We start from the raw sequence: 57,671 nt of genomic DNA on the forward strand, positions 1-57,671 counted from the left end.
TACACTGTTAAGCCAGGCGACGGCCTTTATACAGTCGCTCAAAACTTGGGGACGACCGTTTCTGCCCTCAAGGCCCAGTATGGTTTAACATCAAACTTAATCCATCCAGGCCAAGTTTTCAGTGTAGGGTCTGCCAATACCGGCCAAGCGTCTAAGTCGGCGCCAAGTCAGCAAACGCCTAAGCAAGCAAGTAGCCAGTCGACTGGCAAATCCTATACGGTTAAGCCAGGTGATGGCCTTTACACCGTTGCTCGTAATCTAGGAACGACTGTTTCAGCTCTTAAAGCGCAGTATGGCTTAACGTCTAACTTAATCCATCCAGGCCAAGTCTTCTCCACTTCTGGTGGTCAGACGACCGCTAAGCAAACGACACAATCACCAGCGACAAGCCGTCCTGTAGCACCATCTAGCCAAACGGCACCGGCTGCTAGCGGGCATAAGGTTCAGGCGGGTGATACCCTCTGGCGGATTGCTTCAGCTAATGGCATGACGGTCCAAGAATTGAAGGCATTGAATGGACTCACTGGGGCTAACATCTATGTCGGCCAAGAATTGAAATTGAGCCAATCGCCTGCTAAAGCTGCTCCTGCTTCTCAAGCAGTGACTAGCCAGGCAGCTCCAGCTCAAGCAAGTAGCCAAGCACAGACTCCAGCCCAAGCGCCAGTCAATGCGGCCAGCCCAAGCCAAACAAGTAGCAGTCCAGCCGCAGCTCAAAGCCAAGCCTACACTATCCAGGCGGGAGACAATCTCTACCGGATCTCAGTTAACCATGGGGTAGGGCTAAATGAGCTTTTAGCAGCTAATAATTTGAAACAAGATTCACTGATCCTGCCTGGTCAAAGCTTAACCATTCCTGGTAAATAGGCTGAGGCGAGAGAAGTTGTGATGCCAGGTCCTTAACTTGGGCTTGGCTTTTTTATGAGAAGAAACTTGGCCTTGGCATGGGAGACGATCCTGTGATACAATGAGTCCATATGATAAAAGGGTTAGAAGTAGTAGGCAATCTTGCCATGTCAAGAGAGTATGCGTTAGCTGGGAGCATATCATGGCATTTGTTGAACTCATCTAACAGACCTCCATAGCTAAGCGACTGGCGAAGCTATGGCGTTTCGTCCGCGTTAAGGCCATGAGAAGTTGTTTTATCTTAGGTGGTACCGCGTAAAAGACGCCCTAGCAAAATTTGCTAGGGCTTTTTGTATCGATATAGAAAAGGAGAAGAAGATGACATTTAATCATTTAGAAATTGAAAAGAAATGGCAAGACTATTGGGAAGAAGATGACAGTTTTAAGACTTTAGAGGACCATTCCTTGCCTAAATACTATGCCTTGGATATGTTCCCTTACCCATCTGGGGCTGGCCTCCATGTGGGTCACCCAGAAGGTTATACGGCAACAGATATTGTTTCACGGATGAAACGGGCCCAGGGCTATAATGTGCTCCATCCTATGGGCTGGGACGCTTTCGGTTTGCCAGCTGAACAATATGCCTTGGATACGGGGAATGATCCTGCCCAATTTACCGAACAAAATATTGAAACCTTTAAGAATCAAATTAAGTCACTCGGTTTTAGCTATGACTGGAACCGTGAAGTGAACACGACGGACCCCGATTACTATAAGTGGACCCAGTGGATCTTTACTAAGCTCTATGAGAAGGGGCTGGCCTATGAAGATGAAATTATGGTCAACTGGTGCGAGGCCTTAGGGACTGTGCTCGCCAATGAAGAAGTCATCGACGGACTTTCCGAACGGGGGGGCCACCCAGTCGTGCGCCGTCCTATGAAACAATGGGTGCTACGGATTACGGCTTATGCGGACCGTTTATTAGAAGACTTAGATGACCTCGACTGGCCAGAAAGCATCAAGGAAATGCAGCGCAATTGGATTGGTCGGTCAGAAGGGGCCCAAGTCAACTTCCAAATTAAGAATAGTGATGAAAGTTTTGAAGCCTTTACTACTCGGCCAGATACCCTATATGGAGCAACTTTCTGTGTGCTCTCCCCTGAACACCCCTTAGTGAAGAAGATTACGACGGCTGACCAAGCCCAAGCAGTTGAAGCTTATGTGGAAGAAGCTTCTCACAAGGCGGACCTGGAACGGACTGACCTAGCTAAGGAAAAAACCGGCGTCTTTACGGGTGCTTATGCGATAAATCCTTTGAGTGGAGAAGAGGTTCCAGTTTGGATTGCGGACTATGTACTGATGTCTTACGGGACCGGTGCTATTATGGCTGTTCCTGCTCACGATAGCCGGGACTATGAATTTGCTAAGCAGTTCGATATTCCGATTAAAGCAGTCATTGAAGGCGGCAATATCGATGAAGAAGCTTATACTGGTGACGGTAAACATATCAATTCCGCTGAATTAGATGGTCTAGATAAGGAAGAAGCCATCCAGAAAGCCATTGAAGTCTTGGAAGAAAAAGGCGCGGGCGAAGCCAAGGTTTCTTACCGTCTACGCGACTGGGTCTTCTCACGCCAACGTTATTGGGGCGAACCCATCCCTGTTATCCACTGGGAAGATGGAACGACAACAGCAGTTAAGGAAGAAGACCTGCCTGTGCTCTTACCTAAGGGCGAAAATATTCGACCAAGTGGGACAGGCGAATCTCCTCTGGCTAACTTTGAAGATTGGCTCAATGTCACAGACCCAGAAACAGGGATGAAGGGCAAACGGGAAACCAATACTATGCCACAGTGGGCAGGGTCTTCTTGGTACTTCCTACGTTACTGTGATCCTCATAATGACCAAGCCGTGATTAGCGAAGAAGCAGCTGACTACTGGCTCAATGTGGACCTCTACATCGGTGGGGCAGAACATGCGGTTCTCCACTTGCTCTATGCCCGCTTCTGGTATAAATTCCTCTACGACTTAGGCATTGTCCCAACCAAGGAACCCTTCCAAAAACTCTTCAACCAAGGGATGATCCTGGGTGAGGGCCATGAAAAGATGTCTAAATCAAAAGGCAATGTGGTGAACCCTGACGATGTGGTGGAAGCTTATGGGGCAGATACCCTCCGCCTTTATGAAATGTTTATGGGCCCTCTAGATGCTTCTATCGCTTGGAGTGAAGAAGGCTTAGCAGGTTCCCGCAAGTTCTTAGACCGGGTATGGCGTTTAATGATCGACCAAGAAGGCGAGCTGCGCGACCGGATCACAACCATTAATACGGGCGAACTAGACAAGGTTTACCATCAAACCGTTAAGAAGGTCACAGAAGACTTTGAGAAATTGCACTTTAATACAGCAATTTCCCAATTAATGGTCTTCATTAACGAAGCCTACAAGGCAGAAGCCCTACCTTTTGAATACATGAAGGGCTTTGTTCAATTACTTGCACCAATTACCCCTCACTTGGGCGAAGAGCTCTGGGAACGTTTGACTGGCCAAGCTGGTATTTCTTATGTGCCATGGCCAGAATACGATGAAAGCCTCTTGGCAGACGACCAAATTGAAGTGGTTTATCAAGTCAATGGTAAGATCAAGGCCCATGATGAAGTGCCTGCAGACTTGCCGAAAGAAGAATTGGCTGAACGTGCTCAAGCTCACGAACTGATCCAAGCTGATATCGCAGAAAAAACCATCCGTAAAGTGATCGCCGTACCAAATAAACTGGTTAATATTGTGGCCAACTAAGGGGAGATTGTGTGAAAAAGGTTTTAATTGTTCATGATATTTCCTGCTATGGTAAGTGTTCAACCACTGTTGCCTTGCCTATCCTTTCTAGTATGGAGTTGACTGGGACTATCCTTCCCACGGCCCTCTTGTCCACCCATACTGGACCTGGTTTTGAGAATTATACCTATCTCGACCTCAGCCAGGAAATGCCTAAAATTGTTAAAAATTGGCAGACTTACGGCCTTAAGTTCGATGCAGTCTATGTCGGTTACCTGGGAAATATCCAGCAGATCGATTTCTTACTAGAGACCCTTCCGGACCTGCTGACTGAAGGGGGGAAGTTCTACTTAGACCCAGTTATGGCCGATGATGGGGCTTTCTATCCTGGTTTTGACCAGGCTTATGCCGATAAGATGCGCAGCTTATGCGATATTGCTGATTTGATTATGCCCAATCAGACGGAGGCCAGTCTGATTTATGGCTTGCCTTATCAAGAAGGCTTAGTTGAAGATGAGCTCTTCCAGCAATTCGTCCATGCCTGCAACCAGGTTAAGAAGACTTCTTTGGTCTTAACGGGGGCAGGCTATGACGGGGAGGGGCAAACCGGTGCCCATTATTATGATGCCGATAAGGATGAAGAAGGGCTCAAACAGTCTGATTTTATTGGTCGCAAACTTCATGGCACAGGGGATATCTTTGGTAGTATCTTGGTGGGAGCTTTGGTCAATGGCTTTAGCTTGGCTGATGCTTCTGCTCTAGCAGTCAGCAAGGTTAGTCAGGCCTTGGCCCGTTCCATTGATGAACCTGATGTGGACCGGGAAGGTTTGGCCTTTGAGACCTTGCTCGGTGACCTGTCTGCCATGGTCCGCCAAGAAAAAAAAGCAAATGCATAACTTAAATGAGATGATGAGGCTGGGACAAAAGTTCCAACCTCTTTTTAAATAGCGAATATTTCTCAAAAACCTGCTCCAAAAGTCAGGCCTGACATCCACTTCACGAACTATGAGAAATCGTTAGTAAACGTTTTCTCATAGTTCGCTCCAGTGGTTCAGGCCTGATCGACTTTTGTCACACTCTCATATCTTTTCTCTTGACCTTATAATTCTGTAAATTTGACAGGCAAGTTATTGCAAAGTGAAATTGAATTATATATCATGTAGTTAATGTTTAAATTAATTTTGGTTCATCCAATGAAAGAGAGTTGGAATATTAAATGGAAAACGAACAAGCTCCGATTCGTTCGGATGCTGCCGAGCGCATGAGTTCGGGCTCAGCCTGGATGACAGCGGGGACCTTTGCCTCCAGATTACTCGGCTTGCTTTATATTATTCCTTGGGTCCGCTGGATGGGAGATCCCCAAACCGCGGCCGAAGCCAATGCCCTTTATGATATCGGCTATAAATACTATTCAATCTTTTTGGTCATCTCTACAGCCGGCGTGCCTTCAGCCATCGCTAAGCAGATGGCCTACTACAATGCTCGAAAGCAGTACGACACCAGCCAGCAGCTCTTTAGGAGCGGGACCATTCTAATGTTAGTGATGGGCCTCGTTTCGGGCCTCGTCCTCTTCTTCGCAGCGCCCTGGCTGGCAGAATCGACGCCGACACGGGAGGTCAGCCATGCTGTTCTTACCATTCGCTCTTTAGTGCCTGCCTTGGTTCTCTTCCCCTTACTTTCGATCTTTAGGGGCTACTTCCAAGGTCATCAGGATATGAAGCCAAGTGCCATTTCCCAGATTACGGAACAATTTTTCCGGGTGGCTTATATGCTGGCGTCGGTTTATGTCATCCGTCGCATCTTCGATGGCTCTGTTGTCACGGCGGTTAGCCATTCGACTTTTGCCGCCTTTATCGGTGGGGCAGTGGCCATTTTGACTCTAGCTTTCTATTATTTGCGCCACCGCAAGGAGTATCCGGTGTCACTGACTAAGAAGGCCAGCTACCAGGTCAAAACGTCCGGGATGATCAAAGAAATTATTATGATCGCCATTCCTTTTATCATTACAGGCTCTGGCATCGAGCTAACCCAGTTGATCGATACCAATACCTTCATGCCTATCATGGAGAAGGTGAGTAATTTAGGGCAGGCTGATATCATTTACGAATACGGGATCTTTTCCGCTAATATTAATAAATTAGTGACTGTCCTTGTCTCCCTGGCCCTGGCTATTGGAGCAACATCTATTCCAGTGATTGCGAATACTTATTCACGGGAATTAGACCACCAGGAGCGATCAACTAGCCAACCTATTCTAAGCGAGACTAGCCACTTGGTCATTCATAACCTGCAACTCTTCTTAATGGTTATGTTGCCAGTAGCGCTAGGTCTCTTTATCTTGGCCGGCCCCGTTTATAATTTAGTTTATCGGCCAGATGCCCTGGGGAGCATGTATTTGAGAATTTCTTGCTTCACCGCTCTGGGAATGGGCGCTTACTCGGTCCTAGTCTCCGTCTTACAGGCAATGGACCACCATAAGCAAGCGGTAATCGGCCTAGCTTTGGGTTTGGTGATGAAGTTAGTATGGCAATATCCTTTGATTTACTTCCTCGGAACACCTGGGGCTATGCTAGCAACGATTATTTCTTTCACAACGATTTCCCTCTACTATCTCTACCACATCCATCGTTTAGTTGGCTTCCGCTACCGGGAACTCCTAAATGAAAGTTTACCGATTGTTCTCTCTGCCTTTATTATGTTCCTTGTGGCAGGGCTGCTCTACTTGATTCTAGCTTATCTCCTGCCCATACCTAATTTGCTCGGCTCAATTGTCATTAGCCTCTTGGTAGTTGCCGTTGCGGTATGGGTGTACCTCCTCTTAATGCTTAAGAGCCACAAGCTAGACCTGGTTCTCGGTTTACGCGCTGAAGAGCTGCGCCGCAAGTTAGGACTTAGCTAGTTTTTTTAAACACAGCGAACTACTTCTAAAGTTTGCTGTGTTTTTATTTATCCTAAATATGAAAGCGCTAGCATTAAATTTTGCTTTACGTTATAATAGGGATAGGAAGGGAAGTCTCCCTATAAATTTAATTAATATTACAAATGTTACAATAAATATGAAACATTTGTAACAAAAGCCTTCCTATTCCTCCTGGTTAGCGGTATGATAGAAGCACTTAGAAGATTAAATGTTAAAGCGAGGGGGGTTTAACAATGGAAGCAATGACAAAGAACAAAAGACAAGTTATTAAGAAATTATCACTTGCATCACTTGCCTTAGTATCTACTACCGCTTATCAATTATGTCGAGAAAGTGTAAAAGCTGATGAAATTAACCAACACCAGGTCCAAGCGGGAGATTCGCTCTGGAAGATTGGGAATACTTATGGCGTCAGCATTGACCAATTGAAGAACTGGAACCAACTGAAGGATAACTATGTCTTGCACCCAGGGGATACCTTGTATATTCAAGACCAAAGCCCTGCAGTTAAGACAGAAGAGCCGGCTAGTCAACCCGCAAAGCCTGCTAGCCAGCAAGAAAATCAAGCACCAGCTAGCACGAGCACGCCAACAATTGAGACAGCAAAACAAGCTGAATCTGCGGAAACAACTTACCAAGTTAAGGCAGGGGATTCGCTCTGGCGGATTGCTAAGAATAATGGGGTCAGCTTGGAGGATTTATTGGCATGGAACCAACTCAAGATGGACAGCCTGATTCTTCCTGGTAAGCAACTCGTGGTCAAGGCTCCGGCTAAAGCACCAAGCAAAGAAATAGCAAGTAATAAAGAAACAGAACAAGCTGCTGAAGAGACCGGAAAGCCTTATGTTCGTGACCAAAAGACCTTTAAGGATGTCAATGCAGCAGTTAAATACGCCCGCGACCATTTTGATTATAAGCGCCACAAACAATTCTATGTGAATTGGCAAGCAGATGGCACTTACACGGTCGATTGGGAAATGCAAGCGGGTCAAAGACAAAAACCTGCCCTTCGTCAAGATAATAAGAAGCTCCCAAGCGCAGCCACTTATGCTGTGAAGGCTGGCGATTCACTCTGGGCCATTAGCCACCGCCATGGTGTCAGCATCCAAGACCTGATGAAGTGGAACCATTTAACCGCTCAAAGTGTTATCCATCCTGGACAAAAGCTGGTAATTCAAGTCCCTCAAGCGGCTGCAAATCATCAAGCAAAGCCCACTCCTGCTCCTGAAGTCACAGCACAAGGCCGCTTAGTTGATCCTAAACGTTTTGATGATGTGAAGACAGCGGTTCAATATGGACGGGTCCACTTTGATTACACCAAGCACAAAGAGTTTTATGTAAACTTAGGCAAGGATGGCCGCTATGTCCTCGAATGGGAAATGAAGGATCAAGTCGCCAAGCCAAAAGAAGTAAAAACAAGCCATCAAGGCAAGGACAATTACAAAGTCAAAGCAGGCGACTCACTCTGGGCCATTAGTCAAAGAGAAGGCGTAACAGTTAATGATCTGATGAAGTGGAACCAACTGGATGCCAATTCTGTGATCCATCCTGGTGACCAACTGATTGTTAAGAAAGCAGCCACCCAAAAGAATCAAAGACCTGCTCAAGCAGAAAAGAGTACAAGTCCTTATGTCAGAGATGCCAAGCATTTCCAAAGCATTAATGATGCAGTCCGCTACGGCCGTCAAAATTTTGATTACAAGCGCCACCAAGAATTCTATGTCAACTGGGATAATGGCCACTATGTGATCGATTGGGAAATGAAGCCAGGAGTTAAAGAACAGATGGCTGATACTAGCCCCGAAAAGACGAACTATACCGTCAAAGCAGGGGATTCGCTTTGGTTGATTGGGGTTCGTCATGGTGTTAGTGTCGACCAATTGAAGGAATGGAACCATCTGACATCTGATTTCCTACAAATTGGTGACCGATTAGTGATTAAATAGGAGACTGTAACAAAAGTTCGTTAATTAATAGGAGACTGGAGCTTTTCCTCAGCCTGATTCAGATAAAGAGGCAGACTAACTTGCCTCTTTATTTTTATAGAAAAGATAAAAATTATAAAGTTTTTAAAGCTTTCATATAGTAAGTGGCTTTAAACTGAAAGGAAATATGCTATAATTGATAAAAAAGATGGAGGCGTTTACTTTATGACAATTCATTGGACACAAGAAGCACAGAAACGCTATGAGGCTTATTATGAAGACCTCTTTACTTTACTGAAAGTGGATAGTGTACGAGATGACAGCCAGGCTAGTGCAGAAGCACCGGTTGGACCAGGCCCTAAAAAGGCCTTAGAGACCTTCCTTTCTATGGCTGAGCGCGATGGTTTCCAAACAGCTAATATCGATAATATTGCCGGCCGGGTTGAATTTGGTGAGGGCGACGAAATCCTGGGTATCTTAGCCCACGTGGATGTGGTGCCTGTGGATAAATATTGGGAGACGGATCCTTTTGATCCTGTGATTAAGGACGGCAAGCTCTATGCCCGGGGAGCAAGTGATGACAAGGGGCCTCTCATGGCTGCCTACTATGCCCTAAAGATTATTAAAGACTTGGAACTTCCTGTTTCTAAGCGGGTGCACTTTATCGTAGGGACCGATGAAGAAAGCGATTGGAAGTGCATGGACCGCTATTTCGAAAGCGAAGTGAAACCGGACTTTGGCTTCTCGCCAGATGCTGAATTTCCTATTATTAATGGGGAAAAGGGCCAGTACACCAGTCATCTCACTTTTTCACCTTTCCAAGGGGACTTAGTCAGCTTTGAAGGTGGGCAACGTGAGAACATGGTGCCTGCTGAAGCCCAAGCCCGTTTGGCGAACCAAGATCTCGACCGAGTTCAAGCTGCTGCAGCAGACTTCCAAAATGATCATCCAGCTGCCAGCTTAACGGTTGAAGCAACAGACCAAGGACAAATCCTTGTCGCTTGTGAAGGGAAAGCCGCCCATGCTATGGACCCTTCTCAAGGAGAAAATGCAGCAACTTACCTGGCTCTTTTCTTGCAGGGACTGAGTGACGATTTAGCTAAGAATCGCTTTATCAGCTTTACGGCAGACCGCCTTCATGAAGACTTCTATGGGAAAGAATTAGGCTTTGCCCACCATGATGACGTGATGGGAGATCTCACCCTTAATCCAGGTGTCTTTGCAGTTGAGGGCGACCAAGTTAAGGTCACTTTAAACATGCGGGTGCCACAAGGTATTAGCTATGAAGAGATCGGCAGCCGTTTGGATGAGCTTGGCCAAGACTATGCCTTTAGCCGGGAAGATGGCAAGTCGAACAAGGCTCCCCACTATGTGCCAGCTGATGACCCATTGGTAACTACCTTACTCGATGTTTACGAGAAATATACTGGTGAAGTTGGCCAAGAAAAAGTGATCGGGGGCGGAACTTACGGGCGTCTCTTCGAACGTGGCGTGGCCTTCGGTGCGCTTTTCCCTGATTCACCAGATACCATGCACCAAGCCAATGAATTTGCTCGCCTCAAAGACCTTGAGAAGGCGATGGCTATCTATGCTGAAGCCATTTACCGCTTAATCAAATAAGATGATGATTGAATCCAAACAGAACCCGCAGATTAAAGCCATTAAGAAATTGCAACAAGCGAAGGGGAGACGGAAGGCGAAGCGTTATATTCTGGAAGGGCCTCACTTACTGGAAATGGCCCTAGAGGCGGGAAAACAGCCTGAATTAATCTTGTGCACGGAGGCTAGCTTTAAGGCCGATTATGCGAACTATAACTATCAATTGATCAGTCCACAGTTAGCCGACTATCTGGCAGAAACGGAAAGCACTCAGGCGGTTTTTGCGGTGATGCCCTTGCCTGAGCCGCTTAGTCTTGAACAATTGACATCTTCTGCCATTCTCCTTCTCGATGGCCTCCAGGACCCAGGTAATTTGGGCACCATTATCCGGACAGCAGATGCCCTGGGTTACCACAGCCTGATCCTTGGTAAAGGGAGCGTTGATCCTTATAATAGTAAGGCCTTGCGCGCCATGCAGGGGAGCCAGTTCAAACTCCAACTTGTCCAGGATGACTTGGACCAAGCCATCCCTCAATTGCAGAGCCAGGGTTACCAGATCGCTGCTTCCACCCTGTCCAGTGATTCACAGAGTGTCAGGGATTACCGTTTGACAGATGGCAAAAAATGGGGCATTATATTAGGTAATGAGGGTAATGGGGTTAGCCCTGACTGTATTGAATTGGCGGATGTCAGCCTGCATATTCCTATGACAGGGCAGGCTGAATCCTTAAATGTCGCCATAGCAGCTGCAATTATGATGTATGAATATCGTCCCGTGATTTAGAAAGTAGAAAGAGTGATGAGTGAATGCACAAACACACACGACCATGGGAATCTGACAGCGACTACTTAGAGCTCGTAGCCGATATTAAAGACCATCAATTTATTAAAGATTTGGAACGCTTCCCCCAACATATTCATGGAAACCGGATGATTCATTCCTTTCAAGTATCCTACAAGAGCTATAAGATTGCGCGTAAGTTAGGTTTAGACTACCGGTCGGTGGCACGTGCAGGCTTAATGCATGACTTGTTCTATTATATGCCTGGCGAGTTATCATTTTCACACGGCAATCACTTAAGCAACCATCCCTACATTGCCTTGCAGAATGCACGTGCTTTAACGAGCCTCAATCCAATCGAAGAAGATATTATTGTTAAGCATATGTGGTTGGCAACGGCTGCACTTCCTAAATATCGGGAATCTTATGTGGTGACCATGGTTGATAAGTGGGTAGCTTGCGAAGATTTTGCTTATCCGCTTTTCCGTAACTTTAGCACAAGCTTCCAGTGTAAAGTTTATAAATACTTCTTGGGCTTAGACCTGAGAGAAGAAATGAGAGATTAAGATGACAACAGAGAAACACGTGCCGACACTGTGTCCTAAATTTGAACGTGGTTTTCAGTTGATTGGTAAGAAATGGAACGGTCTAATCATCCAAAGTTTATTAAATGAGCCTTTGCGATTTGGGCAATTGCGTGACAGTATCAATGGCATTTCTGACCGGGTGTTAATCGAGCGCTTGCGCCAACTGGGCCGTTTAGGTATCGTTTGTCGCAAAACTACAGAAATTGATTCCCACCAGGTGGCGCTCTATAGCCTGACCGAAAAAGGTCTGGAGCTAGAACCTGTTCTTAACAATCTTCACCAATGGGCTGATGAGTGGATGGCTAAAGATGATAAAATTTAATATAAAAATCAAGGGCTGGGGCAAAATGCTTCAGCCTTTTCTAGTCAGAGCTGCTTATAGCTTCTGTTTTAAAACTTTGGCTTGGTAATGGCTTTATACAGGATTTGAGTTGACGCTAAGTTGAATTTTGCTTATAATAAGTTGTAATATCACGTTGATAGAAGACGGAAATAGTCACAAGTGTAGCCAGGAAGAGAAATCAGCGACTGAGAGTTTCTTCTACACGGACTAGGCCCTTTCACTTCTTGAGTAGGCACCGGGACCGGATGGAAAAGGTGTCCGCAAGCCAGCGTTAAAGGCTTTGAGTGTCAGCAGTAATTTTTGTCAGCTGAAACAAGGGTGGTACCGCGGTCTTTCGTCCCTTTGAGGGATGGAAGGCTTTTTTGTTTTCTATTAAATTAAATGGCATTGAATAAAAGGAGTTATCATGGATATCATTGAACAATTGAAAACTTTAGAGAAGGAAATGCATGATCAATTATCCCAGCTAACGGATCTTGATGGTGTTAAACAATTACGGATTGATTATCTCGGTAAGAAGGGGGCATTGACCCAGACCTTACGGGGAATGAAGGACTTGTCCAATGAAGAACGGCCTAAAGTGGGGGCCTTCGCTAATGAATTGAAGACCAAGTTAGCGGACGCACTGGACCAGAAAGAGGAAAAATTCCAAGCTGAAGCCCTAGAAGCAGCCTTGGCAGCTGAAACAATCGATGTTAGCCTGCCTGGCCAAGAAGTTCAGCTCGGTAAGCCGCACATTATTGCCCAAGTTATGTCGGATATTGAGACTCTCTTTGTTTCCATGGGTTATGAAGTTGTCGAAGGCCCAGAAATTGAATCCGACTATTACAACTTCCAGCGGATGAACCTACCAGAAAACCATCCGGCCCGTGATATGCAGGATACCTTCTATGTCAATAAGGACGTCCTCTTGCGGACTCACACCTCACCTGTCCAAGCACGTACCATGGACCAGCACGACTTCTCCAAGGGCCCACTTAAGATGATCAGTCCAGGTAAGGTTTACCGTCGTGATGATGATGACGCTACCCACTCCCACCAATTCCACCAAATTGAGGGCTTGGTAGTGGCTGAAAATGTAGGTTTGGCTGATTTGAAGGGGACCCTCGAAGTCTTCGCTCAACACATGTTTGGTGCAGACCGGGAAATTCGTCTTCGCCCATCTTACTTCCCATTCACTGAACCTTCTGTTGAAATTGACATTTCTTGCTTCAAGTGCGGGGGTAAGGGCTGCAATATCTGTAAGCAGAGTGGTTGGATTGAGATCCTCGGTGGAGGGGTTGTCCATCCAAATGTCTTAGAAATGTCAGGCGTAGATAGCGAGCGATATACTGGTTTTGCTTTCGGGATTGGGCCGGACCGGGTGGCTATGTTGAAGTACGGAATTGAAGATATCCGTCACTTCTACCAAAATGACCTACGCTTCTTAACACAGTTCCAAGAAAAGGGGTAAGCAAGTAAATGAAAGTATCAATTGAATGGTTAAATGAACTCATTTCTCTAGAGGGGATTACAGCGGAAGAACTCGCTGGTAAGATGTCGCGGACAGGGATTGAAGTTGATGGATTGGAAAATCTGGGGAATGTCTTGAAGAAGGTTGTTGTCGGCCATACCCTCGAAGTTGTCGACCATCCAGATTCAGACCACCTCCATATCTGCCAAGTCGATGTTGGTGAAGAAGAGCCTTATCAAATCGTCTGTGGCGCGCCTAATATTGCCAGCGATCAAAAAGTCATCGTCGCCCTTCCTAACTCACGGATTAAAAACAATGTAAAGATTAAGAAAGGGAAACTGCGCGGCCAAGTGTCCCAAGGGATGATTTGTAGCTTAGAAGAAATAGGTTTTGATGAAAATGTCGTACCTAAAGAGTTTGCTAATGGGATTGCTGTCTTACCAGAAGATGCACCAGTCGGAACTTCGATTGTTGACTATCTCAAGCTCGATGATTCGATTCTTGATTTGGATGTGACGCCTAACCGGGCAGATGCTTTGTCAGTTAGAGGAAATGCCTGGGAAGTGGCTGCTATTTATGGCCGTCAGCCTGAGTTTTCTAGTGAAGATGTTGACACATTCGCCAAGCAATCGGACCTGGCCAAACTTGTCTCCATTCAAGTGGATGATCCAGACATGGTGCCAGAATACAATGCCTTCTTGGTACGCAATGTGAAGATCCAGCCCAGCCCATTAGTCGTCCAAGTACGCCTAATGAAGTCAGGTATTCGTCCCATCAATAATATTGTAGATGCGACCAACTATGTCTTGCTCGAATATGGCCAGCCTCTACATGCCTTTGACTACGATAAATTAGGAACAGGTAAGATTGAAACACGGATGGCCCAAGCGGGTGAGACCCTGCAAACCCTTGACGGCGAAGAACGGCAATTGACGGAAGAGGATATCGTGATTACAGATGGCCAAAAACCGATTGCTTTAGCGGGCGTTATGGGGGGCTACGATACGGAAATTGATGAGTCCACACAAAATGTCTTGCTTGAAGCAGCGATGTTTGAGCCCATTCATATTCGTAAGACGGCACGCCGCTTAGGCTTGAGAAGTGAATCTAGTATGCGTAATGAACGCGGGGTTAACCAAGCGACAATCGCAGAAGCGGGCTACTATGCCGCTCAATTAATGGTTGCCTGGTCTTCGGGTGACTTAGAACCAGGATTTGCCCAAGTTTCTACATTAGATCATGGGGATGTTAAGGTGCCTTCTTCTTTGGCTTATATTAACCGTGTCTTAGGGACCTCATTAACTTACCGGGATATTGAACAAGTCTTTGCCGACTTGCAATTTGGCTTAGAAGGTGATGCCGACCACTTCACTGTAACTGTTCCGCCACGCCGTTGGGATATTCATATTCCAGCTGACTTAACAGAAGAAGTTGCCCGCATCTATGGTTATGACAAGATTCCTTCCCACCTTCCTAATGCCCAAGGCTACAAAATTGGCCTGACTGAGCGCCAACAGTTCGATCGCCGGGCTCGTCAGACCATGCAAGCTCTCTCCTTCAACCAAGTCATTGGCTATAACTTGGTCAGTGCGGAGGCTTTAAACGTCTTGCAATTAGAAGAAAGAGCAGCCGTTGAGCTGGACTTCCCGATGAGTGAAGACCACCGTTACATGCGGACCAATCTGCTGACTACTGATCTCGATATCACCCGTTACAATGTCGCACGCAATATCAAAAATGTTGCCATTTATGAGAGCGGCCGTATCTCCTACTGGGAAGATGGCCAGCCAGTTGAAGAAAATCACTTGGCAGCTGTTTGGACTGGTAACCGCATCGACCAATCTTGGCAAAGTCAAGACCAGGCAGTTGATTTCTTCGCGATGAAGGGGATCGTCGAAGCCTTACTCGCTTCCATGAACCTGGCTTGCAGCATCCGCTACCAGGCTGCGCATGATATCGCTGATACCCATCCTGGACGGACTGCCCGTATTTTAGCTGATCTTGGGGAAGAAGAAACGGTGCTTGGTTTTATCGGCCAGCTCCACCCACAAACGGCGGATAGCTATGACTTGGTTCAAGCCACTTACGTCTTTGAACTGTCCTTAGACCGGCTCTTTGACCTACCTAAGCAAACGATTGTCCAAGAAAGTATTCCAAAATTCCCAGGCATTAAGCGGGATATTGCCCTCCTCGTTGATGAAAGTGTCAGTCACGCTGAAATCCAAGCCTGCATCCAAGAGGCAGGGAACAAATACCTGCGTGATATCCAAGTCTTTGACCTCTATACCGGCGACAAGATTGAAGCAGGCAAGAAATCGTTAGCTTATCAACTGTCTTACCTGAACCCAGAAGCCACCCTCCAAGACGACGAGGTTACGGCTAATGTGGACGCTATAATCCAAGCCCTAAGTCAGGAATTGGGAGCTCAAGTTCGCTAAGAATTGAGTGAGAATTAGGCCACTTCAAGAGGAATTTTGGTCAAAGTATGATAAGATAAAAGTAGACATATGATAATAAATTAGGAGGTCAAAATAATGGATATGTTTGAGAGCTTAAAAGCTAAAATTCAAGACAAAAAAGTGCGCATTGTTTTCCCTGAAGGTGCCGAAGAGCGCATCCAAGGAGCCGTTGTCCGCTTGAAGCAAGATGGTTTAGTTGAACCTGTCTTATTAGGTAATCCTGATGACTTACAAGCTAAGGCAAAAGGATTTGGCTTCGATTTGTCTGGAATTGAGATTGTAGATCCCAATAACTACGATGCTTTTGACGAAATGGTAGATGCCTTCGTGGAACGCCGTCGTGGCAAAGCAACAGAAGAACAAGCTCGTGAAATCCTTAAAGATGAAAACTACTTCGGGACAATGTTAGTTTACCAAGACAAGGTTGATGGCTTGGTATCTGGGGCTGTCCACTCAACAGGGGATACCGTTCGTCCTGCCCTCCAAATCGTTAAGACTAAAGAAGGCGTTCGTTCCACTTCAGGTGCCTTCATCATGGTTCGTGACGATGAACGCTATGTCTTCGCAGACTGCGCTATTAACATTGATCCTGACAAGAATGCTCTGGCTGAAATTGCCATTGAATCTGCAAAGACTGCTGAATTGTTCGATATTGAACCAAATGTGGCTATGCTAAGCTTCTCTACCAAGGGATCTGCTTCTGCTCCCCAACAAGAGAAAGTTGCTGAAGCAGTGGCGATTGCCCAAGAAAAAGCTCCTGAACGCTTCAACATCGATGGTGAATTACAATTCGATGCGGCCTTCGTTGAATCTGTCGGCAAACAAAAAGCACCTGATTCTAAGGTAGCAGGCCAAGCAAAAGTCTTTGTCTTCCCAGAAATCCAATCGGGTAACATTGGCTATAAGATTGCCCAAAGACTCGGCGGCTTCGAAGCGATTGGGCCTATCTTACAAGGGATGGCTAAACCAATTTCTGACCTCTCACGCGGTTGTAATGAAGAAGATGTTTATAAGATTTCAATCATTACCGCTAACCAAGCTTTGTTGGATGACTAAGCGAGCTGATAAGAATTTACAAAAGGGACTGGGATTAAAGGACCAGTCCCTTTACTTTTTGCTCCCTTCTAGCTTTGGTGATAAAATAAGACTAATCGACAATTAATGAAAGGAGTGGATAGGATGTCTGCGACTTTGAATTGGCAGGGGGAGGCTGATACGCAATCCTTTGCCCATTATTTAGCTTCCTATGTCAAAGCGGGCGATATTATTTGCTTGGCTGGAGACCTAGGAGCAGGAAAGACCACCTTCACTCGTTACTTAGCAGAAGGGCTGGGAATTTCTGGGAATATTAAGAGCCCAACTTTTACTATTATCCGTGAATACCAGTCTGGCCGGCTTCCACTCTACCATATGGATGCTTATCGCTTGGAAGAGACAGGGGCTGAGGGTATGGGCCTGGAAGAGTATCTAGAAGGGGACGGCCTGACGGTTATCGAGTGGCCACAATTTATTGAAGAGGACTTATCGACGAATTATTTGTGGCTAACCATTAGCAAGGGCCAGGAGGATGACCGCCAAGTCCACTTTGAAGGCTTTGGACCGCGGGGTAAGCAACTGGCCCGGATTATAGAAGAGGAGTATTGCTAGTTATGAAGAAAGAAGAAATCGAAATTGTTTTTGAAGATGGTCAAGCCAAGCATGCCAAGCAATTATTAGATTTTTACCGCCAAGTTGGAGCTGAGAGCCCTTACTTGACCTTCGATGAAGCAGGTTTAGGGATTAACCAAGAACAGGAGACACGTTATCTAAAACAAATTCAAGAGACGACCAATAATCGTCTCTTGCTGGCTAGCCTTAATGGGGAGATTATCGGGGTCGCTAGTATTGGTGCACCGACCAATCCCAAGACAGGTCATGTCGGTGAGATTGGCATTTGCCTTCTCCGTCGTTTCTGGGGCATGGGTCTCAGCCGGGTGATGATGGAAGATATGATCGAGTGGGCAGAGGAGAGTCCTTCCTTACGCTATCTGCGCTTGGAAGTGAATGCGGAGAACATTCGTGCCATCAAGCTCTATGAACACTTTGATTTTGAATTGATTGGAAAGACGCCTGCTGCAATGTTCTGTCAAGAAAGTTACCAGGATGTCTTGATGATGGGACTTCGGGTGGATGACAGCGAAGACCAATAAAAAATAGCCAGTGACCGGGTCCAACTTGGACTTCATTCTGAAGTCGGAGGGGACTTGGGTCCTGGCTATTTTTACCATGCTTTAAAGGTGATAGCGAGCATGAAGAGAAATAAGAAGAGATTAGAGAGGGCGAGGCCCCAGCGCCAACGAGCAGCCTGGTCATTAAGTGAGAAAATGATGCCCACGATGGGGATGAGGAGGCTCAAAATGAGACTCCAGTGGCTCAAGGACTGGGGGTCTGCCATCAATTGTTTAGCCGAAAAGAAGAGGCTGAGGGCAGTCATCAAGAGGGCCTGACGTCTTTCTTTGGTCATGAGTCATTGTCCTTTCTTATAGTATTTTGGCTAAGAGCTGGTCAATGCATCTATTTTAGCAAATTATAAGGCTTAAGACTAGGATGGGCCAAATATTTAAGCTATCTTTTCATTTATTTGGACTTGTGGTATGATGGAGGGACGAAAGTATCGATTAGGCGGGAAAGGTGATCGTTAAGTGATGAAAGAAAAATTTCTTGAGCATTTTCCTCAAGCAAGGGTTAAGTTCGATGAAGCCTTGAGCTCTTATTCCTATACACGCACAGGGGGGCCGGCGGATATCCTGGTTTTTCCTCAGACCATTGCGGAAGTTCAAGATTTTGTGTCATACGCTAAAACCGAACAGATCCCTATCATGGTATTGGGCAATTCCAGCAATTTAATTGTTCGGGATGGTGGCATTGAAGGGATCGTCATGATCTTAACAGATATGAAGGCAGCTGAGGTCCAAGACCAGACTTTGGTTGTTGAAGCGGGAGCTCGCTTGATTGATGTCAGCCGCTTAGCTGCCGACCACAGCCTCGGTGGGCTAGAATTTGCCTGTGGGATTCCGGGGAGTCTGGGTGGCGCCGTCTTTATGAATGCGGGTGCTTATGGCGGCGAGATGGCTGATATTGTATCCAGTGTGGACTATGTCGATCAAAGAGGCAGTCTGCATCAGCTCACTCTTCAAGAGCTTGACTTTGCTTACCGGCATAGCTGTTTTCAGGAGAATGGCGGGGTCGTCGTTAGGGTGCATATGCAGCTCCATTCGGCTGATTCAGACGCTATTGAGTCGCGGATGGCTGAATTGACCCACTTACGAGAATCCAAGCAGCCGCTGGACCTGCCTTCTTGTGGCAGTGTCTTCAAACGGCCTGAGGGGCATTACACGGGCCAGCTGATTCAAGAGGCCGGCCTCCAAGGCTATACGGTTGGTGGGGCCCAAGTTTCATTAAAACATGCGGGCTTTATCGTGAACATCGGCCAGGCCACAGCGACTGACTATTTAGCCGTCATTGCCCATGTTCAAGACGTGATTAAGGACCGCTATGGCGTCGACTTAGAGACAGAAGTGCGGATTATTGGCCGCGACTAGAGATAAAACTTAACATGAATCAATCAGATAAACTTCTTCTGTGTTAAAATTATGTTAAAATACATGGAGAAGTTTATTTGTGTTTTTTATTTTAAATCACTGCTGGAGAGGAATAAGGCCTTGGCAGTATTTGGCGAAAGGAGTTGGCAAGGATGGGGGAAGCCTGGATTAAATTTAATAATTTTTCTTTTACTTATGCTGGGGCACAGTTTCCAGCCCTTAAAGACATTAACTTGACCATTGAAAAGGGAGAAAAGGTCCTTGTTTTGGGGGCAAATGGGTCAGGCAAGACAAGTTTTCTTAAGGCTTTGAACCAAGAATTAGGGACAGCGGCTAATCCTGGAAAGATCGAAGGCAGCGTGAGTTACTGTGACCATAACGTGGAAAGCTTTAAAGGGAAGGATATCGCTGACTTTATTTCAGAAGATTCAGCCGACCAAGAGCTAGTGGACCTAGCCCCTCAAGACGAAGGAGATTTTACCAAGCAAATTTGGTCTTTACTGGCTAAGGATTCCCAAGAACGTTCCTTCAATGATTTGTCTGCTGGCGAGCAAGACCTCTACCGGATGATGGACCATATCAAGGACCATAAGAAGGTCTATATCTTTGATGAGCCCCTGGCAAATTTGGCACCGAGAGCGGCGGGGCACTTTGTCGATGCCTTGGATGACTTCCATATGAAAACTCAGTCGACAATTGTGGTTGTTGAACGTCGTTTAGAACAGATGATGTACCGGCATATTGACCGCGTCCTGGTCTTACTAGGCGGCCGTCTGGTCTTCGATGGTTCTTTATCAGACTTACTCCACCATGCGATCCTAGCCAATCTTGATGTGCGGGAGCCCCTCTATGTGACAGCCATGCGCTATGCCGGCTATCCCCTCGACCAAGTCCATCATATCGCCCATGTCAACCATATATCTGGCCCTAAATTAAAAGACGTTATGGAAGACTGGGCCCTCTCTATTCCTAGTTTTCGTTATCAAGAATCGACGGAAGAACTTATCCGCTTGGAAGATGTTTCCTACCACTACAATCATAAAAACCATGCCCTTAAAAACCTTGATTTGAAGCTTTGTCAGGGGGAAATGCTTAGTGTAGTTGGCGCCAATGGAGCGGGGAAAACAACTCTCAGTCGGATTCTCAGTCAGTGCTTAGAAGCAGACCAAGGACAGGTCTTCTGGCATGGGCAGGAAGTAACCGCCGCTAACCGGCAAGAGGTTAAAAATAAGATTGCCTATCTGCCTCAGAATTTTAGGCCTTTGATTGTTGGGGCGACCCCATGGGAGCAATTGGAGAAGTTCTATGCCAACTATCAAGAAGCTGGCTGCCAGCTCTCACTAGATAAGGAAGCCCTCTTCAACCAGCTTCTTTCTGCAATTGGCTTTGACCATCTTAAGAATTATCCCTTGAAATTTTTAAGCTATGGCCAGCTCAAACACTTGGTTCTGGCTTGTGTGCTCTTGAAGGACCCCGAGCTCATTATTATTGATGAGCCGACGGAGGGCCAAGACTACAAGCATATGGTTGACTTTATGGGTAGCCTTTACCGGATCAATCAAGAAAAGGGAATTGCTGTGATTATGAACACCCATGATGTGGAAGTGCTCTTAGCCTATACCCGACGCTGTCTCGTGATGTCAGAAGGGGAAATCATTGCAGATACAGATCCTGTTTATGTGACCTCTAACGAGGATTTAGTCGACCAAGCAGCCTTGAGGGAAAGCTCTCTTTCTGTCTTTGCCAAGCGCATCGGCCTTGTGGATCCCTATACCTTTATCCGTAAATTTATGGACTATGACCGTGAAGTCCAACAAAGTTAGAGGAGGAGGGATTGTATGAACCATTACTTCAAGCAGGCTGTCCAACAGGCTTGGCCAGTTATCATTGCCTATATTCCTTTGTCCATCGCTTGTGGGGTCCTCTTAGCCAGTGCAGGTTTGTCTTACTGGCAGGTTGCTCTTAGCTCTCTTTTAATCTTTGGTGGGTCAGCACAATTTATGCTAGCTTCTTTGGTCCTAGCTGGGGCCTCAACTTGGGTGATTATCGGCTTAGTCTTACTGCTTAACTCCCGCCAGATGCTTCTGACCTCTTCCCTAGCTTCCTATTTACCTCAAGAAAAGACTTGGAAGTTAGCCTGGCTTAGTCAATTTACAGCTGACGAATCCTATGCCCTCAACGTTGTGAACTTCCAAGAAGCTGACCAGGGGCAAGGAGAGTGGACCTTCGACCAGGCCTTCTATCTTGCCCTGACCACCTATCTCACCTGGCTGTGTGGGACGGTTGCGGGGGCTATCTTGGGTCAGTTCTTTGCCTTCCCAACGGTTATCGTAAACTATGTGCTCATTGCCATGTTTATTGGCCTCTTGCTTCCTCAGATTAAGAGCCGCAAGACTTTCTCAATAACCCTCATCAGTCTAGCGATGAGTCTGGTCTTAAGGTTCTTGGCACCTTCGAGTCTAGTGATTGTCCTGGTGACGCTTTTAGCGAGCTACCTGGCTTATCGCATAGACCGGCATTTATTGGAAGAGAGAGGAGACCTGTCCTTATGAAGCTAACTTTTCTTATTCTAATCATCGGAGTCCTATCGGTTTTGATGCGGGTCATCCCGGGTGTTTTGACCCGTAAGGCTAACTTACCCTTGTCTATTCGCTTGGCTATGCCCTATGTACCGATTACACTATTTACAGCTATGATTACTTGTGATATTTTCTTCTGGGAGGAAGACTTTAGCTTGAATCCCTTGGTCAATCTCAAGCTCATCGCTTCGCTGCTTGCTATTATTGTGGCATATAGGACCAAAGACTTAATCAAAACGGTTTTAGCCGGGGTGCTTACGATTAGTTTACTTTATTTTATTTTTTAAGAAAATGCAGACCTTGGAGTCGACTTTGACTCTAAGGTCTGCATTTTTGCTTGTCTATGAATTAGAGGTCTCTCTGCTGTGAGCGTTGGGCTAAGGCCTGGACGTCAATACCCCGGACTTGGGCCCAGTGCCAAGGCCCAGCGCTGAGGACTAGGTCTAAATGTTTGAGATCTTGGCTGTTGCGGCAGTTAAGCAGGAGGTAGATCAGCTTCAGCTTGTCAGTGAATTCTTGGACATATTGCAGGCTGTCTGCTAGATCATGGTTGAGAACGAGCTGGAGGAAGTAGCCGCTCATACCGACTGCTTGGGCGCCTAGGCTCAGTGCCTTAACCATATCGAGGGGCTGACGTACCCCTCCCGAAGCTAGCAGGGTGAGGTCAGAGGGTGCCTGGCTGGCTTCTAAGAGACTGACCACGGTGCTTTGTCCCCAGTCAAAAAGTTCGGCAAAGTCTTGGTCAGGTCGTCTCTGGTTTTCGATTTGGGCAAAGTTAGTCCCACCTCGCCCACTAATATCGATGGTCGAGAAGCCTAATCGGTAGAGTTCATTAATGGTCTCTCGGCTCATGCCAAATCCCACTTCTTTAATGACGATGGGGACTTTTACCTGGTCTTTGATATCCAGCAAGTGGTCCCTGATCCTCCGAAAATCGCGATCGCCTTCGGGCATGACAATTTCCTGAGGGAGGTTTAGGTGGACTTGGAGGGCGTCTGCTTCTAGAATTTCAACGGCTTTTTTGGCGTCCTGGCCATTCCGGTCAGCTCCCACATTGGCTAAGATGAAGCCCTCCGGATATATCTCACGAATAATGCGAAAAGAAGCTTCTTGTTGAGGATCCTTGAGGGCAGCTGACAAAGATCCGCTAGCCATAGGGAGTTTGAGAGCCTGGGCTAATTGAGCTAATCGTCCATTAATTTCGCGGGCCCATTCGCTTCCCCCCGTCATAGCATTGATGTAGAAGGGGAGGGGGAAGTCTTGACCCAACCAGTGACTGGACAGGTCAATGTCTTCTTCTGACAGTTGACCGATACTGTTGTGGACGAAACGTACATGGTCAAAATCGCTGATCTTTTCTTCTTTATAGTTGGCAGCAGCTTCTCTGACATGGTCATCTTTCCGGTTAGTCATTGTAAATATCACCTCTATCTTTTTATATGGAATAGATATCTAAGGCTAAATGTTTCAAGCCACTTGTCTGAGCCTTTTCAAGGAAGGCCTGTCCACTGAAGCGATTGGGGGCGATAGCGATGGCACAGTCGCCTTGGCCGGCACCCGATACCTTGGCAGCTAGGCCAGCTTCTCTGGCTGAGTTGACAACCTCTTCTAAAGCCGGGCTGGCATAGAAGGAGCCCTGGCTCTGTAATTGGTCTTCAATCAGGTCTTGGTTAGCACTTAAGTGGCGGTTAAAGTTAGGGAAATCTCCCTTTTCTAAGTCTTGGGCAAGGGCTTCGACAAGTTCTTGAGACCGGTCCAAAAAGTCCTGGCTGAGCTGGGTCTGCTGGCGCTTAAGGAGCTTTTCAGTTGAGGCTTCCTGCCCCACCCAGAAGGCATAGAAGGCCCAATCATCGGGGAAGGCTAAGCTTTGGATAGTGAGGCCAGGCCAGTCGCTATCTAATAATTTGAGAACATCTTGTCCAGTTGTTTTCTTGGACCGGCGGAACCAGGTTCGGTCAAAATTTTGATAGAGGAGGAGGCCCCCATAACTTGCGGCAGCTAAGTCGCCGAATGAGCCTTTCATCTTTAAGCGAGACTCTGCAATGGCTGCTAGTTTAAAGACTTTGAGCCGGTCAGCGGCTGACGGACTTTCTGGGATGTCAGAGAAGGCTTGGAGGATCCCCCAGAGACAGGCTACCAGAACAGCCCCGCTAGAGCCTAGGCCATACTTGTGGCCTTCTTGATCATGGAGCTGGCTTTTTATGCGGAGCCGGTAGCTGCCAAGTTCGAGATCAGGATACTTAGCTTGCAAGTACTGTTCAGCCAGGCGAATGCCCTCCCAGATGAGGTCGAATTTATCGGCTCCTTGACTGGTGCTGACAATTTTACCAGCATTGGTTCTGGACCAAGTGAGCCTTTCAGCAGCTAGGTCGCTGAAGACTTCATTCTGGTCACTTGCTTCAATTTCTAACTTGAGAAAGGCATCGACAGCTGCAACAAGGGCCTTCTGCTGGCTTTTGGTCACGGCATATTCTCCTGCCCAGAATAATTTTCCAGGAACTTTAACATGACAAGTGTTCATAAACAAATCCTTTCTAATAAAAATGTTTTTAATAGGGCCAGTGGTCAAGGGCTTGGATACCAGGGCCTACCTGGCTTGTGATCACTTGGGCCTCTGGGAAGGCTTCTTCCATAGCCTGGGCAATATCTTGACTTTCAGAAGTCGGGCAGAGGACTTTGATATTAGGGCCTGCGTCCATGGTAAAGTAGGCTGTATAGCCTTGGTTACGTAGGCTTCTGACCTGGTCCATGGCCTCCAAACTAGCCGGTTCAAAGTAAGTAAAGGGCGGGTCAGAAGCGAGCATGGTCGCATGCATAGCCATAGCGTTGGCTTCCGCAATCTGTCCGATAGCTTTTAGGTCGCGGCGCTGGATAGCAGCCTCTATTTCTTTGAGATGTTTCTCGGCGAGACTGGGCCAAGCGGGATAGAAGGCAGAGGTCTCAATAGTATGGGCCATGCCTTGTCGAGAAGGGATTTTTTTGTGCTGGGTATTGAGGGCTAGGATAACCATGGCTACCCCCCAGTCAGCTGGATCCAGCGGGACGGCACGTGAGTTTTCATGGCGGTCTCCTTTTTCCCATTTGACAAAGCCTGGGAAGATGCTGCGGGTGGCTGAACCTGACCCTCGTCTAGCATAAGTTGATAGTTCTTGGTCGGTCAGGTCTAAGGTCAAAGCCTGGCGACAGGCGGCTGCTAGCGCTGCAAAGGCGGAAGCCGAACTGGCTAGGCCTGCGCCTGTTGGCACATGGTTGACACTCTCCACCCGGCAAGGCAGGTCAAGTTGGGCTAGGTCTCTGAAGAAGTCTAAAAAGCGGCTAATTTTAGCGACAGCCCCTTCAGCTTGTTCTTCCCCATTCAGACAGAAGCTATCTTGTTTTAACTCTTCTGAGAAGCAAACTTTGGTATCCGTATATAAGGCATCTAGGGTGAGGGAAAGGGAGCTATTCATGGGGATGAAGAGTTCACTATCCGCTTTTCCCCAATATTTAATCAGTGCAATATTTGTATGGGCACGCGCCATGCCTTGGTAAGTCGTCATAATATCCTCCTTAGCTCGGTTCCGGACTGGCTAGTGGGATAAGCCAGTAGTCAACAATCATTTCTTTAGCAACTAGGCTTTGGCCTAGGTCTTCTGCTTCTTTTTGTGTTGGCATGAGGGCAATAAAGCAGCCTCCCTTGCCTCCTCCCGTGAGCTTAGCGGCAGCAGCCCCATGGTCGAGGCAAGAGCGAATGCCCATATCTAGTTCGGGACTGGAAACTTGGAGGGTTTGGAGGTTGATTTGGGAAGCCTGCATACTTTGCGCAATAGCTTTTAAGCTAGTGGGAGCTTTTCCGCTTAAGTGCTGGTAGAGATCCTCGCTTGCTTGGCCGAGTTCTTCTAGAGCTGCTTTGGCGGCTAAGTGGCGGGATGGATGCTCGCTGTCCAGAGCTTGGCGAATGCCTGCCACCGCTTCCTTAGTATTTCCCGGAATCCCGGTATCAGCTACCAGCAAATAATAAGGTGTCTGGAAGTAAAAAACTTCCATACTTTGTCCTTTCTGGTAGGAGAGGGGGCGGTTTAAGACAGTTAAACGAGCATCTAGACCGCTGGGATTACCATGGCTAATCGTCTCTGCCAGGTCAGCATAAGCCAAGAGACTTTCCTGGTCTAAGCCCTCATTGTAAAAATCATAATAGGCTCGGATCAAGGCTACTGCAACAGCTGCGGAACTTCCCATACCGCGTTCGGCGGGAATATTACTGTCGATGCGGATCAAAAAATTAGCTCGGTCGCTGTGGTCTTCCTGTAGACTTTTCCAGAGTTGACGGAGGTTATCTAAATGACTAGGTGCCGCTGTTAGGGGCCCCTGGTAGAGTTCACTCATAAGAAAAGTCGGCTCAGAAGATTCTTCTAGGCTAACTTGGATGGTGACGGCTTCAATCGGTAGGGCGAGGGCACGATAGCCATAGACCACACTGTGCTCACCGCTTAGAATAATTTTACCGTGGGCTTTACCTATTCCTCTTTTCAATTTGTCTCACTTCCATTTCCATTCCTATCTATTGTACAATATTTGTAAGCAAAACACGAAGGGGAATGGTGAATCTCAATTGAATTCATCAAAATATTAAAAAAGATTTATTGCATCTTCGTGGCTAAACGTATACACTACATTATAATGAGACGCTTATGTATTGAGCTGTCCAGGAAATAAAGGAGAGTGGAAAAGTGGCAGTAAATGAAAGTATGAAAGCTGTAGAAAAAATTATTGTGCTCGACTACGGCAGTCAGTACAATCAGTTAATTACCCGTCGCATCCGTGAGTTTGGTGTGTATTCAGAACTACTATCCCATCGCTTGTCGGCAGAAGAGATCCAAGCAGAAAGTAATGTCAAAGGGATTATCTTATCTGGAGGACCTAATTCTGTTTATGCTGATGGAGCCTTTGATGTCGATGCTGGCATCTTTGACTTAGGTATTCCTATCCTCGGTATTTGTTACGGGATGCAATTGATTACCCAAAAACTGGGTGGCCGAGTTGAAGCTTCCGATAAGCGGGAATACGGCCAACAAGAAATGACCATCAAGAAAACAGATTCTAAAATCTTTGCTGGTTTAGAAGAGGAAGAGCAAGTATTGATGAGCCATGGAGACCGGATTGCTGAAATTCCTGAAGGCTTTGAAATTACTGGGGTTGCTCCCCATAGCCCAGCCGCTGCTTTTGAGAATGAAGCGGAAGAGATTTACGGTTTCCAATTCCACCCAGAGGTTCGCGCTTCTGTAAATGGTAACCAAATGTTACGTAACTTTGTCTTCAATATCTGCGGTGCTTCAGGGGATTGGTCTATGGAAGACTTTATTCAGATCAAGACAGCAGAAATTCAAGAACTTGTGGGCGATCGCAAGGTGCTCTTGGGACTTTCTGGCGGTGTTGATTCATCCGTAGTGGGTGTGCTTCTCCAACGGGCTATTGGCGACCAGCTTGTCTGCATCTTTGTGGACCATGGGCTCCTGCGTAAGGGTGAAGCTGACCAAGTGATGGAAACTTTAGGTGGCAAATTTGGCTTAAACATCATTAAAGCGGATGCTGCAGACCGCTTCCTTGGCAAATTAGCTGGAGTTGAAGACCCTGAAAGAAAACGTAAGATTATCGGTAATGAATTTATTGAAGTTTTTAACGACGAAGCGACCAAGCTCAATGGGGTAGACTTCCTTGCCCAAGGGACCCTCTATACCGATGTCATTGAATCAGGGACAGAAACCGCTCAAACAATTAAATCCCACCACAATGTTGGTGGCTTGCCAGAAGATATGAGCTTTGAATTAATTGAGCCGCTGAATACCCTCTTCAAGGATGAAGTCCGTGCTTTAGGGACAGCCTTAGGTATGCCAGATCCAATTGTTTGGCGCCAACCCTTCCCAGGTCCTGGTCTAGCCATCCGTGTAATTGGAGAAGTTACGGAAGAAAAATTACATATTGTGCGTGAATCCGATGCTATTTTACGTGAAGAAATTGCTAAGAATGGTTTGGAACGCGATGTTTGGCAATACTTTACGGTATTGCCAGGCTTCAAATCCGTTGGCGTCATGGGCGACCAGCGAACCTATGAATATACGATTGGTATCCGGGCTATCACATCTATTGATGGGATGACAGCCGAATGGTCCCGTTTACCGCATAAACTCTTAGATACCATCAGCCGTCGGATTGTCAATGAAGTCTCCGGGATCAACCGCGTCGTCTATGATATCACCAGTAAGCCACCATCGACCATCGAATGGGAATAAGAATTTAGAACCATTAACGAGTTGATCAGTTTAAAAAATCATTATTCACCAAAGATCAGCTAGAGGGTGCTATACCCTATTAGCTGATCTTTTTTCTCTGCCTATATAGATTGGATAAATAATAGATATAAAAAAGAAGCGCTTTCGTTTTAAAACTTTCTTAATAATTGTTATACTAAAACTATCATAAGAATAGGAGGAATAAGAAATGGATGCTATAAATGCTTTTTTAGAGCCGATTCTCTCGGCGATTCCTAATATTTTAGGAACGGTTTTACTCTTACTGGTCGCTTGGATTATCGCTGTGATTGTTCGTAAGTTAACCTTCAAGGGGCTGGAAGCTATCCACGCTGACCAACGCTTCTTAAGCTGGGGAGTAGCCCAGGATGAAGGGGATGCTAGGGGCTTGCTCCAGACGATTGCCAAGGTCGCTTACTTTTTAGTTTTTGTCTTTTTCCTGCCTGCCATCTTACAAGGCTTGAATATTGGAGGGGTCATGGAACCAATCACTAATATGTTTGATAAGTTCTTTGCCTTCATCCCTAATATCATTGGTTCGATTCTGATCTTAGTATTAGCTTTCTACTTCTGCGGTTTTGTCCGCGATATTGTACAAAATCTCTTAGAGCGGGTCAATATTGACGGTAAGTTGGCAGGGCTTCTGCAGACTGATCCTGAAGAAGGGCAGACCCGCAGCAAGGGCCAACAAGTGGCTAAGGGTCTAGCTATGCTGGTTTATGTCTTACTCTTTATCCCCTTATTGACGGCTGCGCTAGAGGTTTTAGGGATTGAATCGATTGCGAAACCAATCGTTAACCTACTCAATACCATGTTGGCTGCTATTCCGAATATCTTAGTTGCCCTGGTCCTTGTGAGTGTAGGTGCTCTACTTGCCAAGTTGATCGGAGACTTAGTGGAAAACTTACTGAGTGCGGCTAATATTGACCGTTTCACCAAGTATCTTAATGTTAAGGAAGATGCCCATTCCCTTCAGCTTAGTGCTATTTTAGGGCATGCAGTAAAGGCTGTTATTGGTATTTTCTTCTTAGTTCAAGCCCTAAATGTCTTACAGCTTGATGTTCTCTCACAGATCGGCCAAGCGGTGATTGCCTACTTGCCTTTAGTTCTGTCTGCTATTGCTATCCTTTGTCTGGGCGTCATTGGTGGGAACTTGTTGGCTAATTTTCTTAGAGAATCGACAGGGTCTAAATTTTTAGCTAATACTGTTCAATACGCTTTGGTCATCTTAGCTATCTTTATGGCCTTAGATCAATTACAATTCGCCGCTTCTATTGTTAATATTGGCTTCATGTTAATTGTGGGCGGGGCCTCGGTTGCCTTTGCACTGGCCTTCGGTTTAGGGGGACGCGATTTTGCCCGCAAGCAATTGGAACGTCTCGACTACAAAATCAACCAAAAAGATGAAAAGTAAATGACAAATGAAGAAGAGTGCGGTGCACACAAGTTGTGCACCGGCTTTTTTTATAAAAATAATACATTAATTGTTCGATATTTAGTTCCTGACCATGTACAAAAAATACAATAGTGTCTTCCTATAAGATTATGAAAGCTTGATATTAAAGCTTTCTTTAATAATTTTTAAAATAATTTTTGCCAAAAGGGTGACAAAAGCATTTTAAGGGCATAGACTATAGATAAGAAATGATACATAAATTGTTTCTTTTTTTGTTTTATATCATCCTTGTAAGCGCTTAGGGTGATTGCTGGTGTTGTCACTTAGTTTATCGTGAATTTAGGAGGAAGATGAAGATGAATAAATCTAAAGCTCATTCACATACTATGTTAAGTCGTAAGGTAAGTTTGGGTGCCGCATCTTTGGCATTCGGTATCGGTTTACTCTTTGCTTCACAAGAGGCTGTGTTAGCAGCTGAAGTTGACCAAGCTGGCGCAGGACAAGCGGACGTGGAATCAAGCGTTGAAGTTGAGCCTGCTGAAACTGTTAACCCCGTTGTTCCTGAAAAAGAGCAAAGCATTGAAGCAGAAGCAAAAGCTGAAACAGCTCTATCAGAAGAAGAGCTTAAAGCTCTGGAAGCAGAATTAGCTGAAATGGTACCTGAAAATCCTGTAGAAGAAAAGGTATCTGAAGCTCCTGTTTCAGACCAAGCTCCAGCAGCTCCTGCTGAAGCAGTTGAAAAAGAAGACGCAGCTCGTCCTGAAGCTCCAGCCAAGGAAGCTACAGATTCAGTAGAAGAAAATAAAGTTAGTGAAAAAGCTGACAGCAAAGACGCTGACAAAGAAACAAACAAGGAATCAAAAGCAGAAAGTAAAGATGGCAGTGAAGAAGCTGCAAAAAGTGAAAAAGAAACAGTAGACGTTGACGAAGCGCCTGCAGAAGAAGAGGCTATTAATTTTGCTGCATTAGAAAATTTCGCTAAGGAAAATCCTGAAGGTTTCAATAAAGTTCTATCTGTTGCTATTGCTGTGTCAGTTCAAGACGAAGACCGTGCGGCTAGTGAAGACGTTCTGAAGACCTTAGGGGAAGTTCTCGTAGATAATAAATTAGATCACGAACTTCTAGAAGAACTTTCTAAATTTGTGATCCGTTACGGCGAATTAGGTCCAGATGAAAGTGAAGTTCACCATATTGTGGAAGGCCAACCAAGTGTTAGCCGGGCTTCTGGCTTCTCCTTCTATGCAGCTGGTGAAGACAAACCTGCCTTTAGCTTTGAAGATTTTGAGAAATTAGTGGGCAAGGTAACTGGGACAACAGATAGTGTCCTTAGCCTATTAGAAAACTTACAAAAAGGGGAACGGCCTGCTGCTGGTATCGGGGCGATCATGGATTCGATCCTACCTGTTAACTTAAACTTCACTAAGATCGGTGAATTAATCCAACGTATCGCTGAACTTAAGGCCGAAGCTGTTCGTCAAGATGTTTATCTTTCAACAGAAGTAGTCGGTGCCATTGCTGAATTAATTCCTTCTGAAGTGACTTTCAATGGGACACCTGTGAACTATGTTTTAGATAAGTTAGGGCAAATGGCTATGGATATCGGCCGTAGCGTTGCAGACGGTATGGTTGTTAGCTACCACCCAGGCAGCTTCTATAACCCAAACACCTTCCGTTTACGCGCTCGCGTCTTGCGCAAGGGTGCCGAATTAATTAAAACAGCTACGACAGAATGGCGGATGAAGCCACAAATCGTTCACTCAAAAGCTGGTTTAGAAATTACCCATGCCTTTATGTCTGTTGTTGATCCTTTCTCAACCGCAGAACGTTTGACTAAGCGTTTAAATGAATTAGAAGCCTTAGAAGTCTTCGGCAATGCTTACCGGAATATCACCCCTAAAGATATTGCTACGACTTATATCAAGGAAAAATTGGACAAGGCTATCTGGGACACCCGCTTCAAACGTGACGAATACATTCTTTCTAAAGTACCATTTGAAGTTTACCACAAGCTAAACAAGGCCATTACACGAGCTGTTGGAGTTCAATTATACTCAGAAACGCGCGTTTATCAAATTGACGACGCGGTTGCTGAACTTGAGGCAGCTTATGGGGAAGCCGTTTCTTACTTAGAAAGCATCCCAGCTGACCAACAAATCGCTCCAAATGCCCTTAAACGCGAATTGAAAGACCTTATTTGGAACACCCGCTTGGAACGCGATGGGTCATTCTTAGCTAATGTCCCAACTGAAGTTTACACGGCACTCAATGCAACATTAACTAAGGCTGTTGGCCTACAATTAGACCTTCATGCTAAAACAGTCGATGTTCAAGCCGTTATGGGTGAAATTAAGACGCAAGTAAATGAGGCTCGTGAAATTGCACAAGCTACCTTAAATGCCCGTGCTTCTAAAGAAAGAAAACATGAACTTCGTGACTTGATCCGTGAAGTTCGGAGCATCCGCGATAGCGAATTGCTCGGCAAGGTTTCTTTCAATGCCTACAATAATTTAAATAAAGTGATCACCAAGGCTGTAGGAACTCGCCTCAGCTTGAAGGCCAGCAACGCTGAAGTTGATGAAGCAGCTAATGCCCTTCGTCAAGCCCTCGTTGCAGCCCGAGCTGAACTCGCATAATTGATCCGCTTCCAACTAGCAGACCGCTCTCCTAGAATCGGTCTGCTAGTTTTTTGTTTATTTGTGGCGATTAGGGGCGTTCGGAAAAAAAATCATAACAAGATTTGAGGGCTTTTGCCTTGACCTGATGGAAGATTCCATCTACAATAAGGACAACTAACAAAAAATAAGTTAATCTTAATGAGGTGACCTAAATGATTTATAATAATGTATCTGAAGCAATCGGCCATACTCCTGTCATTAAATTAGATCAAACGTCAGAAGATGCCGCTAGTATCTATGTTAAACTCGAATCCCGTAACCCAGGTGGTTCTGTCAAGGACCGTCCGGTTAAGTATATTTTACAGAGCTTGATTGATAGCGGGGAAATCGAAGAAGGCGGGGCCATTGTCGAATCGACTTCTGGTAATACTGGGATTGCTCTAGCCATGTTAGGCGCGGCTTTAAAACTGCGTGTGATTATCGTTATGCCTGAAACCATGAGTATCGAACGTCGCAATCTGATGAAAGCTTATGGTGCTGAACTTATCCTCACTCCTGGTGCTGAAGGGATGAAGGGAGCCGGGGCCAAGGCCGAAGAGATTGCTAAAGAAATTGGTGCTCCTGTTTTTGGACAATTTGTACGTGAAGCCAATGTCCAAGCCCATGTGGAAACAACAGCCCGTGAAATCCTAGAAGATTTGCCAGAGATTGATGGCTTCGTAGCTGGGATCGGTACAGGAGGGACTGTAACGGGTGTTGGCCGTGTGCTTAAAGAAGAGAAGGCGGATGCTAAAGTCTGGGGGGTTGAACCTGAAGCGTCACCACTCCTTACTGAAGGGACGGCAGGCTCTCACAAGATTCAAGGCTTGGGGGCTAACTTTATTCCTAAGATCCTTGACCAATCTGTGATCGATTATATTGATAAAGTGTCTAATGAAGACGCTATTGCAGGGGCTGTTGAATTAGCACATAAATATGGTATTTTAGCTGGCTTCTCTTCCGGGGCTAACTATGTATCTGCCCAGCGTTTAGCTAAAGAATTAGGTCCTGACCACCATGTGTTGACTGTCCTACCAGATACAGGTGAACGTTACTTATCATCTGGAGCTTATAGCAATGAAGACTAAGGATCTGGACGAGACGCGCTGGATAGAACTCGCTCAATATATTTATAAGGAAGACCCAGCGGCGACATCTTGGCAAGAGGTTTATGAGCTCTATCCCGGCATCCGAGCCCTGCGTGACCATGCCCTGGCCCACGCCCTCTACCTAGAAGGGGAACAATTTGAAGCCCGTCGCCTGTCTGAAAAAAGCAAACGGGAAACAGGCATTGAAATTCATCCTGGGGCAGAGATAGGTGATAATCTATTTATCGACCACGGCATGGGTATTGTCATCGGGGAAACTGCTCAGATCGGTAACCAGGTTAAAATCTATCATGGCGTAACTCTGGGTGGGACCGGTAAAGAAAAAGGACGTAAGCGCCATCCAACAATTAAGGACTATGTGGAAATTGGAACAGGTGCAACTATTCTAGGTAATGTAACGGTCGGCCACCATAGCAAAGTAGGGGCTGGCGCAGTTGTTCTAGAAGACGTCCCACCTTATGCAACAGCAGTAGGAGCTCCCGCTCGCATCATCCTCCACGATAAAAATTGGAACCGAATTGGCGAATACGAAATTTAACAAGGATGTGAGCAGTTGCGTTCAGACTTGAATGACTGGAATCCAAACGGAAAAGAGCGGCTTTAGCCGGTCGTTCCGATTGGGTGAAGTCACTTCAAGACTGCAACTGCGAACCCAACTAACAAGGGTATGAGAGGATGCGGGAGAAAGGAAGCTCTGGAGTAAAAGGATAGAGAAGGCTATAGGCCTTCGACGGACTTTTACGAAGAGGAGCCCTTTCTGCATCCTCGAACCTGGTTACAGGGGGCTAGCAAGAGCGTTGACTTCTCGCCTTTCCCCCTAAATAAATAGACTTAACAAGCGGAGCTAGCTACGTCCTGGCTCCGCTTTTATTAATCGATGTTATCAGTAGGTGGATATGCTATAATCAAGTAAGTAAAGGAGGCTATCTATGATTGGTAAAGTAATATTTGGACCGAAAAAGGCTAATACTTGGGTGAATATCCAGGTTGAATCTCCCAAGGTCCTACAAAAACACCTTGTCACTTATGGAATCGATGCGGAAATGGCGGCCTATGCCCTAGACCGCAATGAAAGGGCTCGGGTAGAATACGACGATGACCATGATTGTTTGCTTCTCATTTATAATGCGCCCAAACGCCGTCTGTCTAATAGTTTTAACGAGACTTTTCCAGTAACTTTCTTTATTAAGGATCAACGAATTATTACTATTTCTAATGAAGAAAACCAATATATTATAGATGGCATGCGGGAAATTTTAGCGGCAGAGAAGAATTATTCCATTCATTCTTTCTTATTTGAGTGTCTCTACTTTATCACCACCTCCTACTTCCCTATTGTTGAATCCATGGTCCAAGAGCGTAACCGTTTGACTAAGGAATTGCGGGAGCGGACGACTAAGGATAATTTGCTGGCCTTATCTGACGTTGAAACAGGGACTGCATACTTTCTGACTTCTGCTAAGCAAAACGTCTTACTTCTTGAACAATTCCGTCTTGGTCGAGTCGTTAGGGGCTTAACGGACGATGAAGTGGATGAACTAGAAGACGTTCAAATCGAAGCCAAGCAGCTGGTCGAAATGACCGAGCTTTCTTCACAGATCTTGGAACAACTGGGCTCGACTTTTAATAATGTCTTAAATAATAATTTGAACGAAACCATGCGGGTACTGACTGTCCTATCCATTATTCTTACTATACCTACTATTGTAACGGGCTTTTTTGGGATGAATATGCCCTTGCCAGGAGTTGATTCGCCACTGAGCTGGATAGGAACGATTGTATTCAGTATAGTTATTGGTATTATCGTTCATCTTTTGATCAAGTTTTATTTTAAGGATTAGCATGGTGCTAGTCCTTTTATTATTCAACTTATGAATAAATGATAAAACATAATTTTTACATATGAAAATGATCTTATATCGGTATTGTCAGATGCTAACTTTGCCGTCCTAAGAATTGACAAGCTAGGAAATAATTGATAATCTTTTAACATTAGAAAATAATAAGAGGGGGAATGTCTGAGTGGATTTAACGGGCACAATGGAAGAAAAAAACAATGAATTGTTTATTGGTGGAATAGGGGTTAAAACACTAAAAGAAAAATATGGCACACCTCTTCAAATTATTGATCAGAAGGCCTTAAAGGAGAAGATTTCTTGCTTTAAGGATAATTTCCAGGTAGATGGACTGGACTGTCGAGTGGTCTACGCTTCAAAGGCCTTTTTGAATAAGTATATGGTCCAATTAGTCAAAAGTTTAGGACTCCATATCGATGCGGTGAGTGGGGGCGAACTCTATACGATTCTCGCCTCTGGTATGCCGGCTGAGCGGATCTATTTCCACGGCAATAATAAGCTAGCTAGTGAGATCCGTGAGGCACTGGAAGCGGGCGTGGGGACCTATGTGGTGGATTCTATTGCCGACTACCACCACCTTAGAGAGGTCGCAGTAGAAGCTGGTCAAAGGATCCGCCTCCTGCTCCGGGTCAATCCAGGCATTGCGGCAGAAACCCACCAGTACATCCAAACCACCACGGAAGATTCTAAGTTTGGGATGTCAATGACGGATTCTAGAATCGAAGGCCTAATCCAGAATATGCTGGCTGATCCCCAGGTTGATTTGGCGGGATTCCACTGCCATATTGGCTCTCAAGTTCTCAAGGAAAACTTCTTCTTTGAAGAAGCTGAAAGTGTCATCTCTTTTGCTAAGAAAATGTCTGAAAATTACGGGATGAAGGTCCAGGAGTTGAATCTGGGTGGCGGCTTCGGTGTCTACTATGCTGAAGGTGATCAGCCTTTTGACTATGCAAGTTTCTTAACCGACTATGCTAAATATATTAAGGAAGAAGCTGCTAAGCAAGGCTTAAGCGAGCTTCAAGTGATGAGTATTGAGCCGGGACGTTCCTTGATCAATGCCAGCGGATCAACCCTTTATACTGTCGGTCAAGTCAAAGTGACAAAAGCAGGTCTGCCCTTTATCTTTGTGGATGGTGGGATGTCCGATAATATCCGACCTGCCCTTTACCAAGCAGAGTATGAAGCAGTACTAGCCAATCGCTTAAAAGATCCTGTCCAAGCGACCTACCGGGTAGGCGGTAAGTTATGTGAGAGCGGGGACGTCCTCTTGAAGGCAGCAGCTCTGCCCAAAGCGGAAGCTGGCGACTTGCTCTTAATGCCTAATACGGGAGCCTATACCTATAGTATGAGTTCTAACTATAACCGGATGGGACGGCCCGCAGTGGTTTTTCTGGAAGATGCTAAGGATCGCTTGGCGGTTAAACGGGAGACTTATGCCGATATGATGCGGAATGATCTCAGCTATGAAATGGATGAATAGAAAGTAGTGATAAAAATGGCAAAAGTTGGAATTGTAGGCTATGGAAATTTAGGACGTGGTGTTGAAGCAGTCCTTAAGTCAGCCTCAGATTTAGAATTAGTAGGTATTTTTAGCCGGCGCGACCCAGCACAATTGGACACCGAAAGCCCCGCTTATGCCTTAGCTGATATCAATCAATTTGTTGATAAGATTGATGTCTTGATCCTCTGCGGCGGTTCGCGCTCTGATATACCGGAGCAGGGGCCAGCCCTAGCTGCTAAATTTAATACCGTCGATGCCTATGATAACCATGCGGAAATCCCTGCGTATTTTGACCAAATGGACCAGGTAGCCAAGGAGAATAAAACTGTCGCTGTGATTTCTACAGGTTGGGACCCTGGGCTCTTCTCCTTAAACCGTTTACTCGGTGAGGCCATCCTCCCTGAAGGCAATACCTATACTTTCTGGGGTAAGGGGGTCAGCCAGGGCCATTCTGATGCGGTACGCCGGGTGGAAGGCGTCAAGGATGCTGTCCAATACACTATCCCTAACCAAGCCCTCATTGAAGACCTCCATGCTGGGAAAAGCATTGACTACAAGCAAGGCACAGCCCACAGTCGTTTAGTCTATGCAGTCTTAGAAGAAGGTGCTGATGCTGACCAAGTAAAAGAAGAAATTGTCAACATGCCAGACTACTTTGCGCCTTATGACCAAGTGGACGTTCATTTTATCAGCCAAGAAGAATTAGACCGTGACCACTCAGGGATTCCACACGGAGGGACGGTTATCCGCCAGGGACAAACGAGTCCTGAACATAAGCAGGTCTATGACTTTACCCTCAAACTAGACTCCAATCCAGAATTTACGGCGGCTGTTAACGTGGCCTACGCTCGGGCTGCAGCTCGCTTAGCCAAAGAGGGGCAATATGGGGCCAAGACCGTCTTCGATATTGCACCTGCCTATCTTTCAGCTAAAGATGGTCAGACCCTGCGCCAAGAGCTCTTATAATCCCAGATAAAAGTTGGAAAACTTGCCCTTATCCTTATCAGATGAAGGAATTATAATGGTTTTTGCTAGAAAAATATGTTATTCTAAAGCTGATAATACTTGGAAAGAGGCGTATATATGAAAGAGACTTATCTATCAATTAGTCCTGAAGTGAAAGAAGCACAAGCTGCAGGGAAGCCAGTTGTGGCTCTCGAATCGACGATTATTTCCCACGGCATGCCTTACCCACAAAATGTGGAAATGGCTAAGCAAGTGGAACAAATTATCCGTGACCACGGAGCTACCCCAGCTACCGTTGCGATTATGGATGGTAAGATCAAAATTGGCTTGACTGAAGAAGACTTGGAACGTCTTGCTAGTGAAAAAGACGTGGCTAAAGTTTCTCGCCGGGATATGGCAGAAGTTATTGCCAAGGGCGGTCTCGGTGCCACAACCGTAACTACTACTATGATTGGGGCCCACATGGCAGGCATCGATGTCTTTGTGACAGGCGGTCTCGGTGGGGTTCACCGTGGTTATAATGAACATATGGATGTTTCCGCTGACCTGGAAGAACTTGGCCAAACGCCTGTAACTGTTGTTTGTGCTGGGGCTAAGGCCATCTTGGACCTGCCAAGAACCTTGGAATATCTTGAAACAAAAGGTGTGCCAGTGGTTGGCTACCAAACAGATAAACTACCCGCTTTCTTCTCTTCAAGCTCTGATTATGAGCTCAACACACGGGCTGATTCTCCTGAAGCAATTGCCCGTATGATGAAGATCTCACGTGATCTTGAATTGGGGCAAGGGATGTTGGTAACTAACCCAATTAAGAAGGAAGACGAAATTCCTCACGAAGAAATTGACCAAATTATTGACCAAGCCATTCGTGAAGCGGATGAAGCTGGTGTTAAAGGAAAGGATACCACGCCATTCTTACTAGCTAAGATTGTTGAATTAACAGATGGACGAAGCTTAGATGCCAATATTAAATTGGTTTATAACAATGCGGTTCTAGGTGCCCAAATTGCGGTTGCCTATAATGAAATTGCAAATTCATAAGCCATCACATAAGGGCTGGGCATTGAGGCCCAGCCCTTTTTCCAAGTAAAGGAGCATCAGAATGGAAATTCAACCAATCGCTTACATCTACACAGCTTTCAAAGAGAAATTTGGAACCCCCCGACAGAGCTCCTTGGCGACTGATTTGGAGGCCCGGATTGAATTTACCCCAACTTACCGGCAGAAGGACTATATTCGCGGCATTGAGGACTTTGATTATCTCTGGCTCATTTGGGGCTTTTCTCAAGTGGCAGCTGAGCAGACCAAAGCAACGGTGCGTCCACCTAGACTCGGTGGCAACCAGCGCTTGGGTGTCTTTGCGACGAGATCTCCCTTTCGCCCTAACCGTCTAGGCTTGTCTTCTGTGCGCTTGGACCGGATCGAGTGGACTCAAGACAAGGGGCCCGTTCTCTATGTCAAAGGGGTGGATATGGTGTCTGAAACACCGGTATACGATATTAAACCTTACTCAGTTGAAGCAGATTCGCATAGTCAAGCTGCCTCGGGTTTCGTCGACCAAGCAAGTTTTGAGCGCTTAGATGTCAATTTTCCGCTAGCCGAATTAGAAAAGATTCCTGAAGATAAGCGACCGGGTGCCTACCAGGCCTTAGCCTTGGATCCTCGGCCAGCTTACCAGCAACATAAAGAGAAGCGCTACGGCATGCGTTATTATGAACAGAATATTATTTTTACAGTCGCAGATGGCAAGTTACAAGTGATCGAAGTACAAGAATTACCTGAACGTTAAGAAATAGAAAGAGGATCATTATGGGAATGATAATTGGACTCGTTGTTTTAGCACTTATTGCCTTAGTTGTGGTATGGGTTATTGGACGCTATAATCAAATGATTGGCACAGCTGAAATGGTAGACAATGCCATGGCCCAAATTGCGGCTCAAGTGGAATCGCGCTGGGATGCTTTGAGCAATTTAATTTCAGCTACTAAGTCCTATCAGAGCCACGAAGCGGACACTTTGAAGCAAATTGTCCACGAACGCTCTGGGGTCAGCCGCCAGTCGAGTGTCAGCCAAATTGAAGAAGACCAAGCCCAGTTCGAACGAGCCATGCGGGCCATTGACGTGGTAGTCGAACAATACCCAGATCTTAAAGCATCAGGTGTTTACCAACAGACCATGTCGAACGTCGACAAGTATGAAAACAATGTCCGCCAGTCGCGTATGGTCTTTAATGACATGGTGACTAAGTTTAACCGCTTGATCAAGGTCTTTCCTAATTCCATTATTGCTAACTTAACTGGTTTTCAGCCTAAGGATTACTTCAAGTCTAGTCCTGACAAGGCGGAGATGCCACAATGGTAAAGCCTGGACACCAGCGCTTCCTCCTCTTCTTAGTCAGCCTTATCCTTACTGTTATGGCCCTGCCTGGAGAAATAGTCTGGGCCAATGAGAATAAGGGGATCCAGGTCGACGTGACCCTCCAGCCAGATGGCAGTGCCAGGATCCGAGAAGTCTGGGATATGGTTGTCGATGAAGGGACGGAGCTCTATAAACCAATGACCATGCTGGACGACCAAGAACTAGTCGATTACCAAGTTAAAGTTGACGGCCAGCCTTTGACCTACCAAGAAAATTGGGATGTGGAAGCCTCCCAAGAAGAGAAGTCAGGCCATTATGGTCGAGCAGATGGAGAATTAAACTGGGGGATAGGGGCTTACGGGCCTCATACTTATGAAATCTCCTATCAAATTAATAACTTTGTCGCTCAGAGCCAGACCGAACAGATGGTCTTCTGGAAGTTGGTCAATGACTCTATGTCGCCGGCTCCAGGGCAAATTAAAATTAGTCTGCAGTCAGATCTAGAGCCTCTGACCTTAGAGAATAGCTATCGAGCCTGGGCCTTTGGTTTTAGGGGAAAACTCTCCTTTGAAAATGGCAAGATCATAGCTAGCAGTCAGGGAGATTTCGATGGCTCTAATTATGCTACTCTCCTCCTTCGTATTCCGGCTGGGACCTATCAGACCGGCCTCAAAGTGGACAAGTCCTTTGAAGACTATCTCAAGACCGCCTTTGAGGGCAGTGATTATAACTATGAGGACTACGACCCGGAAGCTACTTATGAAGATCTCCAAACCGGGAGTTTGAATGCCAAAGGGCCCTCAGCCTTTGACCGCTTTATGGACCGCCATCTAGGGAAAATCATCCTAGCGGGCCTTGCCCTTGTCGGAGTATCTGGAGCTATGGGCGCTTACCATATCTACAAGCAGCGTAAACTGAAAGCTCGTTATTATCCGACCATGGCCCAGGCAGAAGAGCGTTTGGAGGGCCACTACCACCGGGAAACACCGGCGGAGGATGTCTATCAAATCTATGCCTTATTGGAAGATATGGAAGTTGAAGACCTCAAGGCAAATTATCTCACCGTTGCCTTGCTTGACCTGGTTGCTTCAGGGGCCTTACTTATAGAGACCAACCTAGAATCTGGTCTCTTTAGAAGCAAGGAAGAGAGTCTCTTTAGCCTAGTTGCTGACCAGACACCATCTGGACCAGCTGGGAGTATTTACCAGCTAATGGCTAAGGCTCAAGGTAAGAGAGACCAGCTCAGCCAGTCAGAATTCAGCCATTATGTGGAGAATAACCCAGAAAAATTCATCCAAGCTTTGGCTAGGATGAAGACCCATAGTAAGTCCTATCTGAAGGAAGCTGGCTATTTGAAGTCATTACGAGCAAAAGCAGCTAAGGAAAAGACGGAACGCGACCAGGCGGATGACTTGGTAGACCTGCCACTGACTGATCAAGGATTTGTCTTTAGAGACCAAGTCGTAGGCTTTAAGAATTATCTTGCCGACTACTCCTTGCTCAATGAAAGAGGGGCTAAAGAAGTTGGTCTCTGGGACCAAATGATGCTTTATGCCGGCGCCTATGGGATCTTGGAAGAAGTAGAAAAGGAATTTGAAAAAGTTTATCCCAACTACTACCAGTATTCTAGCTTCAACCAAGTCCCTCTAATGAATTATTACTGGATCAGCCGGTCCATCAACCAGTCTTATGTGAAGGCAACGAGCATGAGCGAGGTTTCTAGCTCTGGGGGCGGTGGCTTTACTAGTATCGGAGGAGGTGGCGGTTCCTTCGGTGGCGGCAGCGGCGGAGGTGTCCGCTAAGCCTGCCTTTTGAACTCTCTTTCTTAGGCCTAGGTCTAGGAAGGGGAGTTTTTCTTAGCTTATAAAATTTTAGTCTTCTTTAATTAAATTTATCTGGCTTTCATGTATAATTGAGAAGTTAAGTGAAAGATTATGGAGGTTTAAACGTGAAAAATCAAGAATTAAGTAATGATTTATTTTCTAAAGATTGGTTTTTTAGGATATTCAAAGGTGCCCTAGTTGGAATCGGTGGCATCCTGCCTGGCCTATCGGGTGGGGTCCTCGCAGTTATCTTTGGGCTCTATGATGAAATTTTGAGTTTTTTAGGCAACCTAACCAAGAATTTCTGGAAGAATGTCCGCTACTTTATTCCAGTTGGGATTGGCTTTGTGTTGGGGATCTTGCTTTTCTCCTTTGTAGTTAAGGAAGCCTTTGGAGCCTATGAAGGGCTCTTTACCTGCTTATTTATCGGTTTTGTGATCGGTACCTTCCCTTCCCTCTACCGGCAAGCTGGGGAAGAAGGCAGGTCAACAGCTGACCTGGCTATTATGGGGGTCAGTGCGGTCTTACTCTTCTTGCTGATGGTTGTTGGCGGGAGCGCGCTCACAGCGGTTGAACCGAATTTCTTTGTCTGGTTAATGTCTGGGGCCTTAATTGGTCTAGGTGTCATTGTACCGGGGATGAGCCCAAGTAATTTTTTGATTTACTTTGGTCTCTATGAGAAGATGTCTGCGGGTATCGCAGCTTTGGATTTCTCAGTGATTATCCCTCTCGCTTTAGGGGGCTTATTCTGTGTATTGGCTCTAGCTAAAGTCGCCAATTGGCTTTTTGCCCACTTTTATTCCAAGATGTACCACTTTATCTTAGGAACAGTCATCGGGTCTTCGCTGGCGATCTTCCCGACTGTCGTCTTTCCAACCTTTACCGCGGAAGGTCTGGCAGCTTCTGGATTGAGCTTCTTCTCCAACTTACTTTTATCCGTTTTAATGCTGGTTGCAGGGGTGCTTTTCTCCCTGTGGTTCGCCAAGATTGAAGCTAAATATTCCAAATAAAAAATTGGCAGTCCTAGTTTTTAAACTAGCTACTGCCAATTTTTCTTATTTTTCAGCTAAATAGCGGGTTAGGAATTCTTTCGTTCGTTCATGTTTAGGGTGGTTGATCACCTGGTCAGGTTCGCCATCTTCTACGATGTACCCCTTATCCATGAAGCAGATGCGGTTGGAGACGTCCCGAGCAAAGGCCATCTCGTGGGTAACAACGATCATAGTCAGTCCCTCTTCGGCTAGCTGGGTCATAGTCTGGAGAACTTCACCGACCATTTCCGGGTCTAAGGCAGAAGTGGGCTCATCGAAGAGAAGTAATTCTGGATCCATGGAGAGGGCCCGAGCAATGGCTACCCGCTGCTGCTGTCCCCCCGAAAGTTGGTGGGGCATGGCATCACGGTAGGGGGCCATGCCGACTTTTTCCAGGTTAGCTAAGGCCACTTGTTCCGCATCTTTGCGGTTGCGTTTCATAATTTTTTCTTGGCCAATCACACAGTTTTCAAGAACGTTCATATTTTTGAAGAGGTTGAATTGCTGGAAGACCATACCGACCTTGGCTCGAAACTTATTTTGGTCAAAGTGGCTGGCGAGAATTGATTGGTCATGGAATCGAATGTCTCCTTCAGTGGGTTCTTCAAGCAGGTTTAGACAGCGCAAGAGGGTTGATTTACCTGATCCGGATGAGCCAATAATGGAGATGACTTCACCTGGACTGACTGAGAAATCGATATCCTTAAGTACGACATTATCGCCAAATGCTTTCTTTAAGTGGTCAACATTTAAGATTGCATTAGTCATGAATTTCCACCTCACTTGTTGATGATTGGTAAACAGTATAGGAGTCGCTGCCGCTCATCTTGTGTTCGACGAGACGCAAGATACGGGTCGTGGTGAAGGTTAAGACGAAGTAGATGATCGAGGTAATGAAGAAGGTTTGGAAGGTAAGATAGGTTGTCCCGGCGGCTGAACGGGTCACGAAGAAGAGCTCCGTTACAGCGATTACGTTAAGGACAGAGGTATCTTTGATATTAATCACAAATTCATTACCCAGGGCAGGTAAGATTGAGCGGATAGCTTGGGGAAGCACCACATAGGTCATAGTTTGGAAATGGTTCATCCCGATTGCCTTAGCAGCTTCACTCTGTCCATCGTCAACACCGATAATCCCGCCCCGGATAACTTCGGCTAGGTAGGCTCCGGTATTCACAGACACGATCAGTAAGGCAGCAAACATGGAGCTCATATCAATATTGAAGAAGAGCTTGGACCCATAGAAGATCAGCATGGCTTGAACCATCATTGGCGTGCCACGGAAGATTTCGATATAGGCCATGATAATAAAGTCAACGATCTTATATAGTGTTTGCCCCAAACGATTATGTTTAGGCACTTTAATGGTCCGGTAGATGGCGATTAAGAGGCCAATGAAGAAGCCGACTAAGGTTGAAACGAGGGCAATGAACATGGTATTTGTTGCCCCTTTGATGAATTGGGAACTGTAGGTCTTCCAGATCCCAGCGACTTCGCCCCAGAAACCCGCTTCTTGGTTTCTTTGGTTGAGATCAACCATGTCTTCCATGATTTGGTTTCGTTCATCTTCAGAGATAGTCGCTAACGCGGCATTGATCTCTGAAGTGAGAGGGGAGGACTTGCGCAAGCCAACCGAAATTGAGCTGGATTGGTCGCCGAGGTCAAAACCTTGGCCTTCTTCAAAGCTCACCATAGTTAAATCATCATTAGCTGCTAAGGCAGCTAGGGCACCTGGCCGTTCGGAGATATAGCCATCGATCTTATCACTGAGTACGGATGAGATCATGGTAGGGAAGGAATCCATGGCGGTCTCTTTTTTAACACCTGGCACCTGGTCGATTAAGTTATAGTGGAAAGTATTTAATTGGCCAGTAAGGCGGCCGCCGTTGAAGTCTTCCAAGCTCTTGGCATTGGCATAAGGGCTGTCCTTGCGGGTGACGATAACGATATCCGAATTATAATAAGGATCTGAAAAGTCAATCTGGCGGAGTCGTTCAGGCGTTGGGGACATGCCCGCGATAATCGCATCAATCTTGCCTGATTCCAGGGCTGGGGGAAGGCCATCCCAATCCAGTTTGACAATTTCCAGCTTGAGCCCTAGCTTGTCAGCCAGGCGCTTAGCAATCTGTAGGTCGTAGCCATTGGCGAATTGGCCGTCTGCATTAGAAATTTCAAAACCACCATTGGCATCGGAAGTTTGGGTCCAGTTGAAGGGCGCGTAGTTAGCTTCCATTCCGACTCTTAGGATCCCCGGGCTTTCCAAACCCTGTTCAATTTTTTCTTGGTTAAACTGCGTGCTAGCTTCTGACTCAGCAGCTTGGGCTGGCTGGGGCAAGACACTTGCAATTGCCAGAAAAACTGTCATTAAAACAGCAAAAAAGGACAATACCTTTCTTGTCATATGTATTCTCTCCAATCTTGATGAAAATTCAACCGACAGAAGCGGTTGACATCTAGTATGTCGTTCTCAATGATACCATGGAACGCCAGGTTTTTGTCAAAAAAAAATCATAAAAGCTGAGATTTCTGAAAGGATAAATACAATGGAAATAAAAGCGACTGACTAGCGCCTTTAATCGACTCATGCTAAAATAGATAAAGAATGACCAGTTAAGGAGAGAAAGGATGCCTATGACGAAGAATAAAAAAATGCGTCATCAAGTCGTAATTGCTAACCAAGACTATACCATTGTCAGCGATAAGTCGCGTGCGCATGTCGACCAGGTAGTTGAAATTCTTAACCAACAAATGAAGGAGATGCAGACTAGCCATTATGCTATCTCAACTGAAGAACAAGCCCTCTTAGCGGCAGTCAATGCTATTTCCGACCGCTTAGACCTTGAGCTGTCAGTTGAAAATCGTAATCAGAGCCAAGAAACGGCCAGCGATATTGGAGGGTTAGAAGCTGAAGTCAAAGCTTTAAAAGAGGAAATTCATTTTCTCCATAAAAATTTTGCTAAAGCTCTTCAACGTTTGTTAAAAGAGCGGGATGCTTCTGAGTCAGTCAGTCCAGTTGATCGTCACGACCAAAGCCAAGAAAAGACAGCGAGTCAGCCGAGCGCTTCATCGGATCGCAAACAGGGAGGCTTGACTAAGACCCGCCGCCACTAGTGCAAAGGAGCGCATCTGGCTATGATTCTTATCTTATTTTTATTGCTTAGTTTGATCAAGGGCTTAGCCTATTATCGAAGACCCTATTTATTGGGAGGCTGGGGAGCAGGGGCCTATGCCTTGACCTTGGCCTCCGCCTTTAGCCTGGCTCGTGTTTTGAGCCCAACTTTAGTAGGCCCCTTGGAACTTTTCCTTCCTCTGCCAGGCCATGACTTAGATACGACTTACGCTTTTTATCCAAGAGAACTGATTCCTAACTTGGATACAGCTTTTTTCAGATTAGCGGCTTTTTGTTTCGTTTTCGTTTTTACTCTACTTCTTTTGCGCCGCTTGACTAGGCCTCTACTTGTTCTTACTTCGAGTCAGCAGTCGGTGCAGCTAAGCAAGTCCCAGCTAAGCTTAGTGGGGATTTATGCCTTGCTAGATAGCTATTTTTTAATTTTTTTCAGCTTACAGCTGCTAACTTTCATAGGGCACCCACAAGTGCAGACATTTTTAGGCGACGATTTCTTTGCTTCTAGACTTTTATTCCAAAGTCCCCTTTTAAGTCAGTGGATGTTTGCTTTTATTTTTGATGGATTAGCCCTAAATCTCTAGTGTTTGCGAAGGAGGATGCTCTGTTTGAATCATAAAATATTTGAAACACTTGAATTTGACCGTATTCGTCAGGAGGTTAAGGGATATTGCCAACACCCGCTTGCTAGCGAGAAGAGCCAGTCTCTTACAGCCATGACAAATCGAAAGGAAATCCAACAAGCGCTCGATGAAGTTGAAGAATTTTGCCGTTTGGATGCCTTGACCTTGGAAATGCCATTGGGTCGGGTGAACGATATCCGTCCTAGCCTAAAGCGCCTGGAGATCCAAGCTTCTTTAAATGGCCAAGAGCTAGCAGGAATTCTACAGCTACTAACTCTAGTTAAGGGCTTGCTTAACTTCCAGGGGCGGCTCCAGGAAGAGGAGGAAGTCTTTGAATGGATCCAAACTTACCTGGACCAGTTAGTCGCTTTGGCGGAAGAGAGACGGGCCTTGGAAGCGGCCATTGAAGTTGATGGTACTGTCAAGGATGGGGCAAGCAGCCGCTTAATGCAGATCCGCCGCCAACTCCACAACGAGGAGAACAATATTCGCCGCCAACTGAACCAAATTATTAAATCCAATAAAAGCGCCTATTTGAGTGACCAGCTGGTAACGATTCGAAATGACCGCTATGTTCTCCCTGTCCAACATTCCTACCGCCATGCCTTTGGGGGGATCGTCCACGACCAGAGTGCTAGTGGACAAACTTTATATATTGAACCCCAAGTGGTAGTGGAAAGCAACAACCGTTTGCAGGCTCTCAAAAGAGAAGAGAAGGAAGAAATTGAGCGGATTTTGGCAGAACTCTGTGCCAACTTAGTCCCCGTTCTTGCGGATTTAGCGTCTAATAACGAGCTGCTTGGCCACTTAGACTTTATCCATGCCAAATTTCAATTGGCTAAAGCTTACCAGGCCAGTAAACCTGTACTTGCACAAGCAGGCGATCAGCTTGCTCTTAAGGCAGCCTACCATCCCTACCTAGATGCCGATACGGCCGTAGCCAATGATATTTACTTCAGTTCGGACTATCGAATGATTATTATCACTGGACCCAACACAGGTGGGAAGACCATCACCCTTAAAACAGTGGGCCTGATTCAGTTAATGGCTCAGTCTGGTCTATTCATTACGGCTAAACCAGGTTCAAAGCTTGAAGTTTTTGATGAAATCTTCGCTGATATTGGTGATGAGCAGTCGATCGAACAGAACTTGAGTACCTTCTCTGGGCATATGACCAATATTATTCAGATCTTGGAGCGAGTGGATAGCCAAAGCTTGGTCTTAGTCGATGAGCTGGGCTCTGGGACAGATCCTCAAGAAGGAGCAGCTTTGGCCATGGCGATTCTGAACCGCTTATCAGATAGCCAAGCCAAGGTGATGGCAACCACCCACTATCCAGAACTTAAAGCCTTCTCATATGAACACCCAGCCAGCATCAATGCCAGTGTCGAATTTAATGAGAAGACTTTGAGTCCAACTTACCGACTCTTGATCGGGGAACCCGGACGGTCTAATGCCATTGATATCGCTAGTCGTTTGGGTCTCGACCATGACATTATCCAAGAAGCTCGCTCCTATATCTCTAGCGATAGCCACAATCTTAATGATATGCTCCTCTCCTTGGATGAACAGCGGCAGAAGTTTGAACGCAAGTCCAAGCAACTCAATCAGAACATGCAGAAGGCCGATGACCTCCTCCATGATTTAAAATTAGCCTACCAAGCCATGCGGGAAGATAAGGAAAAATACCTACAGCGGGCTAAAAAAGAAGCCAATGAGATTGTGGAAAAACGTAAGAAACAATCCGATAAAATCCTGCAAGATATCCGCCAATGGCAGCTTGACCAAGGCAAATCACAGGTCAAAGAACATGAGATGATCGATAAGAAGAAAGCTCTTGACGATTTAACCTACGAAGAACAGCAATTGCAGCAGAATAAGGTGCTTAAGAAAGCTAAAGAAGAAAAAGCGGCCCAAGAGGCGGCTAAAACTTTAGAAGTTGGCGATGAAGTGAAGGTGATTCCTTATGGTCAAGAAGGCGTCGTTATGGAAGAAAGGGAAGATGATGAGTGGGTAGTTCAGATGGGGATCTTGAAGATGACCCTGCCACGCAAGGATCTTAAACTCCTCCGCAAGAGCAAACAGGCAGCAACAGACAAGCCAGCAAGAGCTAGTGTTAAAGCCTCTAAAGCTAAGTCAGTGTCATCCAGCCTCGACTTGAGGGGAGAACGTTATGATGATGCCATGAAACGTTTGGATGCCTATATTGATGCTGCGCTCCTGGCTAATTATGGCCAGGTCACGATTATCCACGGCCATGGGACAGGGGCCTTGCGCAAGGGCGTGCAAAACTATCTCAAACGCCATTCTCGGGTGGTGGATTTCCACTTTGCTCCCTATAATATGGGCGGCAACGGTGCGACTATTGTTAAGTTTAAGGAAGACTAAAGCCAGGCAAAACTTATCTAAAAATCAGCAGCCTATGTTATACTAAAATTATACAAGTAAAGAAATACTAAGGAGGTATCTTATGGTACAAGCACTAACTGATGCAAACTTTGAAGCAGAAACTCAAGACGGACTAGTCCTGGTTGACTTTTGGGCAACTTGGTGTGGCCCTTGCCGGATGCAAAGTCCAGTCATTGAACAATTAGATGATGAAATGGGCGACCAAGTGAAATTTACTAAGGTCGATGTGGATGAAAACCAAGAAACAGCTCGTCAATTTGGCATTATGTCGATTCCAACCCTTCTTATTAAAAAGGATGGCGAAGCAGTTGAGACTTTAATTGGTTATACACCAAAAGAAAAATTGGAACAAATCTTAGAACAATATCTATAAGATAAGCAAAAATTGAGCGGTTGGGCTAGGCCTAACCGCTCATGTGCTTAAATATGATTGATTGTTTGATAAGGTCCCTTAGTGATAGCTCGCTTGTTCTTGCGAGGGAGGCAGGCTAGTCTCATACCCTGTAGTTGGGTTCGCAAGAGCAGCCTTGAAGTGATTTCAGCTCATCGAAACGTCTGACTGACGTCAGCCTTTTTCGATGAGCCTCCAATCATTCAAGTCTAAGCGCTCTTGCTCACACCCTTTGCTTATTTGATTGGTCGGTCTGGGTTGCCGTGGGCGAGGTTGGCGCGGATGTCTTTGTTGATAGCGCCTTGGTCGTATTGGGTCCGCCAGTCTAGGTAACCTGCTTCAAGGCCGCGGATGAGAACTTCTGCTGTTCCGATGTTAGTTGCTAGCGGCACATTGTAGACGTCGCAGAGACGAATTAGCGCATTGACATCAGGCTCATGGGGCATGGCAGCTAGGGGATCGCGAAGGAATACCACTAAGTCCATTTCATTTTGCGAGACCGCTGCACCGATCTGTTGGTCACCACCGAGGGGGCCAGATTGGTAACGATGAACCTTGAGTCCTGTTGCCTCTTGGATCTTCTTTCCTGTCGTGCCGGTTGCAAAAAGCTCATGTTCCTGTAAAATTTCCTTGTAGGCTGTCGTGAAAGCAATCATAAGATCTTTCTTGCTATCGTGAGCAATTAAAGCAATTTTCATTTAAAAGCCACCTTTCAATTAAGTAAAAAATCTATAATCATCTTCTAATTAATTGTAACACGAATTTGAAAATAAAGGATTTGAGAAGTTTATGAATTTACCTATTGCCTTTCTGGATTCGGGGGTCGGGGGCCTAACGGTTGTTAAAGAAGCCATGCGTCAACTGCCCAATGAGTCCCTAATCTATATCGGTGATAATGCTCGTTGCCCCTATGGCCCGAGACCTGAGGAGGAAGTTTCTTTCTTTACCAATCAATTGGTCGATTTCCTGGTCAAGCAGGGGGCTAAAATGCTCGTTATTGCCTGCAATACGGCCTCTGCGGTGTGTCTGGAAGAGGTGCGCAAGCGCTTGGATATCCCGGTAATTGGGATGATCCAGCCTGGTGCCCGAGCCGCCAATAAAGCCACACGCAAGGGACGCATCGGGATCTTGGGCACCCAGGGAACGATCGAAAGCGGGGCCTACCAGGAAGCTTTATGGGCTAAAAATAACCACTTAGAGCTTTTTCCCTTGGCTTGCCCCGCTTTTGTCCCTTTAGTCGAAAGTCACCAATACCAGTCCTCTTTAGCTAAGAAATTAGTGGCTGAGACCCTAGCAGATTTGCGCAAAAAAGATCTCGATACCCTGATCCTAGGTTGTACCCATTTTCCTCTATTAGAACAAACCATCCAACATGTTATGGGGAAAGAAGTTACTTTGATCGATTCAGGGGCGGAAGCCGTGTCAGAATTATCGATTTTGTTGGACTATCTGGGCTTGGCAGAATCTCGGCCGGGACATGCTAAACAGCATTTCTATACGACAGGCTCGGTTCGTTTGTTTAAAGAAATCGGCCAGGACTGGCTGGGCCGAGAAATGGCTGTGAAACAAGTTAAATTAACTGATTTATAGGAGGATAACGGATGAAAAAAATTGTCATTGCTACTAAAAACCCAGGTAAGGCCAAAGAATTTGAAATGATCTTTGCCAATTACCAGGTAGAAACTCTTTTAGACCATCCAGAAATGGCAGATATTGAGGAAAATGGACGCAGTTTCTTGGAGAACGCCGGGATAAAGGCGCGGACTGCTGCTCAAGCTTTAGGAGAAATCGTGATTGCGGATGACTCAGGCTTATCTGTGGATGCCTTGGACGGAGCCCCCGGTATTTATTCCGCGCGCTATGCAGGTCCAGAAAAATCGGATGCTGCTAACCGCGCCAAACTATTAGAGGAATTGCAGGATGTTGATCCAAGCAAGCGGCAAGCTGCCTTCCACTGTGTCTTAGTCGTCGCTGGAGCCAATGGTGAAATCCTAGCAGACTATGAAGGAAAATTAGAAGGCGAAATTTTAACAGAAGAGCGAGGAACGAATGGGTTTGGTTACGATTCCCTCTTCTATGTGCCTAGCAAGGGGATGACTACCGCTGAAATGACAGCAGAGGAAAAAGCAGCCATTAGCCACCGTGGTCAAGCCCTGGCAGCCCTCCAAGAGGACTTAGACCAAGGCAAGTTAAAGCTCTAAACACACAAAAACCAGCTCCTTTAATTTGGAGGCTGGTTTTTTCGATTAGGCATTTTCATTGAACTTTTCTTCCCGAGCTTGGAGCATGGCCATGGAAGTATTGAATTGAGATTCGGGTTGGCTGATACCTGCTTGGTCTAAGGCTTCAGTAAGTTTGCTGTAGTACTTGCCTTCGACATCTAGCTGCATGCCATTAACCGCAAAGAGACGGACCCGGTAAATCAGGTTGAAGCGGTTGTTATCGCGGAAGACTCCCAGATAGATGGGATCTTGAGCGAGTAGGGGATCCGGTTGTTCTTTTTCCATGCAAGCTCTAAGCACGGCTTCAATTTGGTCAGCATCCGAATCGGGATAAATTCTCAAGTCGATATCGCAGCGGATAGGGTAGCGGGAGCGGTTGGTGACATCTGTAATATTACGGTTGGAAATAAAATGTAGGTCCCCGTTAAAGTCCTTAATGACTGTGGTTCGGATGCCTAGCTTAGAAATTTCGCCTTCATAATCGTTGATGAGAACCGTATCACCCACATCAAATTGGTGTTCTAAGAGGATAAAGAAGCCGTTAACAATATCGTTAACGAGACCTTGAGCCCCAATACCAATCGCCACACTGGCAATCCCGGCACCGGCCATCAGTGTAGCGACTGGAACGCCCAAGATCGCTAAGACAGAGTAGATGACGAGGAAGTAATAGGTATACTGGATAAAATTTTGTACCAAGGTACGCAAGGTTTGTTGACGGGCAGGATTCTTCTCAAAACGTTCGGCCTTGTCGTAATAAAAATCAACCGAGCGAGTTAACAAGCGGCGGACGATCGAGAGAATCAAGACAGTGATAACAATTTGAATGATATTACCAAACCAAGAGCTGATGACTTGGTCCCATTCAATTTTAGAAAAATAATTAGTAAAAAAAGTTTTGATTTGTGACATGGCTGCCTCCTAGTTTCTTTTAAGTATTCTAATTTTAAGGAGAAAGCATGGAAAAGTAAAGTTTTCTGATTGGCTTGCCGCTTGTGCTATAGGAAAAAAAGATTTTTTTGTATTCTCTAAAGAAAAATGGTATGATTATCCTATGAAAATGGGAAGCAATGACTATAAATCTGAAGAGCTTACCCGATAATATAAGGGGTGATGTGCAAGATGACATGGGGCGGAGCTGCAGCCTTAATTGCTGCCATAGCTTTTGCAGTCTTGGTTGTTTTTTTGGTTCTTTTAGTGAGAGAACTCACAACAACCATTAAGAATGTGAGTCAGACAGTTGAAGAAGTTAATGATACCTTGGCTGTTTTGCGGCGTGATGTCGATGACTTATCTATTGAAGCACAGGGACTTTTGAATAAGACCAATGTGCTGATGGATGATGTCAATGGTAAGGTGAGCACCGTGGATCCATTATTTAAGGCAATCGGTGACCTCGGCGTATCAGTTTCTGACGTCAATGATGCAACTCGGGATCTGGTAGTCAGCATCCGACAAAAAGACCAAAAAGCTCAGGATAAGTCGGCTAGCCAAATTAATAGCCAACTTTCAGCTGGGACAGCTAAAGAAAAGTCAGGCGCTGTTGAAAAACTCGGTCAGACCGCTAAGCGGCTCAAGCAAAAGCGCTATATACGTAAGGTAAAAGAAGCATCAGAAAGTAAAGCATTTTAAGAGTTAAAGGAGTTATTATCATGAGTAAAAATAATTTAGGATCATTCTTATTAGGCGCCTTCGTGGGAGGGACTGCAGCAGCAGTGACAGCCTTACTATTTGCACCTAAGTCTGGTGAAGAATTACGCCAAGATATCAACGAACAAGCTCGTCAAGCTCGCGATACAGCCCGCGATTACAAAGATTTAGCCTTAGAAAAAGGCGCTGCAATCTATGACACCGCTTATGTTGCTGCTGATGATATCCGCATTAACTTAAAAGAATCTGCAAGCAATATTAAGTCGCAATTAGCTGAAACAGGCGAAGAAGTTAACCAACAGTACCAAGCAGCTAAGCACGATATCGCCGAGGCTTACAATGAAGCATCTGATTCTGTTAAAGAAAGCGCAGAAGAGGGTAAGGAAGCAGCAAAAGCTGCTGGTAAAGAAATTAAGGATGAAGCTAAAGCAGCCGGCGAAGAAGTCAAGGCAGAAGGCAAGGCAGCTAAAGACCAAGCCGAAGCTGATGCTAAAGTAGCTAAGGATGTCGCAAAAGAAGAAGGCAAAGATGCTAAAGAACAAGCTGAAGCTAAGTCTAAAGCTTAAATCAAGAAAAAATGAGAAAAAAGGAGGCTGGGACAAAAGTTCCGGCTTCCTTTTTTAAAAAGCAAAATTTTAAAAACGTGTTCCAAAAGTCAGGCTTGACATCCACTTTATGCAGGGGAGAGACTTGGCGCTTAGGCTTGGATGGTTGGAGCAAGTTAGAATAAGAACGAAGAATTCGCTTGTTTATGCCTTAGCGAATCCTACTACGACCTATGTCTAAGCCTTTACCAACGATTTCCCATAGTTCGCTCCTATGGTTCAGGCCTGATCGACTTTTGTCACACGCTCTTTATGTAAATTTTTCATTAATAAATGTAAAAAAATTCAAATTTTAAGCAATTATGTATTGTATTTATCCGCACTTAGTGTCAAAATAGTACTTGTGCTTATTTTAGTGAAAACGCTATAACTCATTTGAAAAAGAGATGAAAGCTTATAAGAATCTTATAGTAAACGCTTGCATTTCTTTGAAGACTTGCTTATACTTACTGTGACTACATGTGGAAAAATCGAGGAGGGAAAGCATGAACAAACAAACTGTAACAATCTATGATGTTGCTCGTGAAGCAGAAGTCTCCATGGCAACGGTATCGCGTGTGGTTAATGGCAATACCAATGTCAAACCATCCACACGTGAGAAAGTTATGAAGGTCATTGAAAAATTAGACTACCGTCCAAATGCTGTGGCAAGGGGGCTAGCAAGCCGGCGGACCACCACGGTTGGGGTTATTATTCCGGATATTACGAACCTGTATTTTTCAAGCTTTGCATTAGGTATTGACGATATCGCCGCTATGTATGATTATAGTATCATCATGGCCAATGCTGACCAAGGTCGGGAAGAAAAAGTGGTAACGGATATCCTATCCCGCCAAGTGGATGGCTTGGTTTATTTAGGCCACACGATGACAGATAAGATCCGCCATGAGGTTGAACGGACTCGGACACCGATTGTCTTGGCTGGCATGATTGATCCTGAAGGCAAAATGCCTTCTGTCCACATTGATTATGAATCAGCTGTAGCAGAAGCTGTTTCTCGCCTTTTCGACCAGGGTATTGAGGATGTGGCCTTTATTTCAGCCCCTGAATATCAAGTCGATGATGAGCTAGGTCGCTTTAATGGCTATAAGAAGGCCTTAGCTAGTCACAACAAGGACTTGGATTCGGCCCTGTGCTTAACGGCCGAAAACTCCCGCTACCGGGCAGCTGAAGAGGTTGGCCAAGAGCTGATCGATTCTAAGGCCCAAGCCGCTATGATTATCGGCGATGAATTAGCAGCAGGCGTCAGCAATTATGTTCAAGACAAGGGACTTAAGGTGCCAGAAGATATTTCGATTGTGTCATCCAATAACTCTATCATCACAGAAATTGTCCGCCCCCAACTTACAACTATTGCGCCCCCGCTTTATGATATTGGAGCAGTTGCCATGCGAATTCTAACCAAGTTAATGGGTGATAAGTCAGTTGAAGAAGAAGTCATTGAAAACAAAAACATTCTGCCTTATAAAATTATCGTTCGCGATTCTACCAAATAGCTAAAACTAGCTTTATTTCTTAGTCATACAGAATAGTAAAGCCCTCAAAGCTTTCTCAGGAAAAGCTTGAGGGCTTTATTTATGGACTTAATTAGGCGGCTTCACTTGCGTTAGCCTGGTCACTTGAGGCTTGATCTTCCTTTTCTTTAATGGCATCAAATGGTCGATTAAAAGCTCTCTCCAAGCGTCGCCGGTAGCCTTGGAGGATGGAAAGAAAGCGCTGGTTAGTCGCTTCTGAATCTTTAATCCGGTAGTCTTCTAGCTCAAAGGCTAGCTCATCCAGCTCAGCCCCGATGGCATAGTTAAAGCTAGCATTAGGCAGGGGCATGTTTTGGGGGAAGAGCTCAGTTTTCTTTGCCTCTTCAGCTGGGATATGATAGCGACTTTGGTAGGGACCTGGGAAGTCTCCAGCGGCTTGACCGGTTTTCTCTACGATAGGGAATTCACGGACACTATCCGGTCGGTTAAAATGCTGGCCAGCGCCCAGAAGCTGGGCGTTATTAGCATAGAGGGTATTCATAGCTGACAGCCAGTACTTGGCATGGCGGTCTGAGGGACGGCCGAAAGCTTGGTTATCATCCGCCTGGTCGAGGCTCTGTTGAATGCTTGGATTGTCGTAGCCAATCCAGGAGGCGAGGCTGACCGCTGGAGTGCTACCAACAACCCAGCTATCAATGTAGCCTTCAGAGGTGCCTGTTTTAACTAGCCAGTCTAAGTCTGCCGGTAAGGCTTCCTGGTGGTCTTGCCAGAGGCCTTCTGTTTTAACCGACTTAAGCATATCAGCCAGGATATAGGCCACATCTGAGTTAAAGGCCCGCTTATTTTCTTTTTGGGCTTGGTAGTAAAGCTTGCCATGCCGGTCGTGGATGCTTTGGATGAGGTGGGGCTTGTGGTAGACCCCACCATTCGCAATAGTGGCGTAGGCAGCGGCCATTTCAGCAACTGTTGGACCTGTTTGCGTTCCACCCAAGCTAAGTGCCAGGTTCTGGTACTCATGGTCGCCAATGGCTTGTCCCAAGCCCAAGTTGTTCATATAGGATTTGAGGTCAGCCCCTTCTTGGACCAGTGTCTGGTAGAGATGCACGGTTGGGTTATTTAGGGACTGGGCTAGAGCTTGTCGGGCTGTGACAATCTGGTTGGAGATGGTCTGGCCATAGTTACTTGGTTCATAGTAAGTCCCGTCCTCTTCTTGGGTCCGGATATAGTTATCAGCAAGACGCGTTGCGGGACTAATCAATCCCTCTTGGAGGGCAGGCCCATAAGTAAGTAGAGGCTTGATGGTCGAACCTGGTGACCGGCGCGTGGAGAAAGCATGGTCCGTTTGCTGTTTGCTGTAGTCAACCCCTGCTGTAAAGGCTAAGATAGCCCCTGTATGATTATCAATGAGGACCGCTCCATTCTGGACGATATCACCTTGGCGGGGGCTTCCCAAACGGCTTGCATTTTGCTGGAGTTTAGCCTCCAAGGCCTGGTGAAGGTCCAATTGAACCGTACTTTGAATCTCAAGACCGCGATTTTTAAAAGCTTGCTCAGCTTCATCATAATAATTGGCCAAACGTTCAGGTTGTTCTTTGACGGCTTCCCAGTTTTCTCCTCGGGCTTCAGCTAGACTCTGAGTGAGGATGAGTAAGCTCTCGCGCTTAAGGGCTTGGAAGAGGAAGCTGTGGGGGTCCTGACTTTCAGGGGCTTTTTCTTCGCTTGGGATAAAGTCTTGGCGGATATCATAAGTTTTAGCGGCTTGGAATTCTTCTTCTGAAATGACTTCTTCAATCCGCATCCGCTCCAGGACTTCCGCCATCCGGTCAATTCCTAGTTTCATTTGCTCTTCTGGCTTAAATTTGCCATTTTGCTGGTAGGGGGTGTAGCTGTAGGGATTCTGTGCCAGCCCGACGAGAAAGGCAGCTTGGGGGATGTTCACGTCAGCTGCTTTTTTCCCAAAAAGTCCCTGGCTGCTTGCTTCAATACCTGCAACATTCTCTCCTCTGGCATTCCGACCGAAGGAAGAGAAGTTGAGATAGGCTTCAAGGATTTGTTCTTTAGTGAAAAACTTTTCCAAACGGATGGCGAGCAGTAGTTCCTTTGCCTTACGGGCCAAACTGACCTCATTAGTCAACAGCGTTTGCTTGATTAACTGCTGGCTGAGGGTTGATCCGCCTGAGGGGTTGCCGATACCAAAAAGATAAGAAGCCGCCGCTCGGAAGATGGCGCTAGGTACGAAACCAGGGTGGTCGAAGAAATATTCATCTTCGGTTGCCACTAGGCCATTAACAATGAGGGGGTTAACCTGGTTGAGGGGAATATTCTCGCGTCGAATATCTGGCTGGACTT

50 protein-coding genes (1 of these 50 running past the window's edge) are annotated in these 57,671 nt (G+C 45.9%); 40 read left to right on the forward strand and 10 right to left on the reverse strand.

Annotation, left to right across the window (positions count from 1 at the left end; genetic code table 11):
- The 14 genes from QP339_RS05770 to QP339_RS05835 form a co-directional block, all read left to right on the forward strand.
- The coding region (locus QP339_RS05770) for a LysM peptidoglycan-binding domain-containing protein (RefSeq protein WP_284910767.1) at positions 1 to 864 on the forward strand (864 nt) is incomplete at its 5' end.
- A 357-nt stretch (positions 865 to 1,221) separates the two neighbouring features.
- Positions 1,222 to 3,636 (forward strand): leucine--tRNA ligase, encoded by a 2,415-nt coding sequence (gene leuS / locus QP339_RS05775; protein ID WP_284910768.1) that lies wholly within the window; start codon positions 1,222 to 1,224, stop codon positions 3,634 to 3,636.
- Positions 3,637 to 3,647: 11 nt separating this feature from the next.
- Positions 3,648 to 4,511, forward strand: a complete 864-nt coding sequence (locus QP339_RS05780; protein ID WP_284910769.1) for a pyridoxamine kinase — start codon at positions 3,648 to 3,650, stop codon at positions 4,509 to 4,511.
- 320 nt (positions 4,512 to 4,831) lie between these two features.
- A complete protein-coding gene (locus tag QP339_RS05785) occupies positions 4,832 to 6,514 on the forward strand; it encodes a putative polysaccharide biosynthesis protein (RefSeq protein ID WP_284910770.1) in 1,683 nt (560 codons plus the stop codon).
- A gap of 254 nt (positions 6,515 to 6,768) precedes the next feature.
- Complete coding sequence (locus tag QP339_RS05790; RefSeq protein ID WP_284910771.1) at positions 6,769 to 8,481, forward strand: muramidase family protein; 1,713 nt, start codon at positions 6,769 to 6,771, stop codon at positions 8,479 to 8,481.
- Positions 8,482 to 8,685: 204 nt separating this feature from the next.
- Positions 8,686 to 10,080, forward strand: coding sequence for a dipeptidase PepV (gene pepV, locus QP339_RS05795; RefSeq protein WP_070616836.1), 1,395 nt, complete (start codon positions 8,686 to 8,688; stop codon positions 10,078 to 10,080).
- Positions 10,081 to 10,084: 4 nt separating this feature from the next.
- The gene (locus tag QP339_RS05800; protein ID WP_284910772.1) at positions 10,085 to 10,843 is read left to right on the forward strand and encodes a TrmH family RNA methyltransferase; all 759 of its coding nucleotides are present in this window, start codon (positions 10,085 to 10,087) and stop codon (positions 10,841 to 10,843) included.
- Between the two features lie 23 nt (positions 10,844 to 10,866).
- Complete coding sequence (locus QP339_RS05805) at positions 10,867 to 11,406, forward strand: HD domain-containing protein (protein WP_070616839.1); 540 nt, start codon at positions 10,867 to 10,869, stop codon at positions 11,404 to 11,406.
- Position 11,407: 1 nt separating this feature from the next.
- Complete coding sequence (locus QP339_RS05810; protein WP_067975730.1) at positions 11,408 to 11,749, forward strand: winged helix-turn-helix transcriptional regulator; 342 nt, start codon at positions 11,408 to 11,410, stop codon at positions 11,747 to 11,749.
- Between the two features lie 427 nt (positions 11,750 to 12,176).
- A complete protein-coding gene (pheS, locus tag QP339_RS05815) occupies positions 12,177 to 13,223 on the forward strand; it encodes a phenylalanine--tRNA ligase subunit alpha (RefSeq protein WP_284910773.1) in 1,047 nt (348 codons plus the stop codon).
- An 8-nt stretch (positions 13,224 to 13,231) separates the two neighbouring features.
- On the forward strand, positions 13,232 to 15,661 hold the full coding sequence (gene pheT, locus QP339_RS05820) for a phenylalanine--tRNA ligase subunit beta (protein ID WP_284910774.1): 2,430 nt from the start codon (positions 13,232 to 13,234) through the stop codon (positions 15,659 to 15,661).
- Positions 15,662 to 15,757: 96 nt separating this feature from the next.
- Positions 15,758 to 16,738 (forward strand): phosphate acetyltransferase, encoded by a 981-nt coding sequence (gene pta / locus QP339_RS05825; RefSeq protein ID WP_284910775.1) that lies wholly within the window; start codon positions 15,758 to 15,760, stop codon positions 16,736 to 16,738.
- Between the two features lie 123 nt (positions 16,739 to 16,861).
- Entirely contained in the window at positions 16,862 to 17,329 is a 468-nt protein-coding gene (tsaE, locus tag QP339_RS05830) for a tRNA (adenosine(37)-N6)-threonylcarbamoyltransferase complex ATPase subunit type 1 TsaE (protein WP_070616846.1), read from the forward strand.
- 2 nt (positions 17,330 to 17,331) lie between these two features.
- Positions 17,332 to 17,871: a GNAT family N-acetyltransferase gene (locus tag QP339_RS05835; protein ID WP_284910776.1), complete on the forward strand. Its 540-nt coding sequence runs from the start codon at positions 17,332 to 17,334 to the stop codon at positions 17,869 to 17,871.
- Positions 17,872 to 17,942: 71 nt separating this feature from the next.
- Here the strand turns inward: QP339_RS05835 and QP339_RS05840 are convergent, their stop codons facing one another.
- Positions 17,943 to 18,185 carry a hypothetical protein gene (locus QP339_RS05840; RefSeq protein ID WP_284910778.1) on the reverse strand — a complete coding sequence of 81 codons (243 nt, stop codon included), beginning with the start codon at positions 18,183 to 18,185 and terminating at the stop codon, positions 17,943 to 17,945.
- A 178-nt stretch (positions 18,186 to 18,363) separates the two neighbouring features.
- Here QP339_RS05840 and murB point away from each other — a divergent pair, with 178 nt between their 5' ends.
- From murB to QP339_RS05860, 4 genes are all read left to right on the forward strand, one after another.
- A complete protein-coding gene (gene murB, locus QP339_RS05845) occupies positions 18,364 to 19,263 on the forward strand; it encodes a UDP-N-acetylmuramate dehydrogenase (RefSeq protein WP_284910779.1) in 900 nt (299 codons plus the stop codon).
- Between the two features lie 152 nt (positions 19,264 to 19,415).
- The gene (locus QP339_RS05850) at positions 19,416 to 21,086 is read left to right on the forward strand and encodes an ABC transporter ATP-binding protein (protein ID WP_284910780.1); all 1,671 of its coding nucleotides are present in this window, start codon (positions 19,416 to 19,418) and stop codon (positions 21,084 to 21,086) included.
- A gap of 15 nt (positions 21,087 to 21,101) precedes the next feature.
- Positions 21,102 to 21,815: an AzlC family ABC transporter permease gene (locus QP339_RS05855; protein WP_070616855.1), complete on the forward strand. Its 714-nt coding sequence runs from the start codon at positions 21,102 to 21,104 to the stop codon at positions 21,813 to 21,815.
- Positions 21,812 to 22,129 (forward strand): AzlD domain-containing protein, encoded by a 318-nt coding sequence (locus tag QP339_RS05860; protein WP_284910781.1) that lies wholly within the window; start codon positions 21,812 to 21,814, stop codon positions 22,127 to 22,129. Before QP339_RS05855 ends, QP339_RS05860 begins: the two co-directional genes overlap by 4 nt.
- Positions 22,130 to 22,190: 61 nt before the next feature.
- On the opposite strand, the gene fni is transcribed toward QP339_RS05860, so the two are convergent.
- Genes fni through mvk form a run of 4 tightly spaced genes read right to left on the reverse strand, consistent with a single transcriptional unit; the run spans position 22,191 to position 26,354 of the window.
- Positions 22,191 to 23,255: a type 2 isopentenyl-diphosphate Delta-isomerase gene (gene fni / locus QP339_RS05865; RefSeq protein WP_284910782.1), complete on the reverse strand. Its 1,065-nt coding sequence runs from the start codon at positions 23,253 to 23,255 to the stop codon at positions 22,191 to 22,193.
- Positions 23,256 to 23,277: 22 nt separating this feature from the next.
- Positions 23,278 to 24,363: a phosphomevalonate kinase gene (locus tag QP339_RS05870; RefSeq protein ID WP_284910783.1), complete on the reverse strand. Its 1,086-nt coding sequence runs from the start codon at positions 24,361 to 24,363 to the stop codon at positions 23,278 to 23,280.
- A gap of 28 nt (positions 24,364 to 24,391) precedes the next feature.
- Positions 24,392 to 25,381: a diphosphomevalonate decarboxylase gene (gene mvaD / locus QP339_RS05875; RefSeq protein WP_284910784.1), complete on the reverse strand. Its 990-nt coding sequence runs from the start codon at positions 25,379 to 25,381 to the stop codon at positions 24,392 to 24,394.
- A gap of 10 nt (positions 25,382 to 25,391) precedes the next feature.
- Positions 25,392 to 26,354: a mevalonate kinase gene (gene mvk, locus QP339_RS05880; protein WP_284910785.1), complete on the reverse strand. Its 963-nt coding sequence runs from the start codon at positions 26,352 to 26,354 to the stop codon at positions 25,392 to 25,394.
- Between the two features lie 215 nt (positions 26,355 to 26,569).
- Between mvk and guaA the strand changes: the two genes are divergently transcribed.
- The 13 genes from guaA to QP339_RS05945 all read left to right on the forward strand — a co-directional run bounded on the left by guaA (position 26,570) and on the right by QP339_RS05945 (position 42,802).
- Positions 26,570 to 28,111 carry a glutamine-hydrolyzing GMP synthase gene (gene guaA, locus QP339_RS05885; RefSeq protein WP_284910884.1) on the forward strand — a complete coding sequence of 514 codons (1,542 nt, stop codon included), beginning with the start codon at positions 26,570 to 26,572 and terminating at the stop codon, positions 28,109 to 28,111.
- Between the two features lie 208 nt (positions 28,112 to 28,319).
- Positions 28,320 to 29,543, forward strand: coding sequence for a mechanosensitive ion channel (locus QP339_RS05890; RefSeq protein ID WP_284910786.1), 1,224 nt, complete (start codon positions 28,320 to 28,322; stop codon positions 29,541 to 29,543).
- 338 nt (positions 29,544 to 29,881) lie between these two features.
- The gene (locus tag QP339_RS05895) at positions 29,882 to 32,158 is read left to right on the forward strand and encodes a CAMP factor family pore-forming toxin (RefSeq protein ID WP_284910787.1); all 2,277 of its coding nucleotides are present in this window, start codon (positions 29,882 to 29,884) and stop codon (positions 32,156 to 32,158) included.
- Between the two features lie 194 nt (positions 32,159 to 32,352).
- On the forward strand, positions 32,353 to 33,267 hold the full coding sequence (gene cysK, locus QP339_RS05900; RefSeq protein ID WP_284910788.1) for a cysteine synthase A: 915 nt from the start codon (positions 32,353 to 32,355) through the stop codon (positions 33,265 to 33,267).
- The gene (epsC, locus tag QP339_RS05905; protein ID WP_070616936.1) at positions 33,257 to 33,826 is read left to right on the forward strand and encodes a serine O-acetyltransferase EpsC; all 570 of its coding nucleotides are present in this window, start codon (positions 33,257 to 33,259) and stop codon (positions 33,824 to 33,826) included. Before cysK ends, epsC begins: the two co-directional genes overlap by 11 nt.
- 391 nt (positions 33,827 to 34,217) lie before the next feature.
- Entirely contained in the window at positions 34,218 to 35,129 is a 912-nt protein-coding gene (locus QP339_RS05910; protein WP_284878563.1) for a magnesium transporter CorA family protein, read from the forward strand.
- Between the two features lie 181 nt (positions 35,130 to 35,310).
- On the forward strand, positions 35,311 to 36,624 hold the full coding sequence (gene lysA, locus QP339_RS05915) for a diaminopimelate decarboxylase (RefSeq protein WP_284910789.1): 1,314 nt from the start codon (positions 35,311 to 35,313) through the stop codon (positions 36,622 to 36,624).
- Between the two features lie 15 nt (positions 36,625 to 36,639).
- Positions 36,640 to 37,611 carry a diaminopimelate dehydrogenase gene (locus QP339_RS05920; protein WP_284910790.1) on the forward strand — a complete coding sequence of 324 codons (972 nt, stop codon included), beginning with the start codon at positions 36,640 to 36,642 and terminating at the stop codon, positions 37,609 to 37,611.
- Between the two features lie 117 nt (positions 37,612 to 37,728).
- Positions 37,729 to 38,652: a pseudouridine-5'-phosphate glycosidase gene (locus QP339_RS05925; RefSeq protein WP_284910791.1), complete on the forward strand. Its 924-nt coding sequence runs from the start codon at positions 37,729 to 37,731 to the stop codon at positions 38,650 to 38,652.
- A gap of 61 nt (positions 38,653 to 38,713) precedes the next feature.
- The gene (tsaA, locus tag QP339_RS05930) at positions 38,714 to 39,400 is read left to right on the forward strand and encodes a tRNA (N6-threonylcarbamoyladenosine(37)-N6)-methyltransferase TrmO (RefSeq protein ID WP_284910792.1); all 687 of its coding nucleotides are present in this window, start codon (positions 38,714 to 38,716) and stop codon (positions 39,398 to 39,400) included.
- Positions 39,401 to 39,420: 20 nt separating this feature from the next.
- Positions 39,421 to 39,972, forward strand: a complete 552-nt coding sequence (locus QP339_RS05935) for a LemA family protein (RefSeq protein WP_284910793.1) — start codon at positions 39,421 to 39,423, stop codon at positions 39,970 to 39,972.
- Complete coding sequence (locus QP339_RS05940; protein ID WP_284910794.1) at positions 39,966 to 41,771, forward strand: DUF2207 family protein; 1,806 nt, start codon at positions 39,966 to 39,968, stop codon at positions 41,769 to 41,771. Before QP339_RS05935 ends, QP339_RS05940 begins: the two co-directional genes overlap by 7 nt.
- Positions 41,772 to 41,917: 146 nt before the next feature.
- The gene (locus tag QP339_RS05945) at positions 41,918 to 42,802 is read left to right on the forward strand and encodes a DUF368 domain-containing protein (protein ID WP_284910795.1); all 885 of its coding nucleotides are present in this window, start codon (positions 41,918 to 41,920) and stop codon (positions 42,800 to 42,802) included.
- A gap of 45 nt (positions 42,803 to 42,847) precedes the next feature.
- On the opposite strand, the gene QP339_RS05950 is transcribed toward QP339_RS05945, so the two are convergent.
- Positions 42,848 to 43,591, reverse strand: coding sequence for an amino acid ABC transporter ATP-binding protein (locus tag QP339_RS05950; protein ID WP_284910796.1), 744 nt, complete (start codon positions 43,589 to 43,591; stop codon positions 42,848 to 42,850).
- Positions 43,584 to 45,224 carry an ABC transporter permease subunit gene (locus QP339_RS05955; protein WP_284910797.1) on the reverse strand — a complete coding sequence of 547 codons (1,641 nt, stop codon included), beginning with the start codon at positions 45,222 to 45,224 and terminating at the stop codon, positions 43,584 to 43,586. Before QP339_RS05955 ends, QP339_RS05950 begins: the two co-directional genes overlap by 8 nt.
- A 230-nt stretch (positions 45,225 to 45,454) precedes the next feature.
- Between QP339_RS05955 and zapA the strand changes: the two genes are divergently transcribed.
- The 4 genes from zapA (at position 45,455) to trxA (ending at position 49,352) form a co-directional block, all read left to right on the forward strand.
- Entirely contained in the window at positions 45,455 to 45,934 is a 480-nt protein-coding gene (zapA, locus tag QP339_RS05960) for a cell division protein ZapA (protein ID WP_284910798.1), read from the forward strand.
- Positions 45,935 to 45,955: 21 nt separating this feature from the next.
- Positions 45,956 to 46,531, forward strand: a complete 576-nt coding sequence (locus QP339_RS05965; protein ID WP_284910799.1) for a hypothetical protein — start codon at positions 45,956 to 45,958, stop codon at positions 46,529 to 46,531.
- Positions 46,532 to 46,555: 24 nt separating this feature from the next.
- Positions 46,556 to 48,958 carry an endonuclease MutS2 gene (locus QP339_RS05970; RefSeq protein WP_284910800.1) on the forward strand — a complete coding sequence of 801 codons (2,403 nt, stop codon included), beginning with the start codon at positions 46,556 to 46,558 and terminating at the stop codon, positions 48,956 to 48,958.
- 82 nt (positions 48,959 to 49,040) lie between these two features.
- The gene (gene trxA, locus QP339_RS05975) at positions 49,041 to 49,352 is read left to right on the forward strand and encodes a thioredoxin (protein ID WP_067975842.1); all 312 of its coding nucleotides are present in this window, start codon (positions 49,041 to 49,043) and stop codon (positions 49,350 to 49,352) included.
- 254 nt (positions 49,353 to 49,606) lie between these two features.
- Here the strand turns inward: trxA and mgsA are convergent, their stop codons facing one another.
- The gene (gene mgsA, locus QP339_RS05980; RefSeq protein ID WP_070616949.1) at positions 49,607 to 50,068 is read right to left on the reverse strand and encodes a methylglyoxal synthase; all 462 of its coding nucleotides are present in this window, start codon (positions 50,066 to 50,068) and stop codon (positions 49,607 to 49,609) included.
- Between the two features lie 91 nt (positions 50,069 to 50,159).
- On the opposite strand from mgsA, the gene racE reads away from it, so the two are divergent.
- Positions 50,160 to 50,960 carry a glutamate racemase gene (gene racE, locus QP339_RS05985; protein ID WP_070616950.1) on the forward strand — a complete coding sequence of 267 codons (801 nt, stop codon included), beginning with the start codon at positions 50,160 to 50,162 and terminating at the stop codon, positions 50,958 to 50,960.
- Positions 50,961 to 50,971: 11 nt separating this feature from the next.
- On the forward strand, positions 50,972 to 51,571 hold the full coding sequence (locus QP339_RS05990; protein WP_070616951.1) for an XTP/dITP diphosphatase: 600 nt from the start codon (positions 50,972 to 50,974) through the stop codon (positions 51,569 to 51,571).
- A 45-nt stretch (positions 51,572 to 51,616) separates the two neighbouring features.
- On the opposite strand, the gene QP339_RS05995 is transcribed toward QP339_RS05990, so the two are convergent.
- Positions 51,617 to 52,504 (reverse strand): mechanosensitive ion channel family protein, encoded by an 888-nt coding sequence (locus QP339_RS05995; protein ID WP_284910801.1) that lies wholly within the window; start codon positions 52,502 to 52,504, stop codon positions 51,617 to 51,619.
- 210 nt (positions 52,505 to 52,714) lie between these two features.
- On the opposite strand from QP339_RS05995, the gene QP339_RS06000 reads away from it, so the two are divergent.
- From QP339_RS06000 to QP339_RS06010, 3 genes are all read left to right on the forward strand, one after another.
- Positions 52,715 to 53,224, forward strand: a complete 510-nt coding sequence (locus QP339_RS06000; RefSeq protein ID WP_067975865.1) for a DUF948 domain-containing protein — start codon at positions 52,715 to 52,717, stop codon at positions 53,222 to 53,224.
- 20 nt (positions 53,225 to 53,244) lie between these two features.
- Complete coding sequence (locus tag QP339_RS06005) at positions 53,245 to 53,808, forward strand: YtxH domain-containing protein (RefSeq protein WP_284910802.1); 564 nt, start codon at positions 53,245 to 53,247, stop codon at positions 53,806 to 53,808.
- A 524-nt stretch (positions 53,809 to 54,332) separates the two neighbouring features.
- The gene (locus QP339_RS06010) at positions 54,333 to 55,343 is read left to right on the forward strand and encodes a substrate-binding domain-containing protein (RefSeq protein ID WP_067975873.1); all 1,011 of its coding nucleotides are present in this window, start codon (positions 54,333 to 54,335) and stop codon (positions 55,341 to 55,343) included.
- Positions 55,344 to 55,434: 91 nt separating this feature from the next.
- On the opposite strand, the gene QP339_RS06015 is transcribed toward QP339_RS06010, so the two are convergent.
- A protein-coding gene (locus tag QP339_RS06015) for a transglycosylase domain-containing protein (RefSeq protein WP_284910803.1) crosses the window boundary here: on the reverse strand, positions 55,435 to 57,671 show its 3' portion. The gene runs 259 nt beyond the window's last position; the window shows 2,237 of its 2,496 coding nt (coding positions 260-2,496); its start codon lies off the right edge, out of view; the stop codon is at positions 55,435 to 55,437.

It is taken from the genome of Aerococcus sp. UMB7834, from assembly GCF_030215145.1.
Classification (GTDB): Bacteria; Bacillota; Bacilli; order Lactobacillales; family Aerococcaceae; genus Aerococcus.

What these genes read in the sequence shown, in the direction of transcription:
- leuS (WP_284910768.1), top strand. Translation starts at nt 1,222, where the DNA reads ATGACATTTAATCATTTAGAAATTGAAAAGAAATGGCAAGACTATTGG.
- QP339_RS05785 (WP_284910770.1), top strand. Translation starts at nt 4,832, where the DNA reads ATGGAAAACGAACAAGCTCCGATTCGTTCGGATGCTGCCGAGCGCATG.
- QP339_RS05790 (WP_284910771.1), top strand. Translation starts at nt 6,769, where the DNA reads ATGGAAGCAATGACAAAGAACAAAAGACAAGTTATTAAGAAATTATCA.
- pepV (WP_070616836.1), top strand. Translation starts at nt 8,686, where the DNA reads ATGACAATTCATTGGACACAAGAAGCACAGAAACGCTATGAGGCTTAT.
- QP339_RS05800 (WP_284910772.1), top strand. Translation starts at nt 10,085, where the DNA reads ATGATTGAATCCAAACAGAACCCGCAGATTAAAGCCATTAAGAAATTG.
- QP339_RS05805 (WP_070616839.1), top strand. Translation starts at nt 10,867, where the DNA reads ATGCACAAACACACACGACCATGGGAATCTGACAGCGACTACTTAGAG.
- QP339_RS05810 (WP_067975730.1), top strand. Translation starts at nt 11,408, where the DNA reads ATGACAACAGAGAAACACGTGCCGACACTGTGTCCTAAATTTGAACGT.
- pheS (WP_284910773.1), top strand. Translation starts at nt 12,177, where the DNA reads ATGGATATCATTGAACAATTGAAAACTTTAGAGAAGGAAATGCATGAT.
- pheT (WP_284910774.1), top strand. Translation starts at nt 13,232, where the DNA reads ATGAAAGTATCAATTGAATGGTTAAATGAACTCATTTCTCTAGAGGGG.
- pta (WP_284910775.1), top strand. Translation starts at nt 15,758, where the DNA reads ATGGATATGTTTGAGAGCTTAAAAGCTAAAATTCAAGACAAAAAAGTG.
- tsaE (WP_070616846.1), top strand. Translation starts at nt 16,862, where the DNA reads ATGTCTGCGACTTTGAATTGGCAGGGGGAGGCTGATACGCAATCCTTT.
- QP339_RS05835 (WP_284910776.1), top strand. Translation starts at nt 17,332, where the DNA reads ATGAAGAAAGAAGAAATCGAAATTGTTTTTGAAGATGGTCAAGCCAAG.
- QP339_RS05840 (WP_284910778.1), bottom strand. Translation starts at nt 18,185, where the DNA reads ATGACCAAAGAAAGACGTCAGGCCCTCTTGATGACTGCCCTCAGCCTC.
- QP339_RS05850 (WP_284910780.1), top strand. Translation starts at nt 19,416, where the DNA reads ATGGGGGAAGCCTGGATTAAATTTAATAATTTTTCTTTTACTTATGCT.
- QP339_RS05855 (WP_070616855.1), top strand. Translation starts at nt 21,102, where the DNA reads ATGAACCATTACTTCAAGCAGGCTGTCCAACAGGCTTGGCCAGTTATC.
- QP339_RS05860 (WP_284910781.1), top strand. Translation starts at nt 21,812, where the DNA reads ATGAAGCTAACTTTTCTTATTCTAATCATCGGAGTCCTATCGGTTTTG.
- fni (WP_284910782.1), bottom strand. Translation starts at nt 23,255, where the DNA reads ATGACTAACCGGAAAGATGACCATGTCAGAGAAGCTGCTGCCAACTAT.
- QP339_RS05870 (WP_284910783.1), bottom strand. Translation starts at nt 24,363, where the DNA reads ATGAACACTTGTCATGTTAAAGTTCCTGGAAAATTATTCTGGGCAGGA.
- mvaD (WP_284910784.1), bottom strand. Translation starts at nt 25,381, where the DNA reads ATGACGACTTACCAAGGCATGGCGCGTGCCCATACAAATATTGCACTG.
- guaA (WP_284910884.1), top strand. Translation starts at nt 26,570, where the DNA reads ATGAAAGCTGTAGAAAAAATTATTGTGCTCGACTACGGCAGTCAGTAC.
- QP339_RS05890 (WP_284910786.1), top strand. Translation starts at nt 28,320, where the DNA reads ATGGATGCTATAAATGCTTTTTTAGAGCCGATTCTCTCGGCGATTCCT.
- QP339_RS05895 (WP_284910787.1), top strand. Translation starts at nt 29,882, where the DNA reads ATGAATAAATCTAAAGCTCATTCACATACTATGTTAAGTCGTAAGGTA.
- cysK (WP_284910788.1), top strand. Translation starts at nt 32,353, where the DNA reads ATGATTTATAATAATGTATCTGAAGCAATCGGCCATACTCCTGTCATT.
- epsC (WP_070616936.1), top strand. Translation starts at nt 33,257, where the DNA reads ATGAAGACTAAGGATCTGGACGAGACGCGCTGGATAGAACTCGCTCAA.
- QP339_RS05910 (WP_284878563.1), top strand. Translation starts at nt 34,218, where the DNA reads ATGATTGGTAAAGTAATATTTGGACCGAAAAAGGCTAATACTTGGGTG.
- QP339_RS05920 (WP_284910790.1), top strand. Translation starts at nt 36,640, where the DNA reads ATGGCAAAAGTTGGAATTGTAGGCTATGGAAATTTAGGACGTGGTGTT.
- QP339_RS05925 (WP_284910791.1), top strand. Translation starts at nt 37,729, where the DNA reads ATGAAAGAGACTTATCTATCAATTAGTCCTGAAGTGAAAGAAGCACAA.
- tsaA (WP_284910792.1), top strand. Translation starts at nt 38,714, where the DNA reads ATGGAAATTCAACCAATCGCTTACATCTACACAGCTTTCAAAGAGAAA.
- QP339_RS05935 (WP_284910793.1), top strand. Translation starts at nt 39,421, where the DNA reads ATGGGAATGATAATTGGACTCGTTGTTTTAGCACTTATTGCCTTAGTT.
- QP339_RS05940 (WP_284910794.1), top strand. Translation starts at nt 39,966, where the DNA reads ATGGTAAAGCCTGGACACCAGCGCTTCCTCCTCTTCTTAGTCAGCCTT.
- QP339_RS05950 (WP_284910796.1), bottom strand. Translation starts at nt 43,591, where the DNA reads ATGACTAATGCAATCTTAAATGTTGACCACTTAAAGAAAGCATTTGGC.
- QP339_RS05955 (WP_284910797.1), bottom strand. Translation starts at nt 45,224, where the DNA reads ATGACAAGAAAGGTATTGTCCTTTTTTGCTGTTTTAATGACAGTTTTT.
- zapA (WP_284910798.1), top strand. Translation starts at nt 45,455, where the DNA reads ATGACGAAGAATAAAAAAATGCGTCATCAAGTCGTAATTGCTAACCAA.
- QP339_RS05965 (WP_284910799.1), top strand. Translation starts at nt 45,956, where the DNA reads ATGATTCTTATCTTATTTTTATTGCTTAGTTTGATCAAGGGCTTAGCC.
- trxA (WP_067975842.1), top strand. Translation starts at nt 49,041, where the DNA reads ATGGTACAAGCACTAACTGATGCAAACTTTGAAGCAGAAACTCAAGAC.
- mgsA (WP_070616949.1), bottom strand. Translation starts at nt 50,068, where the DNA reads ATGAAAATTGCTTTAATTGCTCACGATAGCAAGAAAGATCTTATGATT.
- racE (WP_070616950.1), top strand. Translation starts at nt 50,160, where the DNA reads ATGAATTTACCTATTGCCTTTCTGGATTCGGGGGTCGGGGGCCTAACG.
- QP339_RS05990 (WP_070616951.1), top strand. Translation starts at nt 50,972, where the DNA reads ATGAAAAAAATTGTCATTGCTACTAAAAACCCAGGTAAGGCCAAAGAA.
- QP339_RS05995 (WP_284910801.1), bottom strand. Translation starts at nt 52,504, where the DNA reads ATGTCACAAATCAAAACTTTTTTTACTAATTATTTTTCTAAAATTGAA.
- QP339_RS06000 (WP_067975865.1), top strand. Translation starts at nt 52,715, where the DNA reads ATGACATGGGGCGGAGCTGCAGCCTTAATTGCTGCCATAGCTTTTGCA.
- QP339_RS06005 (WP_284910802.1), top strand. Translation starts at nt 53,245, where the DNA reads ATGAGTAAAAATAATTTAGGATCATTCTTATTAGGCGCCTTCGTGGGA.
- QP339_RS06010 (WP_067975873.1), top strand. Translation starts at nt 54,333, where the DNA reads ATGAACAAACAAACTGTAACAATCTATGATGTTGCTCGTGAAGCAGAA.